Origin of the sequence: Burkholderia sp. BCC0044 (genome assembly GCF_902832955.1) — a bacterium.
GTDB lineage: Bacteria > Pseudomonadota > Gammaproteobacteria > Burkholderiales > Burkholderiaceae > Burkholderia.
Genome location: NZ_CADFDO010000006.1, coordinates 1 through 55,602, shown reverse-complemented (window position 1 = coordinate 55,602; position 55,602 = coordinate 1). Strand labels below are relative to the sequence as shown.

General features: G+C 65.5%; 57 protein-coding genes and 1 tRNA gene (1 of these 58 only partly in view). 37 read left to right on the top strand and 21 right to left on the bottom strand.

The annotated features are described in order from the left end of the window. From HWX14_RS30495 to HWX14_RS30450, 10 genes are all read right to left on the bottom strand, one after another. Positions 1-528 carry the 5' portion of an SDR family oxidoreductase gene (locus HWX14_RS30495; RefSeq protein WP_175885972.1) on the bottom strand. The gene continues 234 nt to the left of window position 1, outside the view, so only the first 528 of its 762 coding nucleotides appear in the window; the start codon lies at positions 526-528; its stop codon lies off the left edge, out of view. A gap of 22 nt (positions 529-550) precedes the next feature. Further along, positions 551-1,132, bottom strand: coding sequence for a TIGR00730 family Rossman fold protein (locus HWX14_RS30490; protein ID WP_175885971.1), 582 nt, complete (start codon positions 1,130-1,132; stop codon positions 551-553). Continuing rightward, a complete protein-coding gene (locus HWX14_RS30485; RefSeq protein WP_175885970.1) occupies positions 1,129-1,887 on the bottom strand; it encodes a TetR/AcrR family transcriptional regulator in 759 nt (252 codons plus the stop codon). Before HWX14_RS30485 ends, HWX14_RS30490 begins: the two co-directional genes overlap by 4 nt. A 201-nt stretch (positions 1,888-2,088) precedes the next feature. After that, on the bottom strand, positions 2,089-2,625 hold the full coding sequence (locus tag HWX14_RS30480) for a diacylglycerol kinase (protein WP_175885969.1): 537 nt from the start codon (positions 2,623-2,625) through the stop codon (positions 2,089-2,091). Then, the gene (locus HWX14_RS30475) at positions 2,622-3,656 is read right to left on the bottom strand and encodes a glycosyltransferase family 1 protein (RefSeq protein ID WP_175885968.1); all 1,035 of its coding nucleotides are present in this window, start codon (positions 3,654-3,656) and stop codon (positions 2,622-2,624) included. Before HWX14_RS30475 ends, HWX14_RS30480 begins: the two co-directional genes overlap by 4 nt. Positions 3,657-3,684: 28 nt before the next feature. Next, positions 3,685-4,623, bottom strand: a complete 939-nt coding sequence (locus HWX14_RS30470; RefSeq protein ID WP_175885967.1) for a UDP-2,3-diacylglucosamine diphosphatase — start codon at positions 4,621-4,623, stop codon at positions 3,685-3,687. A gap of 225 nt (positions 4,624-4,848) precedes the next feature. Next, the gene (locus tag HWX14_RS30465; protein WP_175885966.1) at positions 4,849-5,355 is read right to left on the bottom strand and encodes an RDD family protein; all 507 of its coding nucleotides are present in this window, start codon (positions 5,353-5,355) and stop codon (positions 4,849-4,851) included. Positions 5,356-5,361: 6 nt separating this feature from the next. Continuing rightward, positions 5,362-6,129, bottom strand: coding sequence for a DUF3106 domain-containing protein (locus HWX14_RS30460; RefSeq protein WP_175885965.1), 768 nt, complete (start codon positions 6,127-6,129; stop codon positions 5,362-5,364). 26 nt (positions 6,130-6,155) lie between these two features. Continuing rightward, positions 6,156-6,581, bottom strand: coding sequence for a DUF3619 family protein (locus tag HWX14_RS30455; RefSeq protein WP_175885964.1), 426 nt, complete (start codon positions 6,579-6,581; stop codon positions 6,156-6,158). After that, the gene (locus HWX14_RS30450; RefSeq protein ID WP_006478250.1) at positions 6,578-7,141 is read right to left on the bottom strand and encodes an RNA polymerase sigma factor; all 564 of its coding nucleotides are present in this window, start codon (positions 7,139-7,141) and stop codon (positions 6,578-6,580) included. Before HWX14_RS30450 ends, HWX14_RS30455 begins: the two co-directional genes overlap by 4 nt. Before the next feature lie 355 nt (positions 7,142-7,496). On the opposite strand from HWX14_RS30450, the gene HWX14_RS30445 reads away from it, so the two are divergent. The 6 genes from HWX14_RS30445 to HWX14_RS30420 all read left to right on the top strand — a co-directional run bounded on the left by HWX14_RS30445 (position 7,497) and on the right by HWX14_RS30420 (position 14,514). Then, positions 7,497-9,260 carry an acetolactate synthase 3 catalytic subunit gene (locus HWX14_RS30445; protein ID WP_175885963.1) on the top strand — a complete coding sequence of 588 codons (1,764 nt, stop codon included), beginning with the start codon at positions 7,497-7,499 and terminating at the stop codon, positions 9,258-9,260. A gap of 111 nt (positions 9,261-9,371) precedes the next feature. Next, positions 9,372-9,863 carry an acetolactate synthase small subunit gene (gene ilvN / locus HWX14_RS30440; RefSeq protein WP_006398781.1) on the top strand — a complete coding sequence of 164 codons (492 nt, stop codon included), beginning with the start codon at positions 9,372-9,374 and terminating at the stop codon, positions 9,861-9,863. Between the two features lie 106 nt (positions 9,864-9,969). Next, positions 9,970-10,986: a ketol-acid reductoisomerase gene (gene ilvC, locus HWX14_RS30435; protein WP_034190794.1), complete on the top strand. Its 1,017-nt coding sequence runs from the start codon at positions 9,970-9,972 to the stop codon at positions 10,984-10,986. A gap of 127 nt (positions 10,987-11,113) precedes the next feature. Next, on the top strand, positions 11,114-11,758 hold the full coding sequence (locus HWX14_RS30430; RefSeq protein ID WP_006491035.1) for a phosphatidylserine decarboxylase: 645 nt from the start codon (positions 11,114-11,116) through the stop codon (positions 11,756-11,758). Between the two features lie 15 nt (positions 11,759-11,773). Then, positions 11,774-12,646, top strand: a complete 873-nt coding sequence (gene pssA / locus HWX14_RS30425; RefSeq protein ID WP_175885962.1) for a CDP-diacylglycerol--serine O-phosphatidyltransferase — start codon at positions 11,774-11,776, stop codon at positions 12,644-12,646. Positions 12,647-12,969: 323 nt separating this feature from the next. After that, positions 12,970-14,514, top strand: a complete 1,545-nt coding sequence (locus HWX14_RS30420; protein ID WP_175885961.1) for a 2-isopropylmalate synthase — start codon at positions 12,970-12,972, stop codon at positions 14,512-14,514. Positions 14,515-14,607: 93 nt separating this feature from the next. On the opposite strand, the gene HWX14_RS30415 is transcribed toward HWX14_RS30420, so the two are convergent. The 3 genes from HWX14_RS30415 to HWX14_RS30405 all read right to left on the bottom strand — a co-directional run bounded on the left by HWX14_RS30415 (position 14,608) and on the right by HWX14_RS30405 (position 17,744). Then, positions 14,608-16,158, bottom strand: coding sequence for a SulP family inorganic anion transporter (locus HWX14_RS30415; RefSeq protein WP_175885960.1), 1,551 nt, complete (start codon positions 16,156-16,158; stop codon positions 14,608-14,610). Positions 16,159-16,198: 40 nt separating this feature from the next. Further along, positions 16,199-16,846: a carbonic anhydrase gene (locus HWX14_RS30410; RefSeq protein WP_175885959.1), complete on the bottom strand. Its 648-nt coding sequence runs from the start codon at positions 16,844-16,846 to the stop codon at positions 16,199-16,201. 385 nt (positions 16,847-17,231) lie between these two features. Then, a complete protein-coding gene (locus tag HWX14_RS30405) occupies positions 17,232-17,744 on the bottom strand; it encodes a hypothetical protein (RefSeq protein ID WP_175885958.1) in 513 nt (170 codons plus the stop codon). Between the two features lie 166 nt (positions 17,745-17,910). Here HWX14_RS30405 and HWX14_RS30400 point away from each other — a divergent pair, with 166 nt between their 5' ends. The 28 genes from HWX14_RS30400 (at position 17,911) to HWX14_RS30265 (ending at position 44,627) form a co-directional block, all read left to right on the top strand. Then, the gene (locus tag HWX14_RS30400; protein WP_175886160.1) at positions 17,911-19,170 is read left to right on the top strand and encodes a branched-chain amino acid ABC transporter substrate-binding protein; all 1,260 of its coding nucleotides are present in this window, start codon (positions 17,911-17,913) and stop codon (positions 19,168-19,170) included. A gap of 107 nt (positions 19,171-19,277) precedes the next feature. Continuing rightward, the gene (gene rpsO, locus HWX14_RS30395) at positions 19,278-19,547 is read left to right on the top strand and encodes a 30S ribosomal protein S15 (RefSeq protein ID WP_006398792.1); all 270 of its coding nucleotides are present in this window, start codon (positions 19,278-19,280) and stop codon (positions 19,545-19,547) included. Positions 19,548-19,837: 290 nt separating this feature from the next. Continuing rightward, entirely contained in the window at positions 19,838-21,985 is a 2,148-nt protein-coding gene (pnp, locus tag HWX14_RS30390; protein ID WP_175885957.1) for a polyribonucleotide nucleotidyltransferase, read from the top strand. Positions 21,986-22,133: 148 nt separating this feature from the next. Beyond that, positions 22,134-23,153, top strand: coding sequence for an NAD(P)H-quinone oxidoreductase (locus HWX14_RS30385; protein ID WP_175885956.1), 1,020 nt, complete (start codon positions 22,134-22,136; stop codon positions 23,151-23,153). Between the two features lie 140 nt (positions 23,154-23,293). After that, entirely contained in the window at positions 23,294-24,049 is a 756-nt protein-coding gene (tpiA, locus tag HWX14_RS30380) for a triose-phosphate isomerase (RefSeq protein ID WP_124679318.1), read from the top strand. 72 nt (positions 24,050-24,121) lie between these two features. Continuing rightward, positions 24,122-24,499: a preprotein translocase subunit SecG gene (gene secG, locus HWX14_RS30375; protein ID WP_175885955.1), complete on the top strand. Its 378-nt coding sequence runs from the start codon at positions 24,122-24,124 to the stop codon at positions 24,497-24,499. A 110-nt stretch (positions 24,500-24,609) separates the two neighbouring features. Beyond that, positions 24,610-24,694, top strand: a tRNA-Leu gene (locus tag HWX14_RS30370). Between the two features lie 153 nt (positions 24,695-24,847). After that, positions 24,848-25,207, top strand: coding sequence for an NADH-quinone oxidoreductase subunit A (locus HWX14_RS30365; RefSeq protein ID WP_006398798.1), 360 nt, complete (start codon positions 24,848-24,850; stop codon positions 25,205-25,207). 62 nt (positions 25,208-25,269) lie between these two features. Further along, complete coding sequence (locus HWX14_RS30360) at positions 25,270-25,749, top strand: NADH-quinone oxidoreductase subunit B (protein WP_006398799.1); 480 nt, start codon at positions 25,270-25,272, stop codon at positions 25,747-25,749. Between the two features lie 21 nt (positions 25,750-25,770). Beyond that, positions 25,771-26,373 carry an NADH-quinone oxidoreductase subunit C gene (locus HWX14_RS30355; RefSeq protein ID WP_006478264.1) on the top strand — a complete coding sequence of 201 codons (603 nt, stop codon included), beginning with the start codon at positions 25,771-25,773 and terminating at the stop codon, positions 26,371-26,373. A gap of 9 nt (positions 26,374-26,382) precedes the next feature. Next, positions 26,383-27,636, top strand: a complete 1,254-nt coding sequence (locus HWX14_RS30350; RefSeq protein ID WP_034184888.1) for an NADH-quinone oxidoreductase subunit D — start codon at positions 26,383-26,385, stop codon at positions 27,634-27,636. 185 nt (positions 27,637-27,821) lie between these two features. Beyond that, positions 27,822-28,307 carry an NADH-quinone oxidoreductase subunit NuoE gene (nuoE, locus tag HWX14_RS30345; RefSeq protein WP_006478266.1) on the top strand — a complete coding sequence of 162 codons (486 nt, stop codon included), beginning with the start codon at positions 27,822-27,824 and terminating at the stop codon, positions 28,305-28,307. Then, on the top strand, positions 28,304-29,614 hold the full coding sequence (gene nuoF / locus HWX14_RS30340) for an NADH-quinone oxidoreductase subunit NuoF (protein WP_034184889.1): 1,311 nt from the start codon (positions 28,304-28,306) through the stop codon (positions 29,612-29,614). The genes nuoE and nuoF overlap by 4 nt, the downstream gene beginning before the upstream one ends. An 84-nt stretch (positions 29,615-29,698) precedes the next feature. Next, entirely contained in the window at positions 29,699-32,029 is a 2,331-nt protein-coding gene (gene nuoG, locus HWX14_RS30335; RefSeq protein WP_175885954.1) for an NADH-quinone oxidoreductase subunit NuoG, read from the top strand. Further along, the gene (gene nuoH / locus HWX14_RS30330; protein ID WP_050016474.1) at positions 32,030-33,097 is read left to right on the top strand and encodes an NADH-quinone oxidoreductase subunit NuoH; all 1,068 of its coding nucleotides are present in this window, start codon (positions 32,030-32,032) and stop codon (positions 33,095-33,097) included. A gap of 10 nt (positions 33,098-33,107) precedes the next feature. Beyond that, entirely contained in the window at positions 33,108-33,596 is a 489-nt protein-coding gene (nuoI, locus tag HWX14_RS30325) for an NADH-quinone oxidoreductase subunit NuoI (RefSeq protein WP_006478270.1), read from the top strand. A 112-nt stretch (positions 33,597-33,708) separates the two neighbouring features. Then, complete coding sequence (locus HWX14_RS30320) at positions 33,709-34,359, top strand: NADH-quinone oxidoreductase subunit J (RefSeq protein ID WP_011545812.1); 651 nt, start codon at positions 33,709-33,711, stop codon at positions 34,357-34,359. Positions 34,360-34,377: 18 nt separating this feature from the next. Next, entirely contained in the window at positions 34,378-34,683 is a 306-nt protein-coding gene (nuoK, locus tag HWX14_RS30315) for an NADH-quinone oxidoreductase subunit NuoK (RefSeq protein ID WP_006478272.1), read from the top strand. Between the two features lie 17 nt (positions 34,684-34,700). Beyond that, on the top strand, positions 34,701-36,761 hold the full coding sequence (nuoL, locus tag HWX14_RS30310) for an NADH-quinone oxidoreductase subunit L (RefSeq protein WP_175885953.1): 2,061 nt from the start codon (positions 34,701-34,703) through the stop codon (positions 36,759-36,761). Between the two features lie 18 nt (positions 36,762-36,779). Further along, positions 36,780-38,270 (top strand): NADH-quinone oxidoreductase subunit M, encoded by a 1,491-nt coding sequence (locus HWX14_RS30305; protein WP_006478274.1) that lies wholly within the window; start codon positions 36,780-36,782, stop codon positions 38,268-38,270. A 39-nt stretch (positions 38,271-38,309) separates the two neighbouring features. Continuing rightward, positions 38,310-39,764: an NADH-quinone oxidoreductase subunit NuoN gene (gene nuoN, locus HWX14_RS30300; protein WP_175886159.1), complete on the top strand. Its 1,455-nt coding sequence runs from the start codon at positions 38,310-38,312 to the stop codon at positions 39,762-39,764. Continuing rightward, positions 39,764-40,060, top strand: coding sequence for a DUF2818 family protein (locus HWX14_RS30295; protein WP_006478276.1), 297 nt, complete (start codon positions 39,764-39,766; stop codon positions 40,058-40,060). Before nuoN ends, HWX14_RS30295 begins: the two co-directional genes overlap by 1 nt. A 39-nt stretch (positions 40,061-40,099) precedes the next feature. Continuing rightward, a complete protein-coding gene (locus HWX14_RS30290; protein WP_006478277.1) occupies positions 40,100-40,690 on the top strand; it encodes an NUDIX hydrolase in 591 nt (196 codons plus the stop codon). Between the two features lie 136 nt (positions 40,691-40,826). Continuing rightward, complete coding sequence (locus HWX14_RS30285; RefSeq protein WP_006750470.1) at positions 40,827-41,249, top strand: DUF1178 family protein; 423 nt, start codon at positions 40,827-40,829, stop codon at positions 41,247-41,249. 55 nt (positions 41,250-41,304) lie between these two features. Continuing rightward, positions 41,305-42,501: an acyl-CoA dehydrogenase family protein gene (locus HWX14_RS30280; protein WP_175885952.1), complete on the top strand. Its 1,197-nt coding sequence runs from the start codon at positions 41,305-41,307 to the stop codon at positions 42,499-42,501. A 19-nt stretch (positions 42,502-42,520) separates the two neighbouring features. Further along, positions 42,521-43,654, top strand: a complete 1,134-nt coding sequence (locus HWX14_RS30275) for an acyl-CoA dehydrogenase family protein (protein WP_175885951.1) — start codon at positions 42,521-42,523, stop codon at positions 43,652-43,654. Positions 43,655-43,692: 38 nt separating this feature from the next. Then, positions 43,693-44,154, top strand: coding sequence for a MaoC family dehydratase (locus tag HWX14_RS30270; protein WP_175885950.1), 462 nt, complete (start codon positions 43,693-43,695; stop codon positions 44,152-44,154). Beyond that, positions 44,151-44,627: a MaoC family dehydratase gene (locus tag HWX14_RS30265; RefSeq protein WP_175885949.1), complete on the top strand. Its 477-nt coding sequence runs from the start codon at positions 44,151-44,153 to the stop codon at positions 44,625-44,627. The genes HWX14_RS30270 and HWX14_RS30265 overlap by 4 nt, the downstream gene beginning before the upstream one ends. Before the next feature lie 47 nt (positions 44,628-44,674). On the opposite strand, the gene HWX14_RS30260 is transcribed toward HWX14_RS30265, so the two are convergent. Beyond that, positions 44,675-45,367, bottom strand: coding sequence for a glutathione binding-like protein (locus HWX14_RS30260; protein ID WP_175885948.1), 693 nt, complete (start codon positions 45,365-45,367; stop codon positions 44,675-44,677). 226 nt (positions 45,368-45,593) lie between these two features. Beyond that, complete coding sequence (locus tag HWX14_RS30255) at positions 45,594-46,385, bottom strand: enoyl-CoA hydratase (RefSeq protein WP_012328896.1); 792 nt, start codon at positions 46,383-46,385, stop codon at positions 45,594-45,596. A 204-nt stretch (positions 46,386-46,589) separates the two neighbouring features. Between HWX14_RS30255 and HWX14_RS30250 the strand changes: the two genes are divergently transcribed. Continuing rightward, positions 46,590-47,246 (top strand): glutathione S-transferase, encoded by a 657-nt coding sequence (locus HWX14_RS30250; RefSeq protein ID WP_175885947.1) that lies wholly within the window; start codon positions 46,590-46,592, stop codon positions 47,244-47,246. A 42-nt stretch (positions 47,247-47,288) separates the two neighbouring features. Here HWX14_RS30250 and HWX14_RS30245 read toward each other — a convergent pair whose 3' ends face one another. Both HWX14_RS30245 and HWX14_RS30240 read right to left on the bottom strand, forming a co-directional pair. Next, positions 47,289-48,461: a pyridoxal phosphate-dependent aminotransferase gene (locus tag HWX14_RS30245; protein ID WP_175885946.1), complete on the bottom strand. Its 1,173-nt coding sequence runs from the start codon at positions 48,459-48,461 to the stop codon at positions 47,289-47,291. Positions 48,462-48,489: 28 nt separating this feature from the next. After that, on the bottom strand, positions 48,490-48,987 hold the full coding sequence (locus tag HWX14_RS30240; RefSeq protein ID WP_175885945.1) for a putative toxin-antitoxin system toxin component, PIN family: 498 nt from the start codon (positions 48,985-48,987) through the stop codon (positions 48,490-48,492). Between the two features lie 57 nt (positions 48,988-49,044). Here HWX14_RS30240 and yaaA point away from each other — a divergent pair, with 57 nt between their 5' ends. Continuing rightward, entirely contained in the window at positions 49,045-49,827 is a 783-nt protein-coding gene (gene yaaA / locus HWX14_RS30235; RefSeq protein ID WP_175885944.1) for a peroxide stress protein YaaA, read from the top strand. A gap of 173 nt (positions 49,828-50,000) precedes the next feature. After that, positions 50,001-51,155: a carboxypeptidase family protein gene (locus HWX14_RS30230; protein WP_175885943.1), complete on the top strand. Its 1,155-nt coding sequence runs from the start codon at positions 50,001-50,003 to the stop codon at positions 51,153-51,155. Positions 51,156-51,239: 84 nt separating this feature from the next. Here the strand turns inward: HWX14_RS30230 and HWX14_RS30225 are convergent, their stop codons facing one another. The 4 genes from HWX14_RS30225 to HWX14_RS30210 form a co-directional block, all read right to left on the bottom strand. Then, on the bottom strand, positions 51,240-51,896 hold the full coding sequence (locus HWX14_RS30225) for a hypothetical protein (protein ID WP_175885942.1): 657 nt from the start codon (positions 51,894-51,896) through the stop codon (positions 51,240-51,242). 139 nt (positions 51,897-52,035) lie between these two features. After that, the gene (locus HWX14_RS30220) at positions 52,036-52,710 is read right to left on the bottom strand and encodes an energy-coupling factor ABC transporter permease (RefSeq protein ID WP_175885941.1); all 675 of its coding nucleotides are present in this window, start codon (positions 52,708-52,710) and stop codon (positions 52,036-52,038) included. A 75-nt stretch (positions 52,711-52,785) separates the two neighbouring features. Beyond that, positions 52,786-53,628: a response regulator transcription factor gene (locus tag HWX14_RS30215; protein WP_175885940.1), complete on the bottom strand. Its 843-nt coding sequence runs from the start codon at positions 53,626-53,628 to the stop codon at positions 52,786-52,788. A gap of 210 nt (positions 53,629-53,838) precedes the next feature. Beyond that, positions 53,839-55,056 carry a DUF2863 family protein gene (locus HWX14_RS30210; RefSeq protein WP_126362530.1) on the bottom strand — a complete coding sequence of 406 codons (1,218 nt, stop codon included), beginning with the start codon at positions 55,054-55,056 and terminating at the stop codon, positions 53,839-53,841. Between the last annotated feature and the right edge of the window lie 546 nt (positions 55,057-55,602).

The following is a 55,602-nucleotide window of genomic DNA, read 5'->3' as shown; positions in this document are numbered from 1 at the left end:
CAGGCCGATCGTCAGCGAATCGACCGCGCCTTTCGAGCCCGCGTAGTCGACGTACTCGTTCGGCGAGCCGAGCCGCGACGCGATCGACGACACGTTGACGATCGCGCCGCCGCGGCCGCCGCGGTCGGTGGACAACCGGCGCGCGGCTTCGCGCGCGCACAGATAGGCGCCGAGCACGTTGGTATCGAACATCCGCCGCAGCCGGTCGACCGGCATGTCGGCGAGCGGCATCGACGGCGCGACGATGCCTGCATTGTTGACGAGCGCGTCGAGGCGCCCGAACTCGGCCGCGACGGTGTCGAACATCGCGACGACGTCCGCCTCGTTCGCGACGTCGCCCGCGACGACGCACGCACGGCCGCCCGCGTCGCGCACGGCCTGCGCGGTCAGTTCGGCCGCCGCCGCGTCGCGCGCGTAGTTGATGCCGACGTCCCAGCCGCGTTCGGCCGCGAGCACGGCGGTCGCGCGGCCGATGCCGCGGCTCGCGCCGGTGATGAGGACAGCCTTGCGCTCGGACGGTGCGGTCATCGCGTGCGGTTTCCGGGGACGGTTACTTCGCCGTGTCGGGCGCCCACTTGTCGCGGGCGGGCGGCTGGTAGCGGCGCAGCCGCTCGATCAGCGCGGCGGGTTCCGATTCGACGCACAGCGCGTCGAAATAGGCCGGCCGCATGAAGCCTTCGTCGACCGTATGGCGCAGCAGCGCGATCAATGGATCGTAGAACGAATTGATGTTGTAGAGCGCGACGGGCTTGCGGTGATAGCCGAGCTGCGCCCACGTGTAGACCTCAAAGAGTTCCTCGAGCGTGCCGGCACCGCCGGGCATCGCGACGAACGCGTCCGAGAGGTCGGCCATCATTTTCTTGCGATGGTGCATGTCGGGCACGACGTGCAGTTCCGACAGCCCCGTATGGCCGACTTCCTTGTCGACGAGCAACTCGGGGATCACGCCGACCGCACGGCCGCCGGCCGCCATCACTTCGTCGGCGATTACGCCCATCAGGCCGACGCGGCCGCCGCCGTAGACGAGCGTGAGGTCGGCATCGACGAGCGCGCGGCCGAATGCGCGCGCGGCATCGGCATAGACGGGCCGCACGCCGGACGACGAGCCGCAGTAAACGCAGACTGCCTTCATTGCTTGGCGTCCTTGGCGGCGGCCTGGCCGGTGACGACGGGGCTGCCTGCCGGGCGCGGCGAACCGTCGCGCGGCGGCAGGTAATCGGTGAACTGGCGCTTGGGCAGCTTGCCGGAGACGAGATCGTCGAACAGCTGGCGCGAGCGGCCGCGCAGGTACGGCGCCATGATCGAGATCACGTGCATGCTCACCTGGTGCAGCTCTTCGCGGATCGCGTCCTGGTCGTTGTACTTGCGCGGATGCATCACGTACTGGTACGACAGCCAGTACGTCGAGATCACCGCCATGTTGGTGGCGATGACTTCGATCTCCGCGGGCGTCGCGACCATTTCGGCATCGGAGACGAGCAGCTCGCACATGTCGTGCGCGAAGCGCACCTTGTGGCTGATGATCTGCTTGAAGTGCGTCTCGAGCGTGCGGTTGCGGGCGAGCAGGTCGTTGAGGTCGCGATACAGGAACCGGTAGGTCCACATGAAATCGGCCATGTACTGCAGGTACGACCAGGTTTCGTCGATCGTTGGACGGTGATCTTCGGGGAAGCGCAGCCGCCGTTCGATCTGCTGCTCGAACTGCGCGAAGATGCTGTTGATGATGTCGTCCTTGTTGCGGAAATGGTAGTACAGGTTGCCTGGACTGATTTCCATTTCCTCGGCGATCGTCGTGGTGGTGACGTTCGGCTCGCCGATCTCGTTGAAGAGTTTCAACGACAACTCGAGAATCCGTTCGCGGGTGCGGCGGGGAGGTTTCGCTTCCATGTCGTCCGGCCCTGTGTGTGCCGGACTGGCGGGCGCTGCAATCGATGCTGCGTGATTCGTCCGGCGCGGGTTGCTGTTCTATGTCTAGCGGACGATTATAAACCGGGGTTTCGCCACGCCGGGGCATTTCGTGATCGCGGCGCCGCGCCACGCATGGTGCAGCGCCGCATGCGGACGGGGCGAAAGGCGTTCGTTGGGCGCCTAGAAACCGAGCCAGCCTGCGACGACCGGCCCGAGCACGAAGCCCCACGTCGTCACGCACGCGAACAGCGCGACCGTCACGGCCGCGCTGCCGAGGTCCTTCGCGCGCTTCGACAGTTCATGGCGTTCGAGCGAGATGCGGTCGATCGCCGCTTCGACGCTCGAGTTCAGCAGCTCGACGATCAGCACCAGCAGCACCGAGCCGATCAGCAGCGCGCGCGACGCGGCCGGCACCGGCGCGACGGCGCCGATCGGCAGCATCAGCGCGGCGAGCGTGAGCTCCTGGCGAAACGCGCTTTCCTCGCGGATCGCGACGCGAAAGCCGTTCAGCGAATGCTTGAGCGCGAACCACGCGCGCGTGATGCCGCGGTGGCGCTTGTACGGGTTCGGCGGCAGCGGCGCGAGCCGATCGTCGGGGCCGAGCGGCTCGTGCGGGTGCACGTCCGCGTCGGCGTGCGGCTCTTCCTCGTCGAACGGGCGGTGCCGTGGCGGCGTCGCGGCGGGGGGCGGGATCTTGTCGTTCAGGTCTCGTTTCAAACGGCTGCACCTTCGGCTGGCGAGTACGCGGTCTTCGGCAGCGGCTTCAGATGCGACGCGAACTGCTCGGATGCCGCGCGCCACGAGAAGCGTTCGGCCCACTCGCGCGCGGTCGTGCGTTCGATCTTCAGCGCCTCGAGGCAGGCTTCCTGCAGGTCCTCGTGCATCGCACCGGCATTGCCGCCGCTGAGCACGTCGATCGGGCCCGTGACGGGATACGCGGCCACCGGCGTGCCGCAGGCGAGGGCTTCGAGCAGCACGAGGCCGAACGTGTCGGTGCGACTCGGGAATACGAACACGTCGGCCGCAGCATACACCTTCGCGAGCTCGGCCTGTGACAGCACGCCGAGATAGTTCGCCTCGGGGTAGCGCGACTTCAGTTCCGCGAGCGCGGGGCCTTCGCCCGCGACCCACTTCGAGCCGGGCAGGTCGAGGCGCAGGAACGCCTCGACGTTCTTCTCGATCGCGACGCGGCCCACGTACAGGAAGATCGGCCGCGCGGTATTGAGCACCTTCGACTCCATCGGCCGGAAGATCTCGAGATCGACGCCGCGGGTCCACAGCACCACGTTCGTGAAGCCGAATTTCTCGAGGTCCTGCTTGACGACCGGCGTCGGCGCCATCACCGCGAGCGACGGACCGTGGAACCAGTGCAGGAACTTGTAGGTCGCCGCCAGCGGAATGCCGAAGCGCGCCTGCACGTATTCCGGAAAGCGTGTGTGGTACGCGGTCGTGTACGGCAGCTTGCGGGCGCGCGCATAGCACCGTGCGGCCAGGCCGAGCGGGCCTTCGGTCGCGATGTGCAGCGCATCGGGTGTGAACGCATCGATCCGCGCGCGCAGCTTGCGGTACGGCAGGATCGACAGGCGGATCTCGGGGTAGGTCGGGCAGGGCACCGTGCGGAATTCCAGCGGCGTCAGCAGTTCGACGCGGTGGCCGAGCGCCGTGAGTTCGCGCGACGTGCTCTTCAGCGTGCGCACGACGCCGTTGACCTGCGGTTCCCACGCGTCGGTGACGATCATGATCTTCATCGCGGCATGTCCTGTAAGTAGGGTTGTGTCAGGCGGTGGCCTTGGCCTTGCGCGACGTGGTCTCCGACGGCGCGGTGCGCATCACCGTCCAGTAGACGATCTTCAGTTCGCCTTCCATCGTTTCGACGAGCGCGGACAGGCTTTCGACCCAGTCGCCGTCGTTGCAGTACAGCACGCCGTCGATGTCGCGGATCTCGGCCTTGTGGATGTGGCCGCACACGACGCCGTCGCAGCCACGGCGGCGCGCCTCGTCGGTCATCACGGTCTCGAACTGCGAGATGAAGTTGACCGCGTTCTTGACCTGGTGCTTCAGGTACTGCGACAGCGACCAGTACTGGAAGCCGAGCCGGCTGCGGATCCGGTTGAACCAGCGGTTCAGCACGAGGATCAGCGTGTAGAGCGTGTCGCCGAGGTACGCGAGCCATTTCGCGTGCTGGATCACGCCGTCGAACAGGTCGCCGTGCACGATCCACAAACGTTTGCCCGCGAGCGTCGTGTGGAATGCCTCGCCGCGCACCTGGATGTCGCCGAACGCGAGATCGCAGAACTGCCGCGCGCCCTCGTCGTGATTGCCGGGGATGTAGACGACCTGCGTGCCCTTGCGCGCCTTGCGCAGGATCTTCTGCACGACGTCGTTGTGCGCCTGCGGCCAGTACCAGCCTTTCTTCAGCTGCCAGCCGTCGATGATGTCGCCGACGAGGTACAGGTATTCCGAGTCGTTGTGACGCAGGAAATCCAGCAGGTAGGGCGCCTGACAGCCGCTCGAGCCGAGATGGATGTCGGACAGCCAGATGGTGCGGTAGCGATGGGCGGACGGCTCGGGGTCCTCGTGCTGGGTGGTATGCGCGACGGGCGGCTTGTGCGACACCACGCCGTCGGTTGCCCCCGAGCCGGACAGGAACGCAGTGGCGGCGCGGGCGCCGATGGGGTGACGAAACAGTGAGGTCGCGGACGTTTTCTGGCCCATGCATGACTCGCGCCGGTTGACATTACCGGCATTCCGCCATGCGGGCGTGACTGTGCCATGACAGTCACGAGACGTTCTTATTACGCCCGTTGAAGGATGTTTAGCAGTGAATCAGCGGGCGTTGCGTAATCTGCCGCACTGAACCGCCGACGCTTGTCGGGCAAGGCCGTCCGGCTGGAGGGAAGGGCGCCGGGCGAGCGGCTTTCGTCTGGCGAATGCGCCGCGTCAGCGCGGTATCGCGACGACGCGGGTGCGCGCGATCCGGTCGTGCGGGAACTGGCGGCCGGCGTGCAACCGGGCGGCGCCGGCCCACACGACGATCCATGCGGCGGTGAGCGCGAGCGTGACCGGTACCGACAGGCCGAGCAGCGGGTGCAGCGCGAGCGGCGGCAGGAACCACAGCCAGCCGAGCGCGTAGCGGACGAGCGCGTGGCCGGCGCTCAGCGGCCGGCCGTTCGACGATTCGAGCCGCAGCCGCCAGGTTTTCATCGGCAGCGTCTGGCCGCCGTGCGTCCAGAACCACACGAAATACGCGCCGACGACGAGCGCGATCCACGCGGCAAGCAGGTTGTGATGGACGAGGCCGTTGCGTTGCTGGGTCGCGAGGCTGAACGCGAGCCCGGCGAAGAACACGACGCCGAACAGCAGCACGCCTTCGTAGAGCAGCGCGGCGAGGCGCCGCCGCACGGACGGCGCGGCGGCCGGGGTCTCGGGCGCGCGGGCGTTCGTCACGGCCGCTCAGGAGCCCTTGAACAGCGAAGGCGCGTCGGCGGGCGACACCGGCGCCACGGCGGCCGGTGCGGACGCGGCGCCGGACGTCGACGACGCGGGCACCGGCTGCGCGGCCGTGCCGGCCGAGGCGGGCGCCGGGGCGGCGGCCGCGCCGCTCGCCCCGTGTTCGTGCGAGTTGACGAGGCGGCGGACGTCGCGGTCGGCGACGGTCGGCGGCGCGCTGACGACGCTCGGCTTGCGGCGGCGCTCGGCGGCGGCAAGCCGCTCCTTCTGCTCCTCGGGGAGTTGCTGGTAGGCCTTCCACGCGCGCTCGCGCGCCTGCGCGGACAGCTCCTTCGCGCTCTGGTAGTTCTCGCGCGCGACGCGGCGCTGCTCGGGCGTCATCTTCGCCCATTCGGTCATGCGTTCCTGCAGGCGCTTCTGGTCATCTGGCGACAACTTCGCGAAACGCGATGCGATCTTCAGCCATTTGCGCTTGCGGGCGTCGCTGAAGCCGTCCCACTGGTCGGCGAACGGCGCGAGCGCCGCGTGCTGCGCCGGCGTGAGGCGGGCCCACGACAGCGGGCCGGCGGCGGCCGGCAGCGGCAGCGGAATGGGCAGCGGCGGGAGTTCGGTGGTCAGCCCGGTCGCGGTCGACGCAGGCGCGGCGGAGCTGGTGGTCGCGACGGGCGCCGTCGCGGGGGCCGGGTGGAATCGGGGATACGTGGCGACGTAGGAAACGGCGATCGCGATCACGCATCCGAAAAATACGGCCAGGCCGCGCTTCTGACTCACCCGTGCGATCCCCTCGTTATTGTCTGTTAGTGAGCGCGCGAAAGATACGCGTTGAACCCGTGGTCGAGATACGCGTTGAGCGGCAGGTCGTCGCTGAGCATCGCCGCGTCGATGTCGGCGAGTTCGGCGGTGCGCTGCATGTCTTCCCAGTACGCGATGCCGACGAGCCCCGCGAGCAGCAACGCGAGCGGCCATGCGCGCAGCAGGCGGCGCGCGAACGACGTGGGCGGGCGGTTCGCGGGCGTCGGGCCGTAGGCGCCGGCCGCACCGGCGAAGGCCGGCACGAACACCGGCGCGGTCGCGGCCTCGGGCTTCTTGCGCGCGAGCGCGGCCCGGCGGGCGACGGCCAGCCGATCGGTGGTCGCGGCAGGCAGGGCGGCCGCGCGCTCGTCCAGCGCGCGGCGCACCTTCAGCGCGAATTCGTGTTCTCGGTTTGCGGGAGCGAAGCTCATAGCGTGATTCCTTTGGCCTTGAGCGCTTGCGCCAGGGTATGAGTGGCTCGCGAGCAGTGCGTCTTGACGCTGCCCTCGGAGCACCCCATTGCGGCGGCAGTCTCGGCGACATCCATATCTTCCCAATAACGCATCAGGAACGCTTCCCGTTGACGCGCCGGAAGCTTCTGGATTTCTTCGTCGATCAGGGCCAGAACCTGCTCTCTTTCGAGGCGGTGCTCGCTGCTTTCGACGCCCGCGTTGTCGTCCGCGGATTCGAGCGTTTCGAGCGGGTCGAAGTCGTCGTCGTCGGTGTTGTTCAGCGACGAGAAGAGCGTCACCCACGTGTTGCGGACCTTCTGCCGGCGGAACCAGTCGTGGATCGCGTTCTGCAGGATCCGCTGAAAAAGCAGCGGCAGCTCGGCCGACGGCCGGTCGCCGTACTTTTCGGCGAGCTTGATCATCGCGTCCTGCACGATGTCGAGCGACGCATCGTCGTCACGCACGGCGTACGCAGCCTGCTTGAACGCGCGCCTTTCGACGCCCGCCAGAAAGTCGGCGAGTTCCTTGTCTGATGCCATTCCGTGAAGGTATGCGCTGCGGCCCGCTGCGTGGTGTAAAAGGTCGAAAAATTTCGTAAAACCCGCGGATGCTATCAAATTTTCGTGCGGCTTGGCAGCGGGTCGGGCGCCGCACGTTGCACGCGAGCCGCGCCGACGGGGCGCCGGGCGGCGCGCATGATGCGCTGCGGGATATTTTGCTTGACGGCCCCATCGCGACCGGCTATCGTCAGCGATTCGCAACATGAAGTGATGGTCTCATTTGAGGCTGGCCCAAGAAGCCCGCCCTTCAAACTGGACGCGCCGCTTGAACCCGAGCCACAAGCCCGGCAGAGAGCACCCGATCAATTTTTTGCCGAAAATTCGAAAGGTCAAAATGAACATGCCCAGCGCGGAATTCTCCACGTCGGAACCCCTTTCCCCTCCCGATAGCGACTCCATCGGCGGCACCGTGCTCATGAAGGCGCTGGCCGACGAAAACGTCGAATTCATCTGGGGCTACCCCGGCGGCTCGGTTCTCTATATCTACGACGAGCTGTACAAGCAGGACAAGATTCAGCACGTGCTGGTGCGCCATGAACAGGCGGCCGTGCACGCAGCCGATGCGTATGCGCGCTCCACCGGCAATGTCGGCGTCTGTCTCGTGACGTCCGGCCCCGGCGTCACCAATGCGGTGACCGGCATCGCAACGGCCTACATGGATTCGATCCCGATGGTCGTGATCAGCGGCCAGGTGCCCACGGCCGCGATCGGCCAGGACGCGTTCCAGGAATGCGACACCGTCGGCATCACGCGTCCGTGCGTGAAGCACAACTTCCTCGTGAAGGACGTGCGCGACCTCGCGGAAACCGTCAAGAAGGCGTTCTATATCGCCCGCACCGGCCGTCCGGGCCCGGTGCTGATCGACATCCCGAAGGACATCTCGAAGACGCCGTGCCAGTACGAGCCGGTGAAGAGCGTGTCGCTGCGTTCGTACAATCCCGTCACGAAGGGCCATTCGGGCCAGATCCGCAAGGCCGTGTCGCTGCTGCTGACGGCCAAGCGCCCGTACATCTACACGGGTGGCGGCATCATCCTCGCCGACGCGTCGCGCGAGCTGAACCAGTTCGCGGACCTGCTCGGCTACCCGGTCACGAACACGCTGATGGGCCTCGGCGGCTATCGCGCGTCGGACAAGAAATTCCTCGGCATGCTCGGCATGCACGGCACCTACGAAGCGAACATGGCGATGCAGCACTGCGACGTGCTGATCGCGATCGGCGCCCGCTTCGACGACCGCGTGATCGGCGACCCGGCGCACTTCGCGTCGCGCCCGCGCAAGATCATTCACATCGACATCGACCCGTCGTCGATCTCGAAGCGCGTGAAGGTCGACATCCCGATCGTCGGCGACGTGAAGGAAGTGCTGAAGGAGCTGATCGAGCAACTGCAGACGGCCGAGCATGGCCCCGACACCGAGGCGCTCGCGCAATGGTGGAAGGACATCGAGGGCTGGCGCGCGAAGGACTGCCTGAAGTTCGACCGTGAAAGCGAGATCATCAAGCCGCAGTACGTGGTCGAGAAGGCGTGGGAGCTGACGGACGGCAATGCGTTCGTGTGCTCGGACGTCGGCCAGCACCAGATGTGGGCCGCGCAGTTCTACCGTTTCAACAAGCCGCGTCGCTGGATCAACTCCGGCGGCCTCGGCACGATGGGCTTCGGCCTGCCGGCGGCGATGGGCGTGAAGATGGCCCATCCGGACGACGACGTGCTGTGCATCACGGGCGAAGGCTCGATCCAGATGTGCATCCAGGAACTGTCGACCTGCCTGCAGTACGACACGCCCGTGAAGATCATTTCGCTGAACAACCGCTATCTCGGCATGGTCCGCCAGTGGCAGCAGATCGAATACAGCAAGCGCTATTCGCATTCGTACATGGATGCGCTGCCTGACTTCGTGAAGCTCGCCGAAGCGTACGGCCATGTCGGCATGCGGATCGAAAAGACTTCGGATGTGGAGCCGGCGCTGAAGGAAGCGCTGCGCCTGAAGGACCGCACCGTGTTTCTCGACTTCCAGACCGATCCGACCGAAAACGTCTGGCCGATGGTACAGGCCGGCAAGGGCATCACCGAGATGCTGCTCGGATCGGAAGATCTGTAACGGCGCGACGCGCGCCCGGCCCGATGCGGCCGCCTTCACGAAGGGCGGTGCGGCACGCGGCGGCGCGCGGCGCGAGTGAATCGACACGGACACATTCTGGAAGAAGCGAACATGAGACACATCATTTCCGTCCTGCTGGAGAACGAACCGGGCGCGCTGTCGCGCGTGGTCGGCCTGTTTTCCGCACGCGGCTACAACATCGAAACCTTGACGGTGGCGCCGACCGAAGACCAATCGCTGTCGCGGCTCACCATCGTTTCCATTGGCTCCGACGACGTGATCGAACAGATCACGAAGCATCTGAACCGCCTGATCGAGGTGGTGAAAGTGGTGGACCTGACCGACGGTGCACACATCGAACGCGAGCTGATGCTGATCAAGGTACGTGCAGTGGGCAAGGAGCGCGAAGAAATGAAGCGGATGTCGGACATTTTCCGCGGCCGCATCATCGACGTGACCGAAAAGACCTACACCATCGAATTGACGGGCGCGAGCGACAAGCTCGACGCATTCATCCAGGGGCTGGACGCGGGCGCGATCCTCGAGACCGTGCGCACCGGCAGCTCCGGCATCGGACGCGGCGAGCGCATCCTGAAGGTGTGATGCCGACATAGCCAGAAATGGCACGCCGGGTGCGCCGTCATGTCCCGGCCCGCAGTACTCCATCCGAACGAATGATTGAATTTTTTGAATTAGCGAAGGAACCATCATGAACGTTTTCTACGACAAAGACGCCGACCTCTCCCTCATCAAGGGCAAGCAAGTCACGATCATCGGCTACGGCTCGCAAGGCCATGCACACGCGCTGAACCTGAAGGAGAGCGGCGTGAACGTGACGGTCGGCCTGCGCAAGGACGGCGCGTCGTGGAGCAAGGCCGAGAACGCCGGCCTGTCGGTCAAGGAAGTCGCCGAAGCGGTGAAGGGCGCGGACGTCGTCATGATGCTGCTGCCGGACGAGCAGATCGCCGACGTGTACGCGAAGGAAGTGCACGCGAACATCAAGCAGGGCGCGGCGCTCGCGTTCGCGCACGGCTTCAACGTCCACTACGGCCAGGTGATCCCGCGCGCCGACCTCGACGTGATCATGATCGCGCCGAAGGCGCCGGGCCACACCGTGCGCGGCACGTACTCGCAAGGTGGCGGCGTGCCGCACCTGATCGCGGTTGCGCAGAACAAGTCGGGCGCGGCGCGCGACATCGCGCTGTCGTACGCGGCGGCGAACGGCGGCGGCCGTGCCGGCATCATCGAGACGAACTTCCGTGAAGAAACCGAAACCGACCTGTTCGGCGAGCAGGCCGTGCTGTGCGGCGGTACCGTCGAGCTGATCAAGGCCGGTTTCGAGACGCTGGTCGAAGCCGGCTACGCGCCGGAAATGGCGTACTTCGAGTGCCTGCACGAACTGAAGCTGATCGTCGACCTGATCTACGAAGGCGGCATCGCGAACATGAACTACTCGATCTCGAACAACGCCGAATACGGCGAGTACGTGACCGGCCCGCGCGTCGTCACGGAAGAGACGAAGAAGGCGATGAAGCAGTGCCTGACCGACATCCAGACGGGCGAGTACGCGAAGAGCTTCATTCTCGAGAACAAGGCAGGCGCGCCGACGCTGCAGTCGCGCCGCCGCCTGACGGCCGAGCACCAGATCGAGCAGGTCGGCGCGAAGCTGCGTGCGATGATGCCGTGGATCGCGAAGAACAAGCTCGTCGACCAGACGAAGAACTAAGCACCACGTGCTGTTCCGGCCCTTCGAGCGGAGGGCCGGCATCAAAAAGCCGTCCGAAGGCAGCAGTGCCCCGGGCGGCTTTTGTTATGCTACGGGCTTTGCAATTCACCGAACACAGAACGAATCCATGAACTATCCTCATCCGATCATCGCGCGCGAAGGCTGGCCGTTCATCGCGATTGCAGCCGTCATCGCGCTGTTGATCCATGCCGTCGGGGGCTTCGGCTTCGCGTGGCCGTTCTGGCTGCTGCTCGTTTTCGTCGTCCAGTTCTTCCGCGATCCGCAGCGTCCGATCCCGGCGCAGCCGAACGCGGTGCTGTGCCCGGCGGACGGCCGCATCGTCGCGGTCGAGACCGCGCAGGATCCGTACGCGAACCGCGAAGCGCTGAAGATCAGCGTGTTCATGAATGTCTTCAACGTCCATTCGCAGCGTTCGCCGGTCGATGGCGCGATCAGCAAGGTCGAGTACTTCCCGGGCGCGTTCCTGAACGCGGCGATCGACAAGGCGTCGACCGAGAACGAGCGCAATGCGGTCGTGATCCAGACGGCGAGCGGCAAGACCGTCACGTCCGTGCAGATCGCGGGCCTGATCGCGCGCCGGATTCTCTGCTACGTCCGCGCCGGCGAACCGCTGTCGCGCGGCCAGCGCTACGGTTTCATCCGCTTCGGTTCGCGCGTCGACGTGTACCTGCCGCTCGGCAGCCGCGCGAAGGTGTCGATCGGCGAGAAGGTCTACGCGTCGTCGACGATCCTCGCCGAGCTCGAGCAGTAAGCGGCGGGGCGCACGATGGCCGCATTCAAACCGCGTCGGCCGCGCAACGGCTCCGGCCAGACGCCACGCCCGTTCCGCCGCAACAAGGTGATGGCGCCCGATGCGGCGCCGCTCGAAAGCCGCCGCGCCGCGCGCCAGCGGTTCCTGAGGACGCGCGGCATCTATCTGCTGCCGAACGCATTCACGACCGCCGCGCTGTTCTGCGGCTTCTTCGCGGTCGTGCAGGCGATGAACGTGCGCTTCGAGATCGCCGCGATCGCGATTTTCGTCGCGATGGTGCTCGACGGGATGGACGGGCGCGTCGCGCGCATGACGCATACGCAGAGCGCGTTCGGTGAGCAGTTCGACAGCCTGTCGGACATGGTGTCGTTCGGCGTCGCGCCCGCGCTCGTGATGTACGAGTGGGTGCTGAAGGATCTCGGCCGCTGGGGCTGGCTCGCCGCGTTCGTCTATTGCTCGGGCGCCGCGCTGCGCCTCGCGCGCTTCAACACGAACATCGGCAGCGTCGACAAGCGTTTCTTCCAGGGGCTGCCGAGCCCGGCCGCCGCCGCGCTGATCGCGGGCTTCGTGTGGCTCGCGACCGACAACCGCGTGCCGATGAAGCTCGGCTGGCTGCCGTGGGTCGCGTTCGCGCTGACGATCTATGCGGGCGTGACGATGGTGTCGAACGCGCCGTTCTACAGCGGCAAGGCGCTCGACGTGCGGCACCGCGTGCCGTTCGCGGCGATCCTGCTCGTCGTCGTCGCGTTCGTGCTCGTGTCGTCCGATCCGCCGCTGATGCTGTTCTGCCTGTTCGTGCTGTACGGGCTGTCCGGCTACGTGTTCTGGGCCTACCAGGCCATCCGCGGGCGGGCGAACCCGGCGCGCTCGTCGCAGCGCGATCACTGACGCCAACACGCGACCTGCCCGGAAACGGCGGCCTCGGGGCCGCCGTTTTCATTTGCCCCTTTTTTGGAGCCGGGCCGCGTCGATTCCCGGGTGCCGTCCGATTGCGCACCCAGCGGAATGCCGCTATAGTCTTCAGCATGACTGCATTTCCCCGCCTCTCCCTCCTTCTAGCCGGTGCGCCGCTACGCGCGCTAGCTTTGGCGCGCCTGCCGCGCTGACCGTTCTCGCCCCCCGTCTCAAGCCTCGTCTGTTGTTGAGCGTCGCCAGCGGTGGCGCGATCTCATTACGTTTGACTTCCGTATAAAGAGCCCTGGAGCCTCCCCATGACAGACAAGCTGATCATTTTCGATACGACGTTGCGTGACGGTGAACAATCGCCCGGCGCGTCGATGACGAAGGAAGAGAAAATCCGTATCGCGAAGCATCTCGAGCGGATGAAGGTCGACGTGATCGAGGCCGGCTTCGCGGCCAGCTCGAACGGCGATTTCGACGCGATCCACACGATCGCCGGTCTCGTGAAGGACAGCACGATCTGCTCGCTGGCCCGGGCCAACGACAAGGACATTCAGCGCGCGGCCGACGCGCTGAAGCCGGCCAACAGCTTCCGGATCCACACGTTCATCGCGACGTCGCCGCTGCACATGGAGAAGAAGCTGCGGATGACGCCGGACCAGGTGTTCGAGCAGGCGCGTCTCGCCGTGCGTTTCGCGCGCAAGTTCACCGACAACGTCGAATTCTCGCCGGAAGACGGCAGCCGCTCGGATCTCGACTTCCTGTGCCGCGTGCTGGAAGCCGTGATCGCCGAAGGCGCGACGACGATCAACATCGCCGACACGGTCGGCTACGGCGTGCCGGAACTCTACGGCAACCTCGTGAAGACACTGCGCGAGCGCATTCCGAACTCGGACAAGGCGATCTTCTCGGTGCATTGCCACAACGACCTCGGGATGGCGGTCGCGAACTCGCTCGCCGGCGTGAAGATCGGCGGTGCGCGCCAGATCGAGTGCACGATCAACGGCCTCGGCGAGCGCGCGGGCAACACGTCGCTCGAAGAAATCGTGATGGCCGTGAAGACGCGCAAGGACTACTTCGGCCTCGACGTCGGCATCGACACGACGCAGATCGTGCCGACGTCGAAGCTCGTGTCGCAGATCACCGGTTTCGTCGTGCAGCCGAACAAGGCGGTGGTCGGCGCGAACGCGTTCGCGCACGCGTCGGGCATTCACCAGGACGGCGTGCTGAAGGCGCGCGACACCTACGAGATCATGCGCGCGGAAGACGTGGGCTGGACCGCGAACAAGATCGTGCTCGGCAAGCTGTCGGGCCGCAACGCGTTCAAGCAGCGCCTGCAGGAGCTCGGCGTATCGCTCGACAGCGAAGCCGAACTGAATGCCGCGTTCATGCGCTTCAAGGATCTGGCCGACCGCAAGGCGGAGATCTTCGACGAGGACATCATCGCGATCGTGTCCGAGGAATCGGCGCTCGCGCACGAGCAGGAGCACTTCAAGTTCGTGTCGCTGTCGCAGCGTTCGGAGACGGGCGAGCAACCGCAGGCGAAAATCGTGTTCGTGGCCGAAGGCAAGGAAGTGACCGGCGAGGCGCGCGGCAACGGCCCGGTCGATGCGACGTTCAATGCGATCGAGGGTGAAGTGGGCAGCGGGTCCGAACTGCTGCTGTACTCGGTGAACGCGATCACGACCGGCACGCAGGCGCAGGGCGAAGTGACCGTCCGGCTGTCGAAGAGCGGGCGGATCGTCAACGGCGTCGGCACCGATCCGGATATCGTCGCCGCATCCGCGAAGGCGTACATTTCCGCGCTGAACAAGCTGCACTCGAAGGACGACAAGGTCAACCCGCAGCGTTCGTAAGCGCCGCGCGCCGCCGCACGCCGCCGCACGCATTACGCAGCCCCGAAACGCCCCGTGCGGCCCTGTGCCGCCGGGGCGTTTTTCATGTGCCGCTCATTCGGCGGCCGGCGCGCGGAACAGCCAGCGGCGCGTCGCCGCGCGTGGCGACGGGTTGCGCCGGCGGAACTCGACGGCGATCCCGCGGCGCGGCGCATCGGCGACGAACGCATCGAGCAGTTCGAGCACGTCGTGATCGATGTAGTCGGCGCGCGTCGCGTCGATGATCACCGCCGCCCGGTCCGGAATGTGCCGCAGGTGGTGCTTGACCTGCACCTTGCCGATGAACGACACGTCCTTGCGGAACGACAGCAGGAAGTGGTCGTCGTGCTGCGCGAGCGTGACGGGGCTCTTCAGGTTCGCGACGGCGACGGCCAGCACGCTGCACGCGAGGCCGAGCGCGATGCCGAACAGCAGGTCCACCGCGAGCACGCCGACGATCGTCGCGGCGAACGGCACGAACGCGGCCGGCCCCTGTTTCATCACCGAGCGGAACAGCGCCGGTTTCGCGAGCTTCAGGCCGGTGTGGATCAGGATCGCGGCCAGGCTCGCGAGCGGGATCAGGTTGATCAGCCCGGTGAGCGCGAACACGCTCGCGAGCAGCAGGATCCCGTGCACGATCGCGGACATCCGGCTTTGCGCGCCGGCGTTGACGTTGGCCGAACTGCGCACGATCACCGACGTGATCGGCAGGCCGCCGACGGCGCCCGCGACCAGGTTGCCGACACCCTGGGCCTTCAGCTCACGATCGGGTTGCGTCGGCCGCCGCTTCGGGTCGATCTGCTCGACCGCTTCGAGGCACAGCAGCGTCTCGAGGCTCGCGACGACCGCCAGCGTGATCGCAACGCGCCATACGTCGGGGTTGAGCAGTTGCGCGAGGTTCGGGCCGAGCTCCGCATGCTTGAGCGATGCCGCGAGCGCCGCGAACGAGTCGAATTCGGGCAGCGTGACGCGATGTGCCGCGCCCGGTGCCGCTGCCGGTGCGACCACGCCGAGCACGAGCGTCGCGCCGATGCCGAGCACGACGACCGCGAGCGGGGCGGGTACCGAACGTACCCACGCGAAGCGTTTGAGTGCCGGCGTGTCCCACGCGATCAGCAGCGCCAGCGACACGAACGCGATGGCCGTGGCGGCCCATGCGACCGGCAGGCCCGGCCAGTTCGCAAACGATTGCGTGACCTGGCCGCCAAGGCCGAAGGCGAACGGAATCTGCTTGACGATCAGCAACAGGCCGATCGCGGCGAGCATGCCCTTGATGACGGGCGACGGCACGTAGGCGGCGAAGCGGCCGGCGCGCAGCATGCCGAAGCCGAACTGCAGCACGCCGGACAGCAGCACCGCGAGCAGGAACGCGGAGAAGCTGCCGAGTTGAGCGATCCCTTCGACGACGATCACGACGAGGCCGGCGGCCGGCCCGCTGACGGACAGCGACGAGCCGCTCAGCAGCGCGACGACGATGCCGCCGACGATGCCCGACACGAGCCCGGCGAACGGTTCGACGCCGGAGGCGTTGGCGATGCCGAGACAGAGCGGTAGTGCGACAAGGAAAACGACGATGCCGGCGACGATGTCGCGCGGCAGGGTGGACAGGCGCTCGTTCAGTTTCATGGTTGGGGTGGTGTCGTTGACGTGGAGGGCAGGGCTCGGGTCAACCGAGTGCGGCGGCAGTCGCGGCGAGCTCGGGCTGGGGCTCGGCTTCGACCGGCGATGGCGCATAGCCGGAATCGAGCTCCTTCAGGCGGCCGTCGGCGAGCGAAAAGATCCAGCCGTGCACGAGCGGCGGTCGTTCGCGGCCGCGCACGATCGGCGACGCGCGCAGCAGCCGCACCTGTTCGAGCACGTTCAGCTCGGCGAGACGGTCGGCGGCGGCCAGCTCGTCGAGCCCGTCGAGCGTGTCGCGATGGCGTCGCGCGAGCGCGCAGAGCGGCGCGATGCGGCGCGCGACGTGCGGCAGGTCGTCGGGCGGCGGCAGCAGCGACGCACGGACCCCGCCGCACCCGTAGTGACCGCACACGATCACGTGGTCGACCTTCAGCACCCGCACCGCGTACTCGAGCACGCTGGCGGAATTGTCGTCGTCGGGTTGGAACAGGTTCGCGATGTTGCGATGGACGAACAGCTCGCCGGGCGCGCAGTGCGTGATGGTTTCGGCCGGCACGCGGCTGTCGGCGCAGCCGATCCACAGTACGCGCGGGTTCTGGCCGCGCGCGAGCGCGTCGAAGAAGCCGGGCGTGTGTTCGCGCGTCTCGCGGGCCCAGGCAATGTTGGCTACCAGCATGCTCTTGGGGCGGTTCATGAGGACTCCTTTGTGATCAAGACAAATAAATATCGATCGAAATGGCGCAATTGCATGCTTTCTAAATTGAAAGGTTGGATTTTCGACTGATATTAGGGGTATGCCCTAGCACTCCGGGTGGGTTGAAACAAATTGTTTCAAATTGGCTGGGCATAGTGCATGACGTGCACCAGGGCGACGCATGACATGCACTGCGCGTGCCTATTTCCGCGCAGGGGCCCGCATGACGCGGCATTCAGCGGATTGCCGTCGGAATGCCGTTGATTCGGAAAAGTTTTCCGTCTTATTCGCGAAATAAAATAAGGCGGCGGAAAAAAGGAAATGGCCATTTACGCAATAACGCGTGAATGGCCATTGCGATAATTGCGCATCAATGCGCAATCGGTCAGAACAGGTTGCGGCGATCGGGATCGTGCAGCGGGTCCGGCGTTTTCTGCGTGGTGCGCAGGACGCCCTGCGGATCGAAGTAGAAGCTGTACATCATGTACCAGACGTTGTCCTCGAGATACCGGTACGTCCACACCTCGCGCTTCATCAGCGGGAAGTAGGAGGTCTCGACCGGGCGGCCGAAATTGACGAGGACGTCGGTCTTCGTCCACTTGCCGATCTCCGCGCGATAGAACTCGCTCGGCTGCAGCACCTGGCGCACGTTGACGATCCGGTGGGCTGCGTCGACGTCGGCCGCGACCGTGATCTCGCCCATCGGCTGGGTCGGCCACATCAGGCGCTTGCCGCCGCCGGGCAGGTCGTAGATCTCGCGCGGCGGGCCCATGCGCGCGACGATCGCCGACTCGTCCTGGCCGGCCTGGTATTGCTGCCACGGTTGCGCGCAACCGGCCAGCAGCGCGGCGGCGCAGGCGACCAGCACCGGCAGGCGCGCGGGAATGCGAATGCGCATCGGATTCTCCAGAACACGGAAACACGTCCCGTTTTATCACGGACGGCGCGCGATCGCGCATCGCGCGGAAAAAATCGGTGCGGATCGCGCGCTGCCGCGCTTGCGGGCGGCGCGCGTGCCGGCCTATGATCCGCGCTTCTCGGGCAGATTGAAGGGCAGGTGGCCGATGCAGGGCTGGAAGCGGTGCGCGCTCGCGTGGAGCGCGGGATGGATGCTGGTGTCGTCCGCGTTTGCCGGCGGCGAGCCGGTGCGGATCGCGCTGATCGAAGGGATGTCGGGCCCGTTCGCGAACGCGGGCGCGGCGGTCGAGCGCAACCTGCGCTTCGGCGTCGAGCAGGTCAATGCGGCGGGCGGCGTGAAGCTGCGCGACGGCGCGCACCCGCTCGAACTCGTCGTGCTCGACAGCAAGGGCAGCCCGGAGGAGGCGCTCGTGCAGTTGCGCGCGGCCGCCGACCGGCATATCGGCTTCGTCGCGCAGGGCAACAGCTCGGCCGTTGCGGCCGCGCTCGTCGCGGCGCTCGACAAGCTGAACGCACGCGATCCGGACAACCGGATGCTGTTCCTGAACTACTCGGCCGACGATCCGGCGCTGACCGGCGCGCGCTGCAGTTTCTGGCATTTCCGCTTCGATGCGCATGCCGGCATGCGGATGGCCGCGCTCGCGGACGTGATGGCGCGCGATCGTGCGCTGCGCAAGGTCTATCTGTTGAATCAGGACTACAGTTTCGGCCATGACGTCAGCACCCTCGCGCGGCAGGCGCTGGCCGCGCGGCGCCCGGACGTGACGATCGCCGGTGACGAATTCCACCCGATCGGCCGGATCAAGGATTTCTCGCCGTATATCGCGAAGATCCGCGCGAGCGGCGCGGACGCCGTCGTGACCGGCAACTGGGGCAACGACCTCACGCTGCTCGTGAAGGCGGCGCGCGAACAGGGGCTCAACGCGAAGTTCTATACGTTCTACGGCAACAGCCTCGGCGCGCCGGCGGCCCTGGGCGACGCGGGCGTCGGCCGTGTCGTGGCCGTGGCCGACTGGCACCCGAACGCGGGCGGCGCCCAGTCCGACGCGTTCTACCGTGCGTTCCGGACCCGTTTTCCGGCCGCACAGGACGACTACCCGGTGCGGCGGATGAGCCAGATGATCCAGATCCTGGCCGCCGCGATGACCCGCGCGGGTTCGGCCGATCCGGCCGCGGTCGCACGTGCGCTCGAGGGCCTGTCGTTCGACGACGGCTTCCACGCGTCGCGGATGCGCGCACAGGACCACCAGCTGATCCAGCCCCTTTACGTGATGGAAATGGACAAGGCCGGCACGCCGGGCGTGCGCTTCGACAACGAGGGGTCGGGCTACGGCTTCCGGACGGTGCTCGCGGTGCCGGCGCAACGCACGGAGATGCCGTCGACGTGTTCGATGACGCGCCCGTGACGGGAAGCGGCAAGAACGGCATCGAGTTGTGCTACAATGCGCGCCGGTTGTAAGTCACGGCACGGCCATTCTTCCGTGTCCGCCTGTTCAGTTAGAAAGGAAATCACATGTCTGTTGCAGATATCAAGAAGTCGGAAGTCGTTGCTCAGTTCGCCCGCGGTACCAACGACACGGGGTCGCCCGAAGTCCAGGTCGCACTGCTGACCGCACGTATCGTCGAACTGACGGGTCACTTCAAGACCCACGCGAAGGATCACCACAGCCGCCGCGGCCTGCTGCGCATGGTGAGCCGCCGCCGCAAGCTGCTCGACTACCTCAAGGGCAAGGATGCCGATCGTTACCGCGCACTGATCGAGAAGCTGGGTCTGCGTAAGTAATCGAGGCGATTGCCGCCAGCAAGATGCCTGTGTCAGTCCGCTGATACAGGCATTTTGTTTTTGCGCGGTGCGTAGCGTCACACGCATCGCAGGCTGTCCGGCACGTTCGTGCGGGGCCGCCGCCACGACCGATACCGGGGCAGGATTTGTGTCATTCCAGCGCGTCGCTGCGTGAGCGCCGCGCTGGAATGGCATAAAAAACACACCTTGCTCCGGGTGATTCGGTCGGGACGCCGCCGCGCGGGATGGCCGGCGCGGCGAATGAAATGCATGAATACAAAGGAGCAACCATGTCCATGTTCAACAAGGTCGTGAAGGAATTCCAGTGGGGCCAGCACAAGGTGCGCCTCGAAACCGGTGAAGTCGCTCGCCAGGCAAGCGGCGCCGTGATCGTCGACGTCGAAGACACCGTCGTGCTGGCAACCGTCGTCGGCGCGAAGTCGGCGAAGCCGGGCCAGGATTTCTTCCCGCTGACCGTCGACTACCTCGAGAAGACCTACTCGGCCGGCAAGATCCCGGGCGGCTTCTTCCGCCGCGAAGGCCGTCCGTCGGAGCACGAGACGCTGACGTCGCGCCTGATCGACCGTCCGCTGCGCCCGCTGTTCCCGGAAGGCTTCTACAACGAAGTCCAGGTCGTGATCCACGTGCTGTCCGTGAACCCGGAAATCCCGGCGGACATTCCCGCGCTGATCGGCGCATCGGCCGCGCTCGCCGTGTCGGGCCTGCCGTTCAACGGCCCGGTCGGTGCCGCGCGCGTCGCATACATCGACAACGCATACGTGCTGAACCCGACGCGTGACCAGCTCAAGGCATCGAGCCTCGACCTCGTCGTCGCCGGTACGGAGCGCGCGGTGCTGATGGTCGAGTCGGAAGCCGCTCAACTGTCGGAAGACGTGATGCTGGGCGCCGTGGTGTTCGGCCACGAGCAGATGCAGGTCGCGATCGACGCGATCCACGAACTGGTGCGCGAAGGCGGCAAGCCCGAGTGGGACTGGCAGCCGGCGCCGAAGAACGAGGCGCTGATCGCGCGCGTTACCGAGCTGGCGCAGAACGATCTGCTCGCCGCTTACCAGCTGCGCGACAAGCAGGCGCGTTCGGCGAAGCTGAAGGAAGTCTACGCGGCGACGTCGGCGAAGCTCGAGGAAGACGCGCTGGCGGCCGGTACGGTCGCGGCCGACAAGGCCACGGTCGGCAATGTGCTGTTCGACATCGAAGCGAAGATCGTCCGTTCGCAGATCCTGAACGGCGAGCCGCGCATCGATGGCCGCGACACGCGCACCGTGCGCCCGATCGAGATCCGCACCGGCGTGCTGCCGCGTACCCACGGCTCGGCGCTGTTCACGCGCGGCGAAACGCAGGCGCTGGTCGTCGCGACGCTCGGCACGAAGGGTGACGAGCAGATCATCGACGCGCTCGAAGGCGAATACCGCGAGCGCTTCATGCTCCACTACAACATGCCCCCGTTCGCGACCGGCGAAACGGGCCGCGTCGGCTCGCCGAAGCGCCGCGAAATCGGCCACGGCCGGCTGGCTAAGCGCGCACTGGTCAAGTGCCTGCCGAGCGCCGACGAATTCGGCTACTCGATCCGCGTCGTGTCGGAAATCACCGAATCGAACGGTTCGTCGTCGATGGCATCGGTGTGCGGCGGCTGCCTCGCGCTGATGGACGCCGGCGTGCCGATGAAGGCGCACGTCGCGGGTATCGCGATGGGCCTGATCCTCGAAGGCAACAAGTTCGCGGTGCTGACCGACATCCTCGGCGACGAAGATCACCTCGGCGACATGGACTTCAAGGTGGCCGGCACGGAGCAGGGCGTGACGGCGCTGCAGATGGACATCAAGATCCAGGGCATCACGAAGGAAATCATGCAGGTCGCGCTCGCGCAGGCGAAGGAAGGGCGCCTGCACATCCTCGGCAAGATGACGTCGGCCGTGGCGGGTGCGAACACGCAACTGTCGGAATTCGCGCCGCGCATGATCACGGTCAAGATCAACCCGGAAAAGATCCGCGACGTGATCGGCAAGGGCGGTTCGGTGATCCGCGCGCTGACCGAGGAAACGGGCACGACCATCGACATCTCGGATGACGGCGTCGTGACGATCGCGAGCACGAGCAGCGAAGGCATGGCCGAAGCGAAGAAGCGCATCGAGCAGATCACGGCTGAAATCGAAGTCGGCCAGGTGTACGAAGGCACGGTGCTCAAGCTGCTCGATTTCGGCGCGATCGTGAACCTGCTGCCGGGCAAGGACGGCCTGCTGCACATCTCGGAAATCGTCAACGAGCGCGTGAAGGACATCAACGACTACCTGAAGGAAGGTCAGCAGGTGAAGGTCAAGGTGATCCAGACGGACGAGAAGGGTCGCGTGCGTCTGTCGGCCAAGGCGCTGCTGAATGAAGCAGCGGCGGCAGCGCAGACGGATACGCCGCCGCAGCAGTAAGCGGACAGGCGGACCAACGGCCGGCAGTGCGAAAGCGTGCCGGCCGTTTTTTCTGTAGCATCGTTGTGCGGCGCAGCAGCGCCGGCGAGGCGTCCGCGCCGTGCGCCCGGGCGCGCCATCCGATTCCGACCCTGGAGCGATTCTCACCATGAAAGCCATCGAAATCACCGAATTCGGCGCCCCCGACGTGCTGAAGCTCGCGGAGCGTCCGCGCCCCGAACCGAAGCGCGGCGAGGTGCTGATCAAGGTGGCGGCTTCCGGCGTGAACCGGCCCGACGTGTTCCAGCGCAAGGGCGCCTATGCGCCGCCGCCGGGTGCGTCGGATCTGCCGGGCCTCGAGGTCGCGGGCGAAATCGTCGGCGGCGATCTGTCCGATGCGGCGCTGAACCCGTTCGGCCTGAAGCTCGGCGATCGTGTATGTGCGCTGCTCGCGGGCGGCGGCTATGCCGAATATGCGGTCGCGCCGCTGCCGCAGTGCCTGCCGGTGCCGGACGGCCTGACCGATATCGAGGCCGCATCGCTGCCCGAAACGTTTTTCACCGTGTGGAGCAACGTGTTCGACCGTGCGCAGCTCGGCGCGGGCGAGGGCGGCGAGCAGGAGACGCTGCTCGTGCAGGGCGGCTCGAGCGGCATCGGCGTGACGGCGATCCAGATCGCGCATGCGCTCGGCTTTCGCGTGTTCGCGACGGCCGGCACCGCCGACAAGTGCCGCGCGTGCGAGGCGCTCGGCGCCGAGCGCGCGATCGACTACAAGACCGAAGACTTCGTCGAGGTCGTGAAGTCGCTGACGCACGATCGCGGCGTCGACGTGATCCTCGACATGGTGGCGGGCCCGTACGTGCCGCGCGAGCTGTCCGCGCTTGCGGACGGCGGCCGTCTCGTGCTGATCGCGCTGCTCGGCGGCGCGAAGGCGGAGGTCAACCTGAACGAGATCTTGCGCCGCCGGCTGACGGTGACGGGTTCGACGCTGCGCCCGCGCCCGGTGGAGTTCAAGGCGCGCATCGCCGCGCAGTTGAAGGCGCGCGTGTGGCCGCTGCTGGCCGAGGGCCGCATCAAGCCCGTCATCTATCGTGTGCTGCCGGCCGGCGAGGCTGCGCAGGCGCATGCGCTGATGGAAAGCGGCGAGCACATCGGCAAGATCGTGCTCGATTGGGGCGCGACCGCGTGACGGCCCGCGCGGCGGGCTTGACATACGCGGTTTGACCGGTTCAAGCCGCGCGCAGTAAAATCGCGGGTTTGCTTCGCCAGATCCAACCTGACGGCCGGGTTCCGGCACGTTAATGACAAGATAGTGACGAGACAGACACGATGTCGAAACAACGAACAAAGCGAGTGATCGGCAACTGGAAGATGCACGGCCGGCTGGCCGGCAACCAGGCGCTGCTGAACGAAGTGGTGCAGGGTGCGGGCGCGGTGGCGGCTGAAACGTCGATCGGCGTGTGCGTGCCGTTCCCGTATCTCGCGCAGGTTCAGGCGCAGCTCGGCGGTGGCCGTGTCGCGTTCGGCGCGCAGGACGTGTCCGCGCACGAGCAAGGTGCGTTCACCGGCGAGGTGGCGGCCGCGATGGTGGCGGAGTTCGGCGCGCAGTATGCGATCGTCGGCCACTCGGAGCGTCGCGCGTATCACGGCGAAAGCAGCGAGACGGTCGCGGCGAAAGCGCAACGCGCGCTCGCGGCAGGCCTCACGCCGGTCGTGTGCGTCGGCGAGACGCTCGACGAGCGCGAGTCGGGTGCGACCGAGCAGGTCGTCGGTGCGCAGCTCGACGCGGTGCTGGCCGTGCTGACGGCTGACGAGGCCGCCCGCATCGTCGTCGCGTACGAGCCGGTCTGGGCGATCGGCACGGGCAAGAGCGCGACGTCGGCGCAGGCGCAGGACGTGCACGCGTTCCTGCGTACGCGTCTCGCGGCAAAGGGGGCGGCGGACGTGTCCGTGCTGTACGGCGGCAGCGTGAAGCCGGACAACGCGGAAGAGCTGTTCGCGCAGCCGGACATCGACGGCGGCCTGATCGGCGGCGCGTCGCTGAAGGCGGAAGATTTCCTGGCGATCTGCCGGGCCGCGCGTTGAGCGGTCCGAGATCGAATTGAACCATGACGGCGGCCGGTCGGTCCGGTCGCCCGATCCAATCGGGTGGGTGTGATGCTGTTATTCAAGACGTTGATTATTGTGGTGCAGGTGCTGTCCGCACTCGGTGTGATCGGGCTCGTGCTGCTGCAGCACGGCAAGGGCGCCGACATGGGCGCCGCGTTCGGCAGCGGTGCGTCGGGCAGCCTGTTCGGTGCGACGGGCTCGGCGAACTTCCTGTCGCGCACGACGGGCATTCTCGCGGCGATCTTCTTCGTCGCGACGCTCGCGCTGACGTACCTCGGTTCGTACAAGTCGACGCCGTCGGCAGGCGTGCTCGGCACGGCAGCGACCGCGCCGGCATCGGCCCCCGCAGCATCGGCGCCGGCCGTCGCGGCGTCCGCTGCAGCCGGTTCGGCCGCAAGCGCGCCGGGCCAGGATGTCCCGAAATAAAAAGTTAATTTTTTTGCGGTTGTGCGTTGAACAAATCTTGAACTCGGGTTAGAATTTAATTCTTGAAGCGATTCGCGGGAACAAGCAGCACAACCCGAGTTGCATGCAGTGCCGACGTGGTGAAATTGGTAGACACGCTATCTTGAGGGGGTAGTGGCGAAAGCTGTGCGAGTTCGAGTCTCGCCGTCGGCACCAAAGTTACTCAATGCCAGCCGCTTCCCGTGGCTGGCATTTTTCATTTGTGGGGTGGGCTTGCGGTTGTCTTGCGATCGCCTGCACTCCGAAATGATTCCTTCCGCCGGAAGTGGTATTCTCCGGACGCTCAGAACCAACCGATAGAGGATTGCCTTGAACCTCGCAGCCTATTACCCCGTCTTGTTGTTCCTCCTCGTGGGCACTGGTTTAGGTATAGCGCTGGTCAGCATCGGCAAGCTCCTTGGTCCCAACAAGCCGGACGTCGAGAAGAACGCACCGTACGAGTGCGGCTTCGAAGCCTTTGAAGACGCCCGGATGAAGTTCGACGTTCGGTATTACCTCGTCGCCATCCTGTTCATCATCTTCGATCTCGAAACCGCATTCCTGTTCCCGTGGGGCGTCGCGCTCCGGGACATCGGCTGGCCGGGTTTCATCGCAATGATGATTTTTCTGCTCGAATTCCTGCTGGGCTTTGCCTATATCTGGAAGAAAGGCGGCCTCGACTGGGAGTGATGGGTTAATCGCCGGTTTGCATGGGCGGCCACGCTCGGTCGCTCGTCTGGAGTGGAAAGCAAATGAGTATCGAAGGGGTCTTGAAGGAAGGGTTTGTCACCACGACGGCTGACAAGCTGATCAACTGGACGCGTACCGGCTCGCTGTGGCCGATGACGTTCGGGCTCGCGTGTTGCGCCGTCGAGATGATGCATGCGGGCGCGGCCCGTTACGATCTGGACCGGTTCGGGGTCGTGTTCCGTCCGAGCCCGCGCCAGTCGGACGTGATGATCGTCGCCGGCACGCTGTGCAACAAGATGGCGCCCGCGCTGCGTCGCGTGTACGACCAGATGGCCGAGCCGCGCTGGGTGATCTCGATGGGGTCGTGCGCGAACGGCGGTGGTTACTACCACTACTCGTACTCGGTGGTCCGCGGCTGCGACCGGATCGTGCCGGTCGACGTCTATGTGCCGGGCTGTCCGCCCACGGCCGAGGCGCTGGTCTACGGCGTGATCCAGCTTCAGGCGAAGATCCGCCGCACCAATACCATCGCCCGTCAATAAAGCCCCGAGCGTCCCCTCAATATGGCAAGCAAAATCGAGACCCTGAAGGCAAACCTCGAAGCCGCGCTCGGCGCGCGCGTGGTGAGCCTCACCGAAGCAATCGGTGAACTGACGCTCGTCGTGAAGGCGAGCGATTACCTCGAAGTCGCAAAGACGCTGCGCGACGATCCGAAGCTCCGTTTCGAGCAGCTGATCGACCTCTGCGGCGTCGACTACCAGACCTTCGGCGACGGCGCCTACGACGGCCCGCGTTTCGCGGCCGTGTCGCACCTGCTGTCGGTCACGAACAACTGGCGCCTGCGCCTGCGTGCGTTCGCGCCGGACGACGATCTGCCGATCGTGGCGTCGCTGGTCGACATCTGGACCTCGGCGAACTGGTACGAGCGCGAAGCGTTCGACCTGTACGGCATCGTGTTCGAAGGCCACCCCGACCTGCGCCGCATCCTCACCGACTACGGCTTCATCGGTCACCCGTTCCGCAAGGACTTCCCGGTGTCCGGCTACGTCGAAATGCGTTACGACCCGGAAGAGAAGCGGGTCGTGTACCAGCCGGTGACGATCGAGCCGCGCGAAATCACGCCGCGCGTGATCCGCGAGGATCGCTATGGCGGTCTGAAACATTAAGGGGGCGTCATGGCAGAAATCAAGAACTACACGCTCAACTTCGGCCCGCAGCACCCGGCAGCGCACGGCGTGCTGCGCCTCGTGCTCGAGCTCGACGGCGAAGTCATCCAGCGTGCCGATCCGCACATCGGCCTGCTGCACCGCGCGACGGAAAAGCTCGCGGAATCCAAGACCTTCATCCAGTCCGTGCCGTACATGGACCGTCTCGACTACGTGTCGATGATGGTCAACGAGCACGGCTACGTGCTCGCGATCGAAAAGCTGCTCGGCATCGACGTGCCGGAGCGCGCGCAGTACATCCGCGTGCTGTTCGACGAAATCACGCGCGTGCTGAACCACCTGATGTGGATCGGCGCGCACGCGCTCGACGTCGGCGCGATGGCCGTGTTCCTGTACGCGTTCCGCGAACGCGAAGACCTGATGGACGTGTACGAAGCGGTGTCCGGCGCCCGGATGCACGCGGCCTACTATCGTCCGGGCGGCGTCTACCGCGATCTGCCTGACGCAATGCCGCAATACAAGGCGTCGAAGATTCGCAACGAGAAGGCGCTCGCGAAGATGAACGAAGCGCGCAGCGGCTCGGTGCTCGACTTCATCGACGATTTCTTCACGCGCTTCCCGAAGTGCGTCGACGAATACGAAACGCTGCTGACCGACAACCGGATCTGGAAACAGCGTCTGGTCGGGATCGGCGTGGTGAGCCCGGAACGTGCGCTGCAGATGGGCCTGACGGGCCCGATGCTGCGCGGCTCGGGCATCGCGTGGGACCTGCGCAAGAAGCAGCCCTACGAAGTGTACGATCGGATGGATTTCGACGTGCCGGTCGGCGTGAACGGCGATTGCTACGACCGCTATCTGGTGCGCGTCGAAGAAATGCGCCAGTCGATCCGCATCGCGAAACAGTGTATTGAGTGGCTGCGCAAGAATCCGGGCCCGGTGATGACGGACAATCACAAGGTTGCGCCGCCGTCGCGCGTCGGCATGAAGACCAACATGGAAGACTTGATTCACCACTTCAAGCTCTTCACCGAAGGTTTCCATGTGCCGGAAGGCGAAGCGTACGCGGCGGTCGAGCATCCGAAGGGCGAGTTCGGCATCTACCTCGTGTCCGATGGCGCCAACAAGCCGTATCGCCTCAAGATTCGCGCGCCGGGTTTCGCGCACCTGGCGTCGCTCGACGAAATGGCGCGCGGTCACATGATCGCCGACGCCGTCACGATCATCGGTACGCAGGACATCGTGTTCGGCGAAATCGATCGCTAATGGTTGCGCCGCTCGCGAGCGCGGGCGGCGAGCAGTCAGTCACACGCGAAGTCACAAGCGGTATGCGCCGAACCGGCGCGGCTTCGCAAGCTGTCAACAGAGTGAGCGCCAGGTCTGCCGTCCATGCACCCCAAGTGTGCGGCAGGTTGTTCGTTCGGTAGGAATTGAAAGAGTCGTGTCTGAAAATGATCTCAGCTGAAGGCCTGAAGGAAATCGATCGAGCGTTGACGAAGTATCCCGCCGATCAGAAACAGTCCGCCGTGATGTCGGCGTTGGCCGTGGCTCAAGAAGAGCACGGCTGGCTGTCGCCCGAACTGATGCAGTTCGTCGCGGACTATCTCGGCATGCCGGCCGTCGCCGTGCAGGAAGTCGCGACGTTCTACACGATGTACGAGCTCAAACCGGTCGGCAAGCACAAGATCACGCTCTGCACGAACCTGCCGTGCCAGCTCGGCCCGCACGGCGGCGCGGAAGCGACTGCCGACTACCTGAAACAGAAGCTGGGCATCGGCTTCGGCGAAACCACGCCCGACGGCAAGTTCACGCTGAAGGAAGGCGAATGCATGGGCTCGTGCGGCGATGCGCCGGTGCTGCTGGTGAACAATCACAGAATGTGCAGCTTCATGAGCCGCGAGAAGATCGACCAGCTGCTTGAGGAGCTCTCGAAATGACGTCCCTCCACGACCGTCACATCAAACCGCTGATCCTCGCTGGTCTGAACGGCGAGAACTGGCACCTCGAAGATTACGTTGCGCGCGGCGGCTACAAGCAGCTGCGCCGCATTCTCGAAGAAAAGATTCCGCCCGAGCAGGTGATCGCCGACGTGAAGGCGTCGGGCCTGCGCGGCCGCGGCGGTGCGGGTTTCCCGACCGGCCTGAAGTGGAGCTTCATGCCGCGTCAGTTCCCGGGGCAGAAGTATCTCGTCTGCAACTCGGACGAAGGCGAGCCGGGCACGTTCAAGGATCGCGACATCCTGCGCTGGAACCCGCACGCGCTGATCGAAGGCATGGCCATCGGCGCATATGCGATGGGCATCACCGTCGGCTACAACTACATCCACGGCGAGATCTTCGAAGTGTATCGACGCTTCGAAGCCGCGCTCGATGAAGCGCGCGCGGCCGGGTTCCTCGGCGACCACATCATGGGCTCGGAATTCTCGTTCCAGCTGCACGCGCACCACGGTTACGGCGCATACATCTGCGGCGAGGAAACGGCGCTGCTCGAGTCGCTCGAAGGCAAGAAGGGCCAGCCGCGTTTCAAGCCGCCGTTCCCGGCGAGCTTCGGCGTGTACGGCAAGCCGACCACGATCAACAACACCGAGACGTTCGCCGCGGTGCCGTTCCTGCTGTCCATCGGGCCGCAGAATTACCTCGAGATCGGCAAGCCGAACAACGGCGGCACGAAGATTTTCTCGGTGTCCGGCGACGTCGAGCGTCCGGGCAACTACGAAGTGCCGCTCGGCACGCCGTTCGCGACGCTGATGGAGCTCGCCGGCGGGATGCGCGGCGGCAAGAAGATCAAGGCCGTGATTCCGGGCGGTTCGTCGGCACCGGTGATCCCGGGCGACATCATGATGCAGACGGATCTCGACTACGATTCGATCGCGAAGGCGGGCTCGATGCTCGGTTCCGGCGCGGTGATCGTGATGGACGAGACGCGCTGCATGGTGCGCTCGCTGCTGCGCCTGTCGTACTTCTACTACGAGGAATCGTGCGGCCAGTGCACGCCGTGCCGTGAAGGCACCGGCTGGCTGTATCGCGTCGTGAACCGTATCGAGCACGGCGAAGGGCGCCAGGAAGATCTGGACCTGCTGAACTCGGTGGCCGAGAACATCATGGGCCGCACGATCTGTGCGCTCGGCGATGCGGCGGCGATGCCGGTTCGCGGGATGCTCAAGCACTACTGGGACGAATTCGCGTACCACGTCGAGCACAAGCATTGCATGGTCGGCGGCCACGCGCACGCGGCGGCAGCCTGAAGCGAATCACCGGTTGCGGAATTTGAGCGCACGGTCGGGCCAAGGCGCGAACGGGCGGAAATAGGTTAAGGACCATTCACCATCATGGTTGAACTTGAAATAGACGGCAAGAAGGTCGAGGTGCCCGAAGGCAGCATGGTGATCCAGGCTGCGCACAAGGCGGATACGTACATTCCTCACTTCTGCTATCACAAGAAACTGTCGGTTGCGGCCAACTGCCGGATGTGTCTCGTCGAAGTCGAGAAGATGCCGAAGGCCGTGCCTGCCTGCGCGACCCCCGTGTCGGCCGGCATGATCGTCCGCACGCAGTCCGACAAGGCCGTGAAGGCGCAGCAGTCGGTGATGGAATTCCTCCTCATCAATCACCCGCTCGATTGCCCGATTTGCGATCAGGGCGGCGAATGCCAACTGCAGGATCTGGCGGTCGGCTACGGCAAGTCGTCGTCGCGCTACTCGGAAGAAAAGCGCGTGGTGTTCCACAAGAACGTGGGCCCGCTGATCTCGATGGAAGAAATGTCGCGCTGCATCCACTGCACGCGCTGCGTCCGCTTCGGCCAGGAAATCGCCGGCGTGATGGAGTTCGGCATGCTGGGCCGCGGCGAGCATTCGGAAATCACGACGTTCGTCGGCAAGACGGTCGACTCCGAAATGTCGGGCAACATGATCGACCTGTGCCCGGTCGGCGCGCTGACCAGCAAGCCGTTCCGCTACAGCGCCCGTACGTGGGAACTGTCGCGCCGCAAGTCGGTGAGCCCGCACGATTCCGTCGGCGCGAACCTCGTCGTGCAGGTGAAGAACAATCGCGTGATGCGCGTGCTGCCGTTCGAGAACGAAGCGATCAACGAATGCTGGATCTCGGACAAGGACCGCTTCTCGTATGAGGGCCTCAACAGCGAAGAGCGCCTGACGAAGCCGATGCTGAAGCAGGGCGGCCAGTGGATCGAAACCGACTGGCAGACCGCGCTCGAATACGTCGCGAAGGGCCTGAAGGGCATCGCCGCGGATCACGGCGCGAACGCGCTGGCGATGCTCGCGAGCGCACACAGCACCGCGGAAGAGCTGTTCCTCGTGAAGCAGCTCGCCAGCGAACTGAAGACGCCGAACGTCGACTTCCGTCTGCGTCAGCAGGATTTCTCGGCGCCGGTCCAGGGCGCACCGTGGCTCGGCATGCCGATCGCCGATCTGTCGAACGTGGACGCCGCATTCGTCGTCGGTTCGTTCCTGCGCCGCGACCACCCGCTGTTCGCATCGCGCCTGCGTCAGGCGGCGAAGAACGGTGCGAAGCTGCACTTCCTGAACGCGACCGGTGACGATTCGCTGATCCCGACCGCGCAACGCATCGTTGCTGCACCGTCCGCATGGCTCGACGAGCTGGCCGGCATCGCCGCAGCCGTCGCGCAACTGCGCGGCGTCGCGCTGCCCGACGCGCTCGCGGGCGTCACCGCATCGCCGGCCGCGCAAGCGGTCGCGCAGTCGCTCGCGAATGGCGAACGCCGCGCGGTGCTGCTCGGCAACGTCGCCGTCCGTCATCCGCAATTCGCGAAGCTGCACGCCGTCGCGCAGTGGATCGCCGACAACACCGGCGCCACGTTCGGTTTCCTGACGGAAGCGGCGAATACGGTCGGCGCGCACCTCGTCGGCGCACTGCCGGGCGAAGGCGGCTTGAACGCACGTGAAGCGTTCGCGCAGCCGCGCAAGGGCTACGTGCTGCTGAACGTCGAACCGGAATTCGACACCGCCGATCCGGCGCAGGCGATTGCCGCGCTGAACCAGGCGGAAATGGTCGTCGTGATGTCGCCGTTCAAGCACGGCCTCGACTACGCCGACGTGCTGCTGCCGGTCGCGCCGTTCACCGAAACGGCCGGTACGTTCGTCAACGCCGAAGGCACCGTGCAGAGCTTCAACGGCGTCGTGCGCCCGCTCGGCGATACGCGTCCGGGCTGGAAGGTGCTGCGCGTGCTCGGCAGCCTGCTCGGCCTGCCGAACTTCGAATACGAGACCGCGGAAGAAGTGCGTGTTGCCGCGCTCGGCGACGCCGGCGTCGCGGGCCGCCTGTCGAACCAGACGTCGGTCGCGCCGGTGCGCGCCGCGGCGAATGCCGCGAACGGCGGTTTCGAGCGCCTGGCCGACGTGCCGATCTATCACGCCGACGCGCTCGTGCGCCGCGCGGGTGCGCTGCACCTGACGGCCGCCGCGAAGGCGGCGAACGCCGCAGCCCTGCCGGCCGCGCTGTTCGACAAGCTGGGCTTGAAGGAAGGCGACGCCGTGCGCGTGCGCCAGGGCGAGCGTGCGGTGCAGTTGCCGGCCATGCGCGACGCGAATCTTGCGGAGACGGTCGTTCGCGTGTCGGCGGCGACGCCTGCCGGCGCAGCGCTCGGCAGCCTGTCCGGTGAACTGGTGGTGGAGAAGGCGTAAATGAGCTTGTTCGATACGATCAACGCGGGCGGGGCCGAGCTTCTCGGCTTCGCGTGGCCGACGGTGTGGGCAGTCGTGCGCATCCTCGTCGTCTCCGTCGTCATCCTGCTGTGCGTCGCGTACCTGATTCTGTGGGAACGCAAGCTGATCGGCTGGATGCACGTGCGTCTCGGCCCGAACCGCGTCGGCCCCGGCGGCCTGCTGCAGCCGATCGCCGACGTGCTGAAGCTGCTGCTGAAGGAAGTCATTCAGCCGAGCGCCGCCAGCCGCTGGCTGTACCTGATCGCGCCGGTGATGACCGTCGTGCCGGCGTTCGCCGTGTGGGCGGTGATCCCGTTCCAGGCCGAAGCCGTGCTCGCGAACGTGAATGCGGGCCTGCTGTACGCGATGGCGATCTCGTCGATCGGCGTGTATGCGGTGATCCTCGCCGGCTGGGCGTCGAACTCGAAGTACGCGTTCCTCGGCGCGATGCGCGCCGCGGCACAGATGGTGTCGTACGAAATCTCGATGGGCTTCGCGCTGGTGCTCGTGCTGATGACGGCCGGCAGCCTGAACCTGTCGGAAATCGTCGGTTCGCAACAGCACGGCTTCTTCGCCGGCCACGGCGTGAACTTCCTGTCGTGGAACTGGCTGCCGCTCTTGCCGGCGTTCGTCGTCTACTTCATCTCGGGCATCGCCGAAACGAACCGTCACCCGTTCGACGTGGTGGAAGGGGAGTCGGAGATCGTCGCGGGTCACATGATCGATTACTCGGGCATGGCGTTCGCGCTGTTCTTCCTCGCCGAGTACATCAACATGATCGTGATCTCGGCGCTGGCCGCGACGCTGTTCCTCGGCGGCTGGGACGCACCGTTCGAATTCCTGTCGTTCATCCCGGGCATCTTCTGGCTGGTGCTGAAGGTCTTCGCGCTGCTGTCGGTGTTCATCTGGGTGCGCGCGACGTTCCCGCGCTACCGTTACGACCAGATCATGCGTCTGGGCTGGAAGGTGTTCCTGCCCGTCACGGTGGTCTGGGTGGTCGTGGTCGGCTTCTGGATGATGTCGCCGCTGAACATCTGGGTGAAGTAAGGACGAAATCATGACCGCAATCCAACACTTCTTTAAGACCTTCTTCCTGACCGAGCTGCTGAAGGGGCTCGCGCTGACCGGTCGTTACACGTTCAAGCGCAAGTTCACCGTGCAGTTCCCGGAAGAGAAGACCCCGATTTCGCCGCGTTTTCGCGGGCTGCACGCGCTGCGCCGCTATGAAAACGGCGAAGAGCGCTGCATCGCATGCAAGCTGTGCGAGGCCGTGTGCCCCGCGCTGGCGATCACGATCGAATCGGAAACGCGCGCGGACAACACGCGCCGCACGACGCGCTACGACATCGACTTGACGAAGTGCATCTTCTGCGGTTTCTGCGAAGAGAGCTGCCCGGTCGATTCGATCGTCGAGACGCAGATTCTCGAGTACCACGGCGAAAAGCGCGGCGACCTGTATTTCACGAAGGAAATGCTGCTCGCGGTGGGCGATCGCTACGAGAAGGACATCGCCGCGGCGAAGGCTGCCGACGCGCCGTATCGTTGATTGTGTTTGCAGTGCCGGCCCGGCATGAACGATGCACGGGCCGAGCCGCCGCGACGGGTGCGGGCGTTCCGCAAGCCGCGCCTGACTATGGCCTAACGATGAACCGGTAATCATGGAATTCACGACCGTACTGTTCTACATCTTCGCGCTGCTCCTGGTGGTATCAGGGCTGAAGGTGATCACTTCGCGCAACCCGGTGGCGTCTGCGCTTTTCCTTGTGCTGGCGTTCTTCAACGCCGCCGCGATCTGGATGCTGCTGGAAGCGGAGTTCCTCGCGATCCTGCTGGTTCTGGTCTACGTGGGCGCGGTGATGGTGCTGTTCCTGTTCGTCGTGATGATGCTGGACATCAACATCGACTACCTGCGCCGCGACTTCAAGCGCTTCGTCCCGATGGCGACCGTGGTCGGCGCGATCATCGTGATCGAAACCGCGCTGATCCTGTGGCGCGGTTACGGCGACACGCACACCGTGCATGCGATGGCGACGGGCGAGATGGCCAACTGGTCGAATACGCGCCTGATCGGCAAGGTGATCTACACCGACTACATCTTCGCGTTCGAAATCGCGGGCCTCGTGCTGCTGGTCGCGATCATTGCCGCGATCGGGCTGACCGAGCGCAAGGGCAAGGACAGCAAGCGCCAGCGCGTGTCGGATCAGGTCAAGGTGCGCCGCAACGACCGCGTGCGCCTCGTGAAGATGGAAGCGGACAAGCCGCAGCCGGAAACGGCGCAGAGCGAAGCCGGTTCGGGCACCAACGGCTAAGCGGAGGAAAAGAAAACCATGCTGACTCTTGCTCACTACCTTGTGCTCGGCGCGATCCTGTTTGCGATCGCGATCGTCGGGATTTTCCTGAACCGCCGCAACGTCATCATCATCCTGATGTCGATCGAACTGATGCTGCTGGCGGTGAACACCAACTTCGTCGCGTTCTCGCATTACCTCGGCGACGTGCACGGCCAGATCTTCGTGTTCTTCGTGTTGACCGTCGCCGCAGCGGAAGCCGCGATCGGCCTCGCGATTCTGGTGACCCTGTTCCGTAAGCTCGACACGATCAATGTCGAGGATCTCGATCAGCTCAAAGGTTAATTTCAGGCTACGCTGTTATGTCAACGACACTCAATGAAAACCTGCTGCTGGCGATTCCGCTCGCTCCGCTGGCCGGCTCGCTGATTGCGGGGCTGTTCGGGAACGCAGTCGGGCGCAAGGGCGCACACCGGATCACGATCCTCGGCGTATTGATCGCGTTCCTCCTGTCGGCGAAAGTCTTCTTCGACGTGATGGGCGGCGCAAGCTTCAACGCGACCGTCTACGAATGGATGAACGTCGGCTCGCTGAAGCTCGAGGTCGGCTTCCTCGTCGATTCGCTGACCGCGATGATGATGGTCGTCGTGACCTTCGTCTCGCTGATGGTGCACGTGTACACGATCGGCTACATGGCGGAAGAGGACGGCTACCAGCGCTTCTTCTCGTACATCTCGCTGTTCACGTTCTCGATGCTGATGCTCGTGATGAGCAACAACTTCCTGCAGCTGTTCTTCGGCTGGGAAGCGGTGGGTCTGGTGTCGTACCTGCTGATCGGCTTCTACTTCACGCGTGAGAGCGCGATCTACGCGAACATGAAGGCGTTCCTCGTGAACCGCGTGGGCGACTTCGGCTTCCTGCTCGGCATCGGCCTGCTGCTCGCGTTCGCCGGCTCGATGAACTACGGCGAAGTGTTCGCGAAGCGCGCGGAACTCGCGAGCCTGCACTTCCCGGGCACCGACTGGGGCCTGCTGACCGTCGCCTGTATCTGCCTGTTCATCGGCGCGATGGGTAAATCGGCGCAGTTCCCGCTGCACGTGTGGCTGCCGGACTCGATGGAAGGCCCGACCCCGATCTCGGCGCTGATTCACGCGGCGACGATGGTCACGGCCGGCATCTTCATGGTGTCGCGCATGTCGCCGCTGTTCGAGCTGTCGGATACCGCGCTGTCGTTCATCACGGTGATCGGCGCGATCACGGCGCTCTTCATGGGCTTCCTCGGCATCGTCCAGAACGACATCAAGCGCGTGGTCGCGTACTCGACGCTGTCGCAGCTCGGCTACATGACCGTCGCGCTCGGCGTGTCCGCTTACCCGGTCGCCGTGTTCCACCTGATGACGCACGCGTTCTTCAAGGCGCTGCTGTTCCTCGGCGCCGGCTCGGTCATCATGGGCATGCACCACGACCAGGACATGCGCAACATGGGCGGCCTGCGCAAGTACATGCCGATCACGTGGATCACGTCGCTCGTCGGCTCGCTCGCGCTGATCGGCACGCCGTTCTTCTCGGGCTTCTACTCGAAGGACTCGATCATCGACGCGGTGAAGCTGTCGCACCTGCCGGGTTCGGGCTTCGCGTACTTCGCGGTCGTCGCGAGCGTGTTCGTCACGGCGCTGTACTCGTTCCGCATGTATTTCCTGGTGTTCCACGGCGAAGAGCGCTTCCGTCATCCGAAGCATCCGGAATCGCCGATGGGCATGGCCGCCGCACATGGCCACGACGATCACGGCCACGGCCATGACCACGGTCATGACGACCATGCTCACGAGCCGCACGAGACCCCGTGGGTCGTGTGGGTGCCGCTGGTCCTGCTGGCGATCCCGTCGGTGATCATCGGTGCGATCGCGATCAGCCCGATGCTGTTCGGCGATTTCTTCCAGCACGGCGTCGCATTCGACAAGGTGATCTTCATCGGCGAAAACCATCCGGCGCTGGCCGAGATGGCCGAAGAGTTCCACGGCTGGGTCGGCATGGGCCTGCACTCGGTGTCGGGCCTGCCGGTGTGGCTCGCGCTTGCCGGCGTGGTCGTCGCGTGGTTCCTGTACCTGAAGCGTCCGGAGTTGCCGGCGTCGATCCGCCGCGCGTTCGGCCCGATCTACACGCTGCTGGACAACAAGTACTACATGGACAAGATCAACGAAGTGGTGTTCGCCCGCGGTTCGGTGGCGATCGGCCGCGGCCTGTGGAAGGAGGGCGACGTCGTGGTGATCGACGGCCTCGTCAACGGCAGCGCCCGGTTCATCGGCTGGTTCGCCGGTGTGATCCGCTTCCTCCAATCCGGTTACATCTATCACTACGCGTTCGCCATGATCATCGGCATGCTGGGGCTCCTGACCCTGTTTGTAACGCTCGGCGGCAAATAAGGCGGGGAGACAACACTAATGCACGCTTTTCCGATTCTCAGTACCGCGATCTGGCTGCCGATCGTTTTCGGCCTCCTCGTGCTTGCGGTAGGTAACGACAAAAATCCGGGAACGGCCCGCTGGATCGCGCTGATCGGTGCGCTGCTCGGCCTCGCGGTCACGATCCCGCTGATCACGGGCTTCGACTCGAGCACGGCTGCGCTGCAGTTCGTCGAGAAGTCGACCTGGATCGAACGCTTCGACATCGCGTATCACCTCGGCGTCGACGGCATCTCGATGTGGTTCGTCGTGCTGACCGCGCTGATCACGGTGATCGTCGTGATCGCCGCATGGGAAGTGATCACCGAGAACGTCGCGCAGTACCTCGCGGCGTTCCTGATCCTGTCCGGGATCATGATCGGCGTGTTCTCGGCGGCCGACGGCCTGCTGTTCTACGTGTTCTTCGAGGCGACCCTGATCCCGATGTACATCATCATCGGCGTGTGGGGCGGCCCGAACCGCGTGTATGCGGCATTCAAGTTCTTCCTGTACACGCTGGCCGGCTCGCTGCTGATGCTGGTCGCGCTGATCTACCTGTACACGGAAACGCACTCGTTCGACCTCGCGACGTGGCAGAACGCGAAGATCGCGATGACGCCGCAGATCCTGCTGTTCATTGCGTTCTTCCTCGCGTTCGCGGTGAAGGTGCCGATGTGGCCGGTGCACACGTGGCTGCCGGACGCGCACGTGGAAGCGCCGACGGGCGGCTCGGTCGTGCTGGCGGCGATCATGCTGAAGCTCGGCGCATACGGTTTCCTGCGCTTCTCGCTGCCGATCACGCCTGACGCGAGCCACTTCCTGGCACCCGTCGTGATCACGCTGTCGCTGATCGCGGTGATCTACATCGGCCTCGTCGCGATGGTGCAGGCCGACATGAAGAAGCTGGTCGCGTATTCGTCGATCGCGCACATGGGCTTCGTCACGCTCGGCTTCTTCATCTTCAACCAGCTCGGCGTCGAAGGCGCGATCATCCAGATGATCTCGCACGGCTTCGTGTCGGGCGCGATGTTCCTCTGCATCGGCGTGCTGTACGACCGCGTGCACTCGCGCCAGATCGCCGACTACGGCGGCGTCGTCAACGTGATGCCGAAGTTCGCGGCATTCGCGATGCTGTTCTCGATGGCCAACTGCGGCCTGCCGGGTACGTCGGGTTTCGTCGGCGAGTTCATGGTGATTCTCGCGGCCGTCCAGTACAACTTCTGGATCGCCTTCGGCGCGGCATTCACGCTGATCCTCGGCGCGGCCTACACGCTGTGGATGTACAAGCGCGTGTACTTCGGCGCGGTCGCGAACGATCACGTTGCCAAGCTGAAGGACATCGGCCGTCGCGAATTCCTGATGCTGGCCGTGCTCGCCGCGTTCACGCTGCTGATGGGCCTGTATCCGAAGCCTTTCACCGACGTGATGCACGTTTCCGTGGAAAACCTCCTCTCCCACGTCGCGCAGTCGAAGCTGCCGCTGGCCCAGTAATCGCGAGCGGAGGAACTCAAGATCATGCAAAACGCCCCTATGAATGTTCTGTTGCCTGACGCGCTGGTGCTGGCCGCCATCGTCGTCGCATGGCTGAACGACACCTTTACCGGTGCGTCCGGCCGCCGCCTGACCTATCTGATCGCGGTCGTCTCGTCGGTCGTCGCCGGCGTGTGGTTCTCGGTCCAGGCGCTCGACCCGCAGCAGTACTACTTCTTCTCGAAGATGGTCGTCGTCGACTCGTTCGCGAGCACGATGAAGGCCGTCGTGTCGTTCGGCTTCGCGGTGTCGCTCGTCTATTCGCGCAAGTACCTCGAAGATCGCGACATGTTCCGCGGCGACGTGTTCCTGCTCGGCATGTTCTCGCTGCTCGGTCAGCTGGTCATGGTGTCGGGCAACAACTTCCTGACGCTGTACCTCGGCCTCGAACTGATGTCGTTGTCGCTGTACGCGGTCATCGCGCTGCGCCGCGACGCCGCGCAGTCGAGCGAAGCCGCGATGAAGTACTACGTGCTGGGCGCGCTCGCGTCGGGCTTCGTGCTGTACGGCATCTCGATGCTCTACGGCGCGACCGGCTCGCTCGAGCTCGGCGAGGTGTACAAGGCGGTCGGCGGCAACACCGACGCGGCCGTGCTGATGTTCGGCGTGGTCTTCATCGTCGCCGGTATCGCGTTCAAGCTCGGCGCCGTGCCGTTCCACATGTGGGTGCCGGACGTCTACCAGGGCGCACCGACCGCGATGACGCTGTTCGTCGGCGGCGGCCCGAAGGTTGCCGCGTTCGCGTGGGGCCTGCGCTTCCTGGTGATGGGCCTGCTGCCGCTCGCGCAGAACTGGCAGACCGCGCTCGTGATCCTCGCCGCGCTGTCGCTGATCGTCGGCAACATCACCGGTATCGTCCAGCGCAACATCAAGCGGATGCTCGCGTACTCGGCGATCTCGAACATGGGCTTCGTGCTGCTCGGCCTGCTCGCGGGCATCGTGAAGGGCGACGCGGCGGCGCCGGCGAACGCGTACAGCTCGGCGATGTTCTACGCGATCGTCTACCTGATCACGACGCTCGGCTCGTTCGGCGTGGTGATGTTGCTCGCGCGCCGCGATTTCGAAGCGGAAACGATCGACGACTTCAAGGGCCTCAACAAGCGCAGCCCGGTGTTCGCGTTCGTGATGATGGTCATGATGTTCTCGCTGGCCGGCATTCCGCCGACCGTCGGCTTCTACGCGAAGCTCGCCGTGCTCGAGGCGACCGTCAACGCGGGTCTCACGTGGCTGGCCGTGCTGGCCGTGATCACGTCGCTGTTCGGCGCGTTCTACTACCTGCGCATCGTGAAGCTGATGTACTTCGATGCGCCGCAGGATTCGACGCCGATCTCGGGCGATTTCTGCAAGCGCACGATCCTCGTGCTGAACGGCCTGGCGGTCGTCGTGCTCGGCCTGATCCCGAGCCCGCTGCTGACCGCCTGCCTGCAGGCAATCCGTCACACGCTGCCGCTGTAATGTCGGCAGCCGGCTGGTTCATCGTGCTGTTGGCGCTCGTCTGCGCCAACCTGCCGTTCCTGAACCAACGCCTCTTCGCCGTCGTGCCGTTCGGCGCGACGAAGAAGAACGCGTGGGTGCGGATCGGCGAGCTGATCGTGCTGTACTTCGTCGTCGGCGCGCTCGGCTTCTGGCTCGAGTCGCGCGCCGGCAACCGCTTCGAACAGGGCTGGCAGTTTTACGCGATCACGTTCAGTCTCTTCGTCGTGTTCGCGTTTCCCGGCTTCACGTTCCAGTATCTCGTCAAACGACGCTGACGGTTTCGGCCGTCCGTCGTGCTCATTCAGGAGCCGCCGATGGCCGAACTACCCAATCACGACGCCGCACTGACCGAAACCTGCCTCGAGAGCGAGGCGATCTTCGAAGGCGCGTTCCTCAAGCTCAAGCGCGACACCGTCCGTCTGCCGGACGGCAAGAAGGCCACGCGCGAATACGTGCAGCATCCGGGCGCGGTGATGGTGATCCCGCTGTTCGACGACGGCCGCGTGCTGATGGAGAGCCAGTTCCGCTATCCGATCGGCAAGGTGATGGCCGAATTCCCGGCCGGCAAGCTCGACCCGAACGAAGGCGCGCTCGCATGCGCGGTACGCGAACTGCGCGAGGAAACCGGCTACACGGCGCGCGAATACGTGTTCCTGGCCCGCATTCACCCGATCATTTCCTATTCGACCGAATTCATCGACCTGTACCTCGCGCGCGGGCTCACGGCCGGCGAGCGCAAGCTCGACGAGGGCGAATTCCTCGAAACCTTCACCGCGACGCTGGCCGACCTGCAGGAATGGGTGCGCACCGGCCAGATCTCCGACGTGAAGACGATCATCGGCACGATGTGGCTCGACAAGGTGCTGTCCGGCACGTGGCCGCTCGGGCCGGTCGTCACGCCCTGAGTGCGGCGTCAGCGGCGGCCGGAGCGCCGCGTTACAATCCGGTGACGCGGTGCGTTCGCGCTGCGTGTTCCGGATTTAGCACGATCGTTCACAAAACCGCTTTTTGCGCTACACTCGTCACACGCCCTGATTCAGCATGAAGGTCCTCGATTTACAGTGTCCGCACGGTCATCGGTTCGAAGGCTGGTTCGCTTCCGCCGATGAATTCGAAGCGCAGTTGTCCCGCAAGCTGGTCGAATGTCCGGTGTGCGGAACGACGGAGATCAACCGGATGCCGTCGGCACCGCGCCTGAACCTGTCGGGCGCGACGCAGGCGCAGCCGGCCGATCCGCGTGCGCTGCAGGCGCAGGTGATGCGCGCGCTGCGCGAGGTGCTGGAGAAGACCGAGAACGTGGGCGAGCGCTTCGCCGAGGAAGCGCGGCGCATCCATTACAACGAGGCGCCGGCACGCAGCATTCGCGGCGTCACGACGCCGGAGGATGCGCAGTCCTTGGTCGAAGAAGGCATCGACGTGATGCCGCTGCCGATTCCAGCCGCGCTGAAAGAACCGCTGCAATGACGTCCGCAGTGTGTCCTTGGCCGGGCCGGACGGCCGCGGACAGGAGACACTGCGCATGGATCTGGATTATTCCCCCGCCGACGACGCGTTCCGCGCCGACGTCCGCGCCTGGCTCGAGGCCCACCTGCCTCACGCACTGCGCGCCAAGGTACTCGATCACAAACGACTCGACCGCGAGGATTTCGCGAGCTGGCACCGGATTCTCGGCCAGCGCGGCTGGTCCGCGCCTGCGTGGCCGGTCGAATACGGCGGCCCGGGCTGGAACGCGACGCAGCGGCACATCTGGGACGAGGAGTGCGCGCGGATCGGTGCGCCGACCGTGCTGCCGTTCGGGGTGTCGATGGTCGCGCCGGTCCTGATGAAATACGGCAGCGAAGCGCAGAAGCGCCACTATCTGCCGCGTATTCTCGACGGCTCGGACTGGTGGTGCCAGGGTTATTCGGAGCCGGGTTCCGGGTCCGACCTCGCGTCGCTGCGCACGCGCGCCGAGCGCCGCGGCGATCACTACGTCGTCAACGGCCAGAAGACCTGGACCACGCTCGGGCAGTACGCCGACATGATGTTCTGCCTCGTGCGCACCGATCCGGCCGCGAAGAAGCAGGAAGGCATCTCGTTCCTGCTGATCGACATGAAGACGCCCGGCATCACGGTGCGCCCGATCGTGATGCTCGACGAGGACCACGAGGTCAACGAGGTGTTCTTCGAGGACGTGAAGGTGCCGGTCGAGAACCTCGTCGGCGACGAGAACCGCGGCTGGACCTACGCGAAATACCTGCTCGGCCACGAGCGCACCGGCATCGCACGCGTCGGCGCGTCGAAGCGGGAGCTCGCGTTCCTGAAGCGCGTCGCATCGAACCAGCGCAAGAACGGCAAGCCGTTGCTCGCCGATCCCGTGTTCGCCGCGAAGGTCGCGGCGCTCGAAGTCGAGTTGATGGCGCTGGAAGTGACGGTGCTGCGCGTCGTCAGCCGCGAGACGAGCGGCAAGGGGCCCGGCCCCGAGGCGTCGATGCTGAAGATCAAGGGCACCGAGGTGCAGCAGGCGCTCACCGAGCTGATGGTCGAAGCGATCGGCCCGCTGGCCGCGCCGTTCGACGTGCCGTTCCTCGACGGCGAGCGCGAACACAGCATCGCGGGCGACGACGATGCGGCGCCGCTCGCCGCGTACTACTTCAATTACCGGAAGACGTCGATCTACGGCGGGTCGAACGAGATCCAGAAGAACATCATCGCGCAGATGATTCTGGGGCTGTGATCAGGGAACGGAGACAACCATGGATTTCAGCTTTACCGATGAGCAGCAGCAGTTCGCCGACGCGCTGCGCCGGTATCTCGGCGAGCAATACGGCTTCGACGCGCGCCAGGCGATCGTGCGCAGCGATACCGGCGTGTCGGACGCGCAGTGGAGCGCCTTCACCGAACTGGGCTTGACCGCGTTGCCCGTGCCGGACGCACAGGGCGGCTTCGGCGGCGGGCCGGTCGACATGCTGGTCGTGATGCAGGAGCTGGGCCGCGCGCTCGTGATCGAGCCGTACTGGGCCACGGCGGTCGGCGTCGAGGCGCTGCGGATCGCCGGCTCCGGCGCGGGCGACGACGCCGCGCTGCTGGAGGCGGTCGCGCAGGGGCACAAGCGCGTGGCGGTCGCGTTCCACGAACCGCGGGCGCGCTACGACCTGTACGAACTCGACACGCGCGCGCGCGGGCAGGGCGGCACGTACCGGCTGACCGGCACCAAGTCGGTCGTTCAGCACGGCGCCCAGGCGCACGCGTGGATCGTGCCTGCACGAATCGACGGCGGCGGCATCGGCCTCTTCGTCGTCGAACGCGATGCGGCCAACGCGAAGGTGGTCGACTACCGGACCATCGACGGCCAGCGTGCCGCGACGATCACGTTCGACGACACGCCGGCCCGACTGCTGACGGGCGGGGCGCGCGACGCGGCGGCGCTCGAGCAGATCGCCGATTACGCAACCTTCCTGCTGTGCGCGGAAGCGATCGGCGCGCTGGACGAACTGAATCGCGCGACCGTCGAATACACGAAGACGCGCGAGCAGTTCGGCGTGCCGATCGCGCGTTTCCAGGCGCTGCAGCACCGGATGGTCGACATGCTGATTCACGCAGAGCAGGCGCGTTCGCTGACCTATCTCGCGGCGGTGCGCTACGCGAACGGCGATGCCGATGCGCGGCGCAAGGCCGTGTCGGCCGCGAAGGCGCGGGTCGGCGCGGCCGCGCGCTTCGTCGGCCAGCAGGCGGTCCAGCTGCACGGCGGCATGGGCGTGACCAACGAGGTGGCCGCCGCGCACCTGTTCAAGCGGCTGTCGATCATCGAGACGACGCTCGGCGATACCGATCATCACCTCGCCCGCATCGCGGCGCTACCCGATTTCGCGCAGACCGACGTAGCATGACGGCGACGCGCGAGCGCGCCAGACAAGGAGACTTATCAGTGGGCATCAGTTACGAAGACCTGGTGGTCGGCAGTACCACCGAAGTGGGCCGCTACACGTTCGAGTCCGACGACATCAAGACGTTCGCGAAGCGCTACGATCCGCAGCCGTTCCATGTCGACGAGGAGGCGGGGAAAGCATCGCATTTCGGCGGGCTCGTCGCGAGCGGCTGGCATACGTGTTCGGTGTTCATGAGCCTGCTGGTCCAGAAGCTCGGGCCGGATTCGACCAGCATGGGCTCGCCGGGCATCGATTCGATCCGCTGGCTGAAGCCGGTGCGCGCCGGCGACACGATCACGATGTATCAGAAGGTGCACGACAAGCGCGTGTCGGAGAGCAAGCCCGATCGCGGCATCGTGTCGACGGAATGGATCGGCGTGAACGAAGCCGGCGAGACGGTGATCAGCGTGCATACCAAGGTGATTTTCGGGCTGCGCCACCCGGCGGGCGCGAACCCATGACCGACGTGACCTTGCCGCTGATCGCCTCGGCGCAGGCGCTGCAGGCGCGGGTCGGCGCGGAGCCGCTCGCGAGCGGCTGGATCGAGATCGACCAGCCGCGCGTCGACGGTTTCGCCGACGCGACCGGCGATCATCAATGGATTCACGTCGACCCCGAGCGCGCGCGGCGCGAGTCGCCGTTCGGCGGGCCGATCGTGCACGGGTTCCTGACGCTGTCGCTGATTCCTGCGCTGATGACCGACGCGATGCGCTTCGAGCAGAAGATGGGCGTGAACTACGGGCTGAACCGCGTGCGGTTCCTGAAGCCGGTGCCGGTCGGGGCGCGCGTGCGTGCGCTGTTCACGGTGAAGGAAACCGCCGACGCCGCGCGCGGCGGCATCCAGGTGACGTGGTCGGTATCGATGCAGGTCGAGCGCCCCGACGCGCCGCTGCCGGTGTGCGCGGCGGAATTCGTCACGCTGCATTACTTCTGAAGCACGGAGCGGCATGCGCGGATGCCGCTCCGCCCGCTACGTGCGGGTCAGTGCTTCGCGTACTGCGTTGCGCCGAACAGCACCTCGCGTGCCTTGTCGTCCTGCAGCGCCTTGCGCATCGACGCGAGCACCTCGACGCCGCGCTGCACGGCCGGTCGCGCGGCGATCGCCTCGTGCCAGCGCTTCACGTTCGGCAGCGCGTCGAGCACGATGCCCTGGTTCTGCCACGAGCGTGTCCACGGGAACGTCGCAATGTCCGCGATCGTGTACGTGTCGCCCGCGAGATACTCGGATTCGCCGAGCCGCTTTTCCATCACGTTGTACAGGCGCTTCGCCTCGTTCGTGTAGCGGTTGACCGCATACTCGATCTTCTCCGGCGCATACAGCCGGAAGTGGTGCGCCTGCCCGAGCATCGGGCCGACACCGCCCATCTGGAACATCAGCCACTCGAGCGTCGCATAACGCGCGGCCGGATCGGTCGGCAGGAACTTGCCGGTCTTTTCCGCGAGGTAGATCAGGATCGCGCCCGATTCGAACAGCGAGATCGGTTGGCCGCCGGGGCCGTCCGGATCGACGATCGCGGGGATCTTGTTGTTCGGGCTGATCTTCAGGAACTCGGGCTCGAACTGGTCGCCCGCGCCGATATCGACCGGATGCGCACGATACGCGAGGCCGGTTTCCTCGAGCATGATGTGCACCTTGTGGCCGTTCGGGGTCGCCCAGCTATAGACGTCGATCATCGTCAACTCCTGTGTGGCATGCGCGAAAACGGCGCCGGCGGCGCCGCGACAGGCGGTCATTAGAGCATGGATCGACACGGGCTGCTGGCGACGCAAACGCACGTGCCGACGGGCATGCGAGGCCGGCCGGAGAGCGCCGGACGGCGTTGCGCGCGGTGTCGACGGGCCGCATCGGATGGACGCGGCGTGGCGTGGCGCGGCGTCGGTTCGAAGGCCGACGCCGCGATCAGCGCTTGTAGCGCGGCTGGCGCTTCTCGAGAAAGGCGGTGATGCCTTCGAGCCCGTCCGCATGATGCAGCGACGCGACGAAATGATCGCGCTCGGTGCCGAGGTGCGCGTCCAGCGGTTGCGCGGTCGCGTCGTCGAGCAGCGATTTGATGCGCGTGAGCGCATTCGGCGAGATGCCGGCGAGCGCGTCGGCCCAAGCCAGCGCGTCGCTCAGTGCCGTGCCGGGCGCGGCGAGCCGGTTGACGACGCCGAGCGCATGCAGGCGTTCGGCGGCGACCGGCTTGCCTTCGAACAGGATCTCGGCCGCGATCGCACGCGGCAGCGCGCGGGCGAGAAACCACGAGCCGCCGCCGTCGGGCGTCAAGCCGACGCGCGCATACGACATCACGAATTTCGCATCGTGTGCGGCGACGATCAGGTCGCACGCGAGCGCGAGCGAGAAGCCCGCGCCGGCCGCGGCGCCTTCGACGGCCGCGATCACCGGCTTCGTCGACGCGCGGATCGCCGTGACCCATGCCGCGAGCTGATCGATGCTGTCGGCCTGGAAGGACGGATCCTTCGAGCGATTCTCGAGCAGCCGGTTCAGGTTGCCGCCTGCGCAGAAGAAGCGATCGGCGCCCGTCAGCACGACGGCGCGAATCGCCGGATCGCGCTCGGCGGTGGCGAGCGCTTCGATGCCGGCCGCGTACATGTCGGGATGCAGCGCGTTGCGCGCGCCGGGATTGGACAGCGTGAGGACGAGCGTCGATTCGCTCTCGGGCGGACGCGAGGCCAGCAGTTCAGCACTCATGCGAGCGTGTCTCCATCGGGTGGCGCGGCGATGACGCCGCATGTGTCGTGCGGGCAGGCGGAACTCACGCCGCAGCGGAGGTAATGTTGTCGTGACGAACGCACAACTTGCTTTAGACTAGCACGAACGTGCTTTTCAGCGCGATGAATCCCGATGCGGCCCGCGTCGATGCGGCCGCGCTTCAGCAAGGAAGGAGACACACCGATGCTACAGCTGTGCGGTATTCCGTTGTCCAACTACTACAACAAGGTGAAGTTCGTCCTGCTCGAGCATGACATTCCGTTCGAGGAAGCGGTGTGCGGTTTGCCGATCAGCGATCCGGCGCAGCTTGCCGATTCGCCGCTCGGCAAGATTCCGTTCCTGAAGACCGAAGAGGGCGCGCTGTTCGAGTCGCAGGCGATCATCGAATACCTGGCGGCGCGCTATCCCGACAAAGGCATTTTCCCTGCGAGCCCGTTCGCGGCGGCGAAGGTGCGCGAACTGGTCGAGACGCTCGAGCTGTATCTCGAATGGGTGGCGCGCGAGGTGTACACGGAAGCGTTTTTCGGCGGCAAGGTCAGCGACGGGATGAAGGCGCACGTCGAGAAGCGCTTGCCGCGCGCGATCGATGCATTCAAGCATCTGACGCGGTTTTCGCCGTATGTGCTCGGCGAGTCGTTCGGCCTCGCGGACATCGCCGCGTGGGTTCATCTGCCGGTCATCGGCATGGCGACGAAGGCGATCTTCGGCCGCGACTTCCTGCTCGATGCAGGCATCGACTGGAAGGCGCACGCGAAGACGGTCGGTGAACGCCCGGCCGCGCAACGCGTGGCGGCCGAGCGCAAGGCGTATGTCGAAGCGGCGAACGTCGCGCGTTCGTAAGCGCGGTTCCGGAAGGGCGGCGTGCGGCCGCCCGTGCGGGTCTTACAGGCGGGCGAGCCGTTCGAGCGCGGATGCGAGCGTGCTTTCCTGCTTCGCGAAGCAGAAGCGCACGACGCCCGATTCGTGCGGCTCGTGATAGAACGCCGACACCGGAATGGCGGCCACGCCGATCTCCGACGTGAGCCACTTCGAGAATTCCGCCTCGGGCAGATCGCTGATCGCCGAGTAATCGACGCACTGGAAGTACGTGCCCGTGCACGGCAGCAGCTTGAAGCGCGTGCGCTCGAGGCCGGCCCGGAAGAAGTCGCGTTTCTGCTGGTAGAAGCCCGCGAGCGACAGGTACGGCGCCGGGTCGCGCAGGTAGTCGGCGAACCCGAACTGCATCGGCGTGTTCACCGTAAACACGTTGAACTGGTGGACCTTGCGGAATTCCGCGGTCAGCGCGGCAGGCGCCGCGACGTAACCGACCTTCCAGCCCGTCACGTGATAGGTCTTGCCGAAGCTCGACACGATGAAGCTGCGCGCGGCGAGTTCCGGGTAGCGCGCGACGCTCTCGTGGCGCGCGCCGTCGTAGACCATGTGTTCGTAGACTTCGTCGGACAGGATCAGCACGTTGGTGCCGCGCACGATGTCCTCGAGCTTGCGCATGTCGGCCTCGCGCCACACGGTGCCCGTCGGGTTGTGCGGCGTGTTGATCAGGATCATCCGCGTTTTCGGCGTGATCGCGGCCGCGAGACGGTCGAACGGGATCGCGTAGTCGGGTGCGTCCAGCGTGACGAACACGGGCGTGCCGCCGGCGAGCTCGATCGACGGCAGGTAGCTGTCGTAGGTCGGCTCGACGACGATCACTTCGTCGCCCGGGTGCACCGCGCACAGGATCGCCGTCAGCAGCGCCTGCGTCGCGCCGGCCGTCACGGTGATTTCGGTGCCCGGATCGTAGCGCCGGCCGTACATCTGCGCGATCTTGTCGGCGATCGCGTCGCGCAGCGGTGCGACGCCGGCCATCGGCGGATACTGGTTGTGTCCGTTGCGCATCGCGGCCGCGACCGCATCGACGATGCGCGGATCGCAATCGAAATCCGGGAAGCCCTGGCCGAGGTTCACCGCGCCTTTTTCGGCGGCAAGCGCGCTCATGACCGTGAAGATCGTCGTGCCGACGTTCGGCAGGCGCGACGGGAAAACGGGAGTCGTTGGCATATCTGAAGGAGCGTTCATCGATACGGTCGAATTCGTTTGGGGGGCGTCAGGCCGGCGTCGCCGTGGCGGGCGGCGCCGTGTCGAGTGCGCAGGCTTCCACGAACGGCGCGGGTTGCGCGATCCGGAAACCGAAGTCGCGTGCGGTGCGCTTCGCGAGCTTCAGCAGCGCGCGGTCTTTCGACACGAGCCACTCGGCCTGCGCGGCGTGGGCGAGTTCGAGAAATTTCTGGTCGTCGCGGTCCTTGCACTTCGGCAGCGGCGGCGCGTCGGCGTCGACGGGCGGCGGTTCGACGAGGCGCGCGAGCCGGGCGACCGTCGCGAGCGCGGCAGCCTTGTCGATCGCGCGCGACTGGAACTGCGGATAGTCGAGCACGTACTCGAGCTCGGTCAGGCAGCGGCCGTCGATCACGGCGGCCAGCGTGCCGCGCTCCAGCGCGGCCCGGATCGGGCGCGTAGCGGGGTCGTCGAATACGAGGATGTCGATCCAGACGTTCGAGTCGAGCACGACGCGATGTGCGGCATGCGGGGCGAGAGAGCGGGTCATTCGTTACAATCGGTGGTTTTCGTCTGACCGCAAGGCACGGCGTGCCAGCGAGCCTCTATGATAATCGTTCTCTCTCCCGCCAAATCCCTCGACTACGAGACGCCCGCGCACGTCCAGTCTTACACGAAGCCTGCATTCGTCGACGACGCGTCGGAGCTGATCGACGGTCTGCGCAAGCTGTCGCCGCAGGACATCGCGACGCTGATGGATATCTCCGATCCGCTCGCGCGCCTGAACTTCCAGCGTTACGCCGACTGGTCGCCGACCTTCACGCCGGCCAACGCGAAGCAGGCCGTGCTGGCGTTCAACGGTGACGTCTACGAGGGTTTCGACGCGAAATCGCTGTCGCCGACCGATCTCGACTATGCGCAGCAGCACGTGCGCGTGCTGTCGGGCCTGTACGGGCTGCTGCGTCCGCTCGACCTGCTGCAGCCGTACCGGCTCGAAATGGGCACGCGGTTCGCGAACGCGCGCGGCAAGGATCTGTACGCGTTCTGGGGCGACCGCATCACGCGGGCGCTGAACGAGCAGCTCGAGACCCGCAGCGGCGCGGCGCGCGTGCTCGTCAACTGCGCGTCGACCGAATACTTCAAGTCGGTCAAGCCGAAGCTGCTGGCCGCACCGGTCGTCACGCCGGTATTCGAGGACTGGAAGGGCGGCCGCTACAAGATCATCAGTTTCCATGCGAAACGCGCGCGCGGCCTGATGGCGCGTTTCGTCGTCGAGAACCGGATCACCGACCCGAAGGCGCTGAAGGCATTCGCGACCGAAGGCTATGCGTTCGATGCGGCAGCGTCGAACGATTCGACGTACGTATATCGCCGGCGCGTCGGCGAGTGACCCTGTCGGCCGTTCACGAGACGGCCGGCGCATGCATGAGGCCGCACGGGCGATACCCCGTCCGCTTTGCATGGGACCGGCGAAAGCGCTAAAGCGCCAACCCCGGTCCACAGCTTTGCATGGGACTGGCGTAAGCGCTAAAGCGCTAACGCCAGTCGACAAAGGAGAGATAGATGGCCCTTTCGATCACCAGTAATTTCGACGCAGGCGCAATCGACGTCGTGTCGTGCGACAACCCCGCCGCGATCCGGCTGCGCGTGCGCGGCGACAATCGGTCGGAATTCGCGCAATGGTTTTACTACCGCTTGACCGGTGCGCGCGGCGAGCGATGCGTGATGACGTTCGAGAACGCGGCCGAATGCGCGTATCCGTCGGGCTGGCGCAACTACCACGCGGTGGCGAGCTACGACCGGGTCGACTGGTTCCGCGTGCCGACGACATTCGACGGCACGACGATGACCATCGACCATACGCCGGAGTTCGACAGCATCTACTACGCGTATTTCGAACCGTACTCGGAAGAGCGTCACGCGGCGTTTCTCGGTGCGGTCCAGCAGTTGCCGCAGGCGAGCGTCGTGGAGCTCGGCCGCACGGTCGAAGGCCGTCCGATGTTGCTGCTGACGCTCGGCACGCCGGAAACCGAGGGTGCGCCGAAGAAGAAGGTGTGGATCATCGCGCGCCAGCACCCGGGCGAGTCGATGGCCGAGTGGTTCGTCGAAGGGCTGGTCAAGCGGCTGGCCGGATGGGGCGACTGGGCCGGCGATCCGGTCGCGCGCAAGCTGTACGATCGCGTGACGTTCTACATCGTCCCGAACATGAACCCGGACGGCAGCGTGCACGGCAACCTGCGCACCAATGCGGCCGGCGCGAACCTGAACCGCGAGTGGATGGCGCCCGATGCCGAGCGCAGCCCCGAAGTGCTGGCCGTGCGCGACGCGATCCACGCGATCGGCTGCGACATGTTCTTCGACATTCACGGCGACGAGGATTTGCCGTACGTGTTCGTCGCCGGCTCGGAGATGCTGCCGAGCTTCACCGAGCAGCAGGGCAAGGAGCAGGCCGCGTTCATCGACGCGTTCAAGGTCGCCAGCCCGGACTTCCAGACCGAGCATGGCTACGCGGCGAGCAAGTACAAGGAAGATGCGCTGAAGCTCGCGTCGAAGTACATCGGCCACCAGTTCGGCTGCCTGTCGCTGACGCTCGAAATGCCGTTCAAGGACAACGCGAACCTGCCCGACGAGCGCGTCGGCTGGAACGGCGAGCGTAGCGCGGCGCTCGGCGCGGCGATGCTGGCCGCGATCCTGGTGCACGTCGACACGTTCGCGTAAGCGCAGCCGTCGTCGCATGAAAAAGGCCGGCGCATCTTGCGATGCACCGGCCTTTTTTGCTGCTGTCGTTGCCGCTCCGCCGTATCAGGACTTCTTCGCGGTTTTTTTCTTCACGGCTTTCTTCTGGCCGCCTGATTTCTTCGTCGCGACGGCCTTCTTGCTGCCGGTGCGGCCCGATGCCTTCGCCTTGCCTTTGCCGCGGTGCGACTTGCCCTTGAATTTCTTCGTCGAAGACGACGAGCGCTCGGCGCGCGGCTTCAGCGGCGGAACCGGGTCGTTCCAGCTGAACGCGAGCATTTGCTGGCCGACATAGCCGCAGCGGAATTTCAGCGGCGTCGGATCGCTGCCGTTGTTGTGGATGCCGAGCCCGTCGACGGTGACGATGTTGTCGACCTTCACGCGCTGCTTGCCCTGGTCGAACGAGTCGTTCCACGGCGTGATCGTCGCGTTGCCGCTGTCGAATGCGTTCGGCGCGAAATCGACGCGGTCGAACGCCGTCGACGTGCTGGCGATGAAGCTGCCGTGCGCCGCACAATCGGCGGCGAGCGGATCGGCATGCATCTCGTTGACGAATTTGTTGATCAGTTCGGAGCGCTGGTCGAGCAGGTCGGCGAATACCGGTGCGGGAAGCGCAAGCGACAGGCCCGCGATACAGGCTGCCAGCTTGCCGAGCGCCCGGAAAATCCGGAGCGAGGCAGGTGAGCTGTCCATCTGGTTATTGGTGAGGAGCGAAGAAGACATCGGGCACGTATAGATGCCCGATGAAGAACAGGAGTTCAATCTTAGCGTAAAAAAGTTGTGCGGCAGTAGGTGACGTATTCGGCAGCGCGCAGCGGAGGTGCCGCGGTACGCGTGTGCGCCGAACCGATCCGGAGGAAATTCAGGCGCGCGGGCCGCCGAGGCGGTAGCGCCGGACGTCGAAGGTCGTGACCCACGCGGGGCGATAGACGGCGATGAGTGCCGTTGCCATGCCGGTGAACCAGGCTTCGCCGAGCGCGAGCAGTGCGGTGTTCAGCAGATAGCCGGCCGGAATCACGACGGGCACGCCGTCCGCGAGCGCGAGCTGAACACCGGCCGCCGCGGCGGCGACCGCGACGATCGCGATGGCGGGCGACAGGAAGCCCTGTCCGGTGATGAACGACGCAAGGTTGTGCGGCAGCCATGCGAGCGCGGCGCGTTGCAGCAGCGCCGACACGCCGACAGGCAGCGCACCGTAGATCAGATAGGTCAGGCCGACGCCTTGCCACGGCGCGTCGAAGATGATCGCGGCAATCGCCGTGACGGCGCCCATCGCGACCAGTGCGAGGGTCCAGTCGAACAGCGTGACGAGCAGCGTGGCGCCGAGCAGATGCATGACGATGCCATCTTCGAGCCATGCGTTCGAGGCCCACAGGACCGCGATCGCAGTGACGAGTGCAAGCCACACGTGCTGAAGCGTGGCGTCTTGCAGGCGTACGAAGGGGCGATTCCAGATCGCGAGCGCGAGCAGGGCCGCGGCGGCGATCCAGCCACCGATGCCAACCCAGAGCGGAAGCGGTGTGAAAAGAAAACCCATGCGTCCATATTACTCGTTGAGCATCAAAGGTGGGAGCCTGCACATGCCCGACCGTCGCAATATCGAGACTGTTGCCTAGCGTCCGCGCCGGAACCGTGCCGGCGGCTCGGCGGCGAGCGGCAGGTCCTGCGTGCCGGCATGCGCGGAGGGCAACGGGTACGGACGGTCATGCCGTTGTGCACGCAGCGGAGCCGGGCCGTGTTCTCCGATGATCGGCTTGCGGGCGCGATTGCGGTTCGCCAGCAGCACCTCCAGATGGGGCGACAGCCAGCCGTTGTAGATCGCGACCGCGGCGGCGCGGTTGGCTGCGCCGAGCTGCTGGAAGATGCTCGCGAGGTGGATCTTCACGGTGCCTTCGCTGATGCCGAGCGTCCGGGCGATCATCTTGTTCGTGCTGCCCATGTGGACGAACCGCATGATCTGCGCTTGCCGTGGCGACAGCAGGCCGCTCGGTGGCCGCCGGGGCAGCGAGCCGGCGAGCGTCTGGAAATGGGCATCGTGGCGCGCCGTCGTCGTCGCCGTGGACGGCAGCAGGCTGAGAGCGATCGGCGGAATGTAGTGTCCGCCCAGCAGGACGATCTCGAGCGCCCGCACGATCAGGTGCGGCCGCGTGGAATGCGGGATCACGCCCGCGACGCCGTAATTGAAGAAGCGCTGGATGGCCTCGGGCGAGATGTCGTCGACCAGGACGGCGAGCGGTGTCGGCGAGCACGCGTTGCCGAGCGCCTGCAGCTCGCTGATCCGGCCCACGTCCAGCCAGTCGATCGCGACGAGGTCGAAACGCTGGGTGCGCAGCAGCCGGCGCGCCTGGAAACCGTCAGGCGCGTCGTTGATGCTGGCGTGCCGGTCGATCTGCCGCAACAGGGTCTTCAGTCCGTCACGCCGTTCGGCGTCTGAGTTAAGTACCAAGAACCGCATATTCAACCTCCGTGAAGTGAGTCATTGACTGCCGTCGGGGATAAGCTGGCCCCGATAATGACAAAGACCTTACACGATGTCTGCTTGGCTGAAAGGCTTAGGAAAAGTTCGAAATTTTGGGCGACGGGGGCATCGGACAAGAAAAAAACCGCTTCGGCGGGCACCGGAAGCGGCTTTGGGCGGGCAGGCTGTCGGGGCCTGCGGGGTGGGTCAGTGGAAGTGCGGCTGGGCGGGCGACGCGTCTTCCGGCATTTCCGCATGGACGATTTCGCCGAGCGGATCGGCGTAAAGCGGCACGCCGCAGTCGTCGCAGTATTCGGGCTCGAAGCGGCCCGCGTGCCGCCGGACGTCGGTTACGCCGCATTCCTTCAGCAGGCTCACGATTTCCTCGAGCGGCCCTTCGATCGGCGCCTCGCCTTCGAGCGTCGCGTTGTCGATCGATACGTCGCCGTTTTCCCGGCCGTAGAGCGGCCACACGACACCGTAGATCACGTCGTTGCTGGCACGTCGCGTGAAGCCGACGCGATACTCGTCGATACGACGTTCGCCGAAGCCGGCGACCACCGCGCGCAGCTCTTGCGGCGCTGCACCAAGTGTGTCGAATAGATAACGAATGGCTGTTCGGACGGTGTGCGGACGCACGCGTTCGTCCGCATCGCGACAGGCCGAGTAGTACGCGTCCGGAAGCAGGCATTCGAACTCGCAGCCGGGCAGCGCGATCGACAGGTTCGGGCCGCCCTGGGCCGTCCATTGTTCGAGGCACTGGCCGCGCTCGATCCGGCTGCCGTTTTCTTCTTCCTGCCAGCGGAACAGCGGCGCGCCGGCCGGCGCGGCGACGACCGCCAGCAGGAAGCGCGGGTCGGCCAGGATCGGCGAGGTTTCCGGCAGGTCGCCGAAGCTCAGCTTCGGGGTGTGCTGGCCGATTGCCGCATGGGCGAGCTGCTGGGCCAGCCGGTAGGTTTCGACGTGGTGCCGCGGCAACTGGTCGATGCTGTAGAGGAACGGTGCGAGCCCGACGAGGGTGCCGTTCGCGAGCACGTGCGCCTGCAAGTGCGTTCGCAGCGCGTCGGCAACGTCGCCCTTGAGCGGGCCCGACGGAATCATGTAGCGCGTCCAGGCGAGAACCGGGACGGCGACCAGCAGCGCATCGTACGGTTGGCCGTCGTGCTCGATCACCATCGACTCGCTGTGCGTCTCGGCCATGTCGGCGAGCGCGCCGTAGGCGTCGGGATGATTCTGCTGAAGATGGTCGAGCGCGGCGTCGAGCGTGGTCTGATTGCCGTTGCGGACAATCTTGGCGAGCAGCGCATCGAGCTTCGCTTCCCAGAAGCGATCCTCGATGCGGCTGCCCGACGCGAAGAGGGCAAGCGACAGACCGACCAGTTTGTCGGCATCGGGGGGGAGGCGTTTGGCGATTCGCTGGCGCATATTAAAGACGTATATAGAAAGAGGCGAAGAACCTCACATTCTAGTCCGTTCTTTGCACCATAAGCGGTCTCGTGCCCAGGCACGGCCAGACGGCCGAATTGCGGTGTTTGTAAAAAAGTTGCTTCAAGCCCCTTGCGCTCACGGCGTGAGCTGCTTAGAATCACGCCTCTTTCGCGCTAACGGAAACGCAGCGCGGGAGGAAGGGAGGCGGTGCTGTTGGGGTTCGGGTTGTAGCGAGCCTCGGCGGTACAAGAGGTTGAGCCCCGCAGTCGCAACGAAGTGGTTCAGAAAGTTGTTGACGAGCTGCGAAACACGGTTCATAATCTCGCTTCTCTGCTGCTGAAAACGCAGCGCTGCCGAGAAACTTCAGGTTTCTCGCAGAAACGCTCTTTAAAAATTAACAGCCGATAAGTGTGGGCGCTTGATGGCAGCGAGCTGATCCTCGGATCAGATAGCGAAAGTATCAAGAGTCTCACACTAAAGTAAGTCAGGTTTATGAAGTGATTCATATTCCTGTCAGCTTTGAGTGAGCGACCGGTTCTTAAC

Excerpts from the sequence above, each read along its gene's own strand:
- HWX14_RS30290 (WP_006478277.1), top strand. The coding sequence starts at position 40,100 with ATGGCCGAACTACCCAATCACGACGCCGCACTGACCGAAACCTGCCTC.
- HWX14_RS30285 (WP_006750470.1), top strand. The coding sequence starts at position 40,827 with ATGAAGGTCCTCGATTTACAGTGTCCGCACGGTCATCGGTTCGAAGGC.
- HWX14_RS30240 (WP_175885945.1), bottom strand. The coding sequence starts at position 48,987 with ATGACCCGCTCTCTCGCCCCGCATGCCGCACATCGCGTCGTGCTCGAC.
- HWX14_RS30215 (WP_175885940.1), bottom strand. The coding sequence starts at position 53,628 with ATGCGGTTCTTGGTACTTAACTCAGACGCCGAACGGCGTGACGGACTG.
- HWX14_RS30445 (WP_175885963.1), top strand. The coding sequence starts at position 7,497 with ATGAACATGCCCAGCGCGGAATTCTCCACGTCGGAACCCCTTTCCCCT.
- HWX14_RS30245 (WP_175885946.1), bottom strand. The coding sequence starts at position 48,461 with ATGAACGCTCCTTCAGATATGCCAACGACTCCCGTTTTCCCGTCGCGC.
- nuoH (WP_050016474.1), top strand. The coding sequence starts at position 32,030 with ATGAGCTTGTTCGATACGATCAACGCGGGCGGGGCCGAGCTTCTCGGC.
- HWX14_RS30415 (WP_175885960.1), bottom strand. The coding sequence starts at position 16,158 with ATGAAACTGAACGAGCGCCTGTCCACCCTGCCGCGCGACATCGTCGCC.
- HWX14_RS30255 (WP_012328896.1), bottom strand. The coding sequence starts at position 46,385 with ATGAGTGCTGAACTGCTGGCCTCGCGTCCGCCCGAGAGCGAATCGACG.
- HWX14_RS30320 (WP_011545812.1), top strand. The coding sequence starts at position 33,709 with ATGGAATTCACGACCGTACTGTTCTACATCTTCGCGCTGCTCCTGGTG.
- HWX14_RS30360 (WP_006398799.1), top strand. The coding sequence starts at position 25,270 with ATGAGTATCGAAGGGGTCTTGAAGGAAGGGTTTGTCACCACGACGGCT.
- HWX14_RS30260 (WP_175885948.1), bottom strand. The coding sequence starts at position 45,367 with ATGATCGACGTCTATAGCTGGGCGACCCCGAACGGCCACAAGGTGCAC.
- rpsO (WP_006398792.1), top strand. The coding sequence starts at position 19,278 with ATGTCTGTTGCAGATATCAAGAAGTCGGAAGTCGTTGCTCAGTTCGCC.
- HWX14_RS30280 (WP_175885952.1), top strand. The coding sequence starts at position 41,305 with ATGGATCTGGATTATTCCCCCGCCGACGACGCGTTCCGCGCCGACGTC.
- HWX14_RS30275 (WP_175885951.1), top strand. The coding sequence starts at position 42,521 with ATGGATTTCAGCTTTACCGATGAGCAGCAGCAGTTCGCCGACGCGCTG.
- nuoK (WP_006478272.1), top strand. The coding sequence starts at position 34,378 with ATGCTGACTCTTGCTCACTACCTTGTGCTCGGCGCGATCCTGTTTGCG.
- nuoF (WP_034184889.1), top strand. The coding sequence starts at position 28,304 with ATGACGTCCCTCCACGACCGTCACATCAAACCGCTGATCCTCGCTGGT.
- HWX14_RS30485 (WP_175885970.1), bottom strand. The coding sequence starts at position 1,887 with ATGGAAGCGAAACCTCCCCGCCGCACCCGCGAACGGATTCTCGAGTTG.
- HWX14_RS30420 (WP_175885961.1), top strand. The coding sequence starts at position 12,970 with ATGACAGACAAGCTGATCATTTTCGATACGACGTTGCGTGACGGTGAA.
- HWX14_RS30355 (WP_006478264.1), top strand. The coding sequence starts at position 25,771 with ATGGCAAGCAAAATCGAGACCCTGAAGGCAAACCTCGAAGCCGCGCTC.
- HWX14_RS30385 (WP_175885956.1), top strand. The coding sequence starts at position 22,134 with ATGAAAGCCATCGAAATCACCGAATTCGGCGCCCCCGACGTGCTGAAG.
- nuoG (WP_175885954.1), top strand. The coding sequence starts at position 29,699 with ATGGTTGAACTTGAAATAGACGGCAAGAAGGTCGAGGTGCCCGAAGGC.
- HWX14_RS30295 (WP_006478276.1), top strand. The coding sequence starts at position 39,764 with ATGTCGGCAGCCGGCTGGTTCATCGTGCTGTTGGCGCTCGTCTGCGCC.
- HWX14_RS30225 (WP_175885942.1), bottom strand. The coding sequence starts at position 51,896 with ATGTCTTCTTCGCTCCTCACCAATAACCAGATGGACAGCTCACCTGCC.
- HWX14_RS30410 (WP_175885959.1), bottom strand. The coding sequence starts at position 16,846 with ATGAACCGCCCCAAGAGCATGCTGGTAGCCAACATTGCCTGGGCCCGC.
- secG (WP_175885955.1), top strand. The coding sequence starts at position 24,122 with ATGCTGTTATTCAAGACGTTGATTATTGTGGTGCAGGTGCTGTCCGCA.
- HWX14_RS30490 (WP_175885971.1), bottom strand. The coding sequence starts at position 1,132 with ATGAAGGCAGTCTGCGTTTACTGCGGCTCGTCGTCCGGCGTGCGGCCC.
- HWX14_RS30220 (WP_175885941.1), bottom strand. The coding sequence starts at position 52,710 with ATGGGTTTTCTTTTCACACCGCTTCCGCTCTGGGTTGGCATCGGTGGC.
- HWX14_RS30470 (WP_175885967.1), bottom strand. The coding sequence starts at position 4,623 with ATGGGCCAGAAAACGTCCGCGACCTCACTGTTTCGTCACCCCATCGGC.
- ilvN (WP_006398781.1), top strand. The coding sequence starts at position 9,372 with ATGAGACACATCATTTCCGTCCTGCTGGAGAACGAACCGGGCGCGCTG.
- HWX14_RS30455 (WP_175885964.1), bottom strand. The coding sequence starts at position 6,581 with ATGAGCTTCGCTCCCGCAAACCGAGAACACGAATTCGCGCTGAAGGTG.
- HWX14_RS30475 (WP_175885968.1), bottom strand. The coding sequence starts at position 3,656 with ATGAAGATCATGATCGTCACCGACGCGTGGGAACCGCAGGTCAACGGC.
- nuoL (WP_175885953.1), top strand. The coding sequence starts at position 34,701 with ATGTCAACGACACTCAATGAAAACCTGCTGCTGGCGATTCCGCTCGCT.
- HWX14_RS30350 (WP_034184888.1), top strand. The coding sequence starts at position 26,383 with ATGGCAGAAATCAAGAACTACACGCTCAACTTCGGCCCGCAGCACCCG.
- ilvC (WP_034190794.1), top strand. The coding sequence starts at position 9,970 with ATGAACGTTTTCTACGACAAAGACGCCGACCTCTCCCTCATCAAGGGC.
- HWX14_RS30210 (WP_126362530.1), bottom strand. The coding sequence starts at position 55,056 with ATGCGCCAGCGAATCGCCAAACGCCTCCCCCCCGATGCCGACAAACTG.
- tpiA (WP_124679318.1), top strand. The coding sequence starts at position 23,294 with ATGTCGAAACAACGAACAAAGCGAGTGATCGGCAACTGGAAGATGCAC.
- pnp (WP_175885957.1), top strand. The coding sequence starts at position 19,838 with ATGTCCATGTTCAACAAGGTCGTGAAGGAATTCCAGTGGGGCCAGCAC.
- HWX14_RS30265 (WP_175885949.1), top strand. The coding sequence starts at position 44,151 with ATGACCGACGTGACCTTGCCGCTGATCGCCTCGGCGCAGGCGCTGCAG.
- HWX14_RS30405 (WP_175885958.1), bottom strand. The coding sequence starts at position 17,744 with ATGCGCATTCGCATTCCCGCGCGCCTGCCGGTGCTGGTCGCCTGCGCC.
- HWX14_RS30305 (WP_006478274.1), top strand. The coding sequence starts at position 36,780 with ATGCACGCTTTTCCGATTCTCAGTACCGCGATCTGGCTGCCGATCGTT.
- HWX14_RS30430 (WP_006491035.1), top strand. The coding sequence starts at position 11,114 with ATGAACTATCCTCATCCGATCATCGCGCGCGAAGGCTGGCCGTTCATC.
- nuoE (WP_006478266.1), top strand. The coding sequence starts at position 27,822 with ATGATCTCAGCTGAAGGCCTGAAGGAAATCGATCGAGCGTTGACGAAG.
- HWX14_RS30230 (WP_175885943.1), top strand. The coding sequence starts at position 50,001 with ATGGCCCTTTCGATCACCAGTAATTTCGACGCAGGCGCAATCGACGTC.
- nuoN (WP_175886159.1), top strand. The coding sequence starts at position 38,310 with ATGAATGTTCTGTTGCCTGACGCGCTGGTGCTGGCCGCCATCGTCGTC.
- HWX14_RS30250 (WP_175885947.1), top strand. The coding sequence starts at position 46,590 with ATGCTACAGCTGTGCGGTATTCCGTTGTCCAACTACTACAACAAGGTG.
- nuoI (WP_006478270.1), top strand. The coding sequence starts at position 33,108 with ATGACCGCAATCCAACACTTCTTTAAGACCTTCTTCCTGACCGAGCTG.
- HWX14_RS30400 (WP_175886160.1), top strand. The coding sequence starts at position 17,911 with ATGCAGGGCTGGAAGCGGTGCGCGCTCGCGTGGAGCGCGGGATGGATG.
- yaaA (WP_175885944.1), top strand. The coding sequence starts at position 49,045 with ATGATAATCGTTCTCTCTCCCGCCAAATCCCTCGACTACGAGACGCCC.
- HWX14_RS30450 (WP_006478250.1), bottom strand. The coding sequence starts at position 7,141 with ATGGCATCAGACAAGGAACTCGCCGACTTTCTGGCGGGCGTCGAAAGG.
- pssA (WP_175885962.1), top strand. The coding sequence starts at position 11,774 with ATGGCCGCATTCAAACCGCGTCGGCCGCGCAACGGCTCCGGCCAGACG.